Below are 57671 nucleotides of genomic sequence, written 5' to 3' on the forward strand. Positions count from 1 at the left end.
CAGCTGCGTGGCCTGCCCGACACTGGCAGCGCGCACCTTGAGCATGCCGCCAGCGTTCTGGGTGCCGGCGTACACGGTGTCGCCTTCGCCACGCGCTACCGGCAGGCTTTCGCCGCTCAGCGCGCTTTCGTCCAGCACCGCGCTACCGGCCAGCACGGTGCCGTCTACCGCCAGCCGTTCGCCATGGCGCAACACCACCACATCACCAGGCAGCAGCTTGCCAATGGCGACCTCGTGCAGCTGGCCGTCGCGTTCCACGTTGGCCGTTTTGGGCGACAGCGCCAGCAGCGCCTCGATGGCCCCGGCGGTGCGGCGTTTGGCGCGGCTTTCCAGCAGCTTGCCCAGCAGCACCAGCGTGATGACCGACACGCTGGCCTCGAAATACACGTGCTGGCTGTGGTCTGCGGCCAACGTGACCCACGCCGATAGCAGCCACGCCACGCTGGTGCCTAGCGCTACCAGCACATCCATATTGGCAGCACCGCTGCGCAGCGCGTGGTAGCCGCCACGGTAGAAACGCCAGCCCACGATGAACTGCACCGGCGCAGAGAGCAGCAGCTGCCATTCGCGCGGCAGCCAGCCGTGGTGGCCGCCGCCGAACATGGCGACCATCTCGCCGACAAACGGCAGCGTGAGCAGCAGCGCCAAGGCAAACCAGGCCTGCTCGCGGCGGTCGTCGTGCGGCGGTGTGGCCGGCGCGGCATCATCCAGCACGCTGGCCCCAAAGCCTGTGCCCTGCACCACGGCCACCAGCTGCTCGGGGGTATACAGGCCGCGGGCAAAGCGCAGCTGCGCGGTTTCGCTGGCAATATTGACGCTGGCCTGCACGCCGGGCTGGCGATTCAGCACCTTTTCGATACGTTGGCCGCAGGCGGCGCAGCTCATGCCGGTGAGCGCCAGCGTCAGCACGCTGTCCGGCACGCTAAAGCCTGCGCGGGCGATGCTGTCCAGCAGCTGCTGTGGTGTGGTTTGCGCCGGGTCGTACTGGATATCGGCGCTCTCGCTGGCAAAGCTCACATTGGCGGCCACGCCGGGCAGACGGTTCAGCAGTTTTTCGATGCGCAGTGCGCAGGCGGCGCAGCTCATGCCATGGACGGGCAGGTGCAAATGGGCAGTGTTCATCGGGTATTACCAGTTGACTGACGGCCTCATCCTATACCCCGCAGGGGTATTTAACAAGCCGCTATAGCCAGCGCCGGCGCCAGAACACAATGCCAAGCCCCAGGGCAATGGCGCCCATCAGGCCAATGGCGTAGTAGTAACCAAAGTGCCAGTGCAGCTCGGGCATGTAGTCGAAGTTCATGCCGTAGATACCGGCAATCAGTGTCAGCGGCATGAAGATGATGGTAATCACCGTGAGTACACGCATCTGCACGTTCAGGCGGTTGGACTGCGCCGACATGTACAAGTCCAGCATGCCGCCGATGGCTTCGCGCGCGGCTTCCAGCGACTCGATCAGGTGCAGGGTATGGTCGAAGGCATCGCGCAGGTAGACCATGGTGTCGCGCTGGAAGAAGGCGTAATCGCCACGGGTCAGCGTATTGAGCACCTCGCGTAGCGGCACCAGTGCGCGGCGCAGGCGCATGGCGTCCTGCTTTTGGCGCTGGATGCGTGCCAGGATGAAACGGTCGTGGCCGCTGAGTACCTGGCGGTCCAGGTCTTCCACCCGGGCGTTGAACTGGTCCAGCACGCCAAAATAGTCGTCGATAATGGCGTCCAGGAGCGAATAGCCCAGGTAGTCTGCCCCCAGCTGGCGCACCAGGCCACGCCCGGCCTGCAGACGCTCGCGCAGGCTGGTGAATACCCCCAGCGGCCGGGTCTGGAAGGTCAGCACAAAGCCGCTGCCGATCACCAGGTAGACCTGGTCGTGCACCAGGCGCTGGCCTTCCTGCTGGTAGCGGTACACGCGGGTGGCAATGAACAGGTAGCTGCCGTAGTCGTCCACCTTGGGCCGCTGGCGGATGTTGGCGATGTCTTCCAGCACCAGCGGGTGCAAGCCAAAGCGCTGGCCGATGGCTTGCAGCACGGCAGGGTCAGTGAGCCCGTACACGTTCAACCACAGGTTGGGCAGCTGCGCCCGGTGCGCCAGGCCCGCTTCTACCGTGGCAAAGCGGGTCTCCAGGTAGTCGTCGGCGGTGTACTCCACCAGCGAGATACTGCTGGCCACCGCGTCGCCAGCAGGCACAGCCAGCGTGCCGGGGGCCTCGCCTAGCGTAGGGTGGCGCTGTTTCAGCTCAGGGTGGCGCATGGCTATCCTTTTCGAGACCTTGATACGTGACAAAGCCGCACCGAGGTGCGGCAAAGCCGGGGGGCAGCGGCCTGCGCCGCTGCGGTTCATGCTGCCCGCGGTACTAGTCGCCGCGCAGCTCCAGTGCCACACCGATGGCACGCCACTGGGCGATTTCCTGACGGAAGGCGGCGGTGGTGAGCGGGTTGGCCGCCAGCCAGTCTTTGCCCACGGTCAGCGCGTAACCATTCAGAGTGGGCGTCAGGCCGTGTACGGCGTTGATGTCCAGCTCGTTGCGGCTGCGGTAGAACAATGCGGCCAACCTGAGCGACAGCACGGCAGGCCACAGAGCGGGGTCCACCACCTCTTTCACCATTTTGCCCATGTCGCCACGGTGACCCAGCACGATGGTCGCCAGCGTGCTTTGTTCGCGGCGCGAAAAACCGGGCATGTCGGCATTGGTCAGCACATAAGCCGAATGCTTGTGATAGGCAGCGTGCGCGATGGTCAGGCCGATTTCGTGCACTCTGGCGGCCCACACCACGCGCTTGAGCATGTCCGGGTCCAGCGCGTCGCCCGATACCAGGCGGAACAGGCGCTCGGCCAGCTCGGCCACGCGCTGCGCTTGCTGCACATCCACGTGGTAACGGCGCTTGAACTGGGTGATGGTGGAGTCGCGCATGTCTTTTTCGCGCTGGCGGCCCAACAGGTCGTACAGCACGCCGTCGCGCAGGGCGCCATCGGTCACGATCATCTGCTCGATAGCCAGCGACTCGAAAATGGCGATCATGATGGCCAGGCCACCCGGTAGCACCGGGGCGCGGTCGTCTTTCAGGCCGTTGATGCGAATGTCTTTGGTGTGGCCGCAGGCAATCAGGTCGTCGCGCAGGCGCTTCATGCCACGCAGGGTGATCTCGCCGTTGCTCCAGCCGTTGGCTTCCATCATGTCGCGCAGCGCGCGCGCGGTGCCCGAGGTACCTACCGCCAGCTGCCATTCGCTGGCCGGGTATTCGTGCACGATGCGCTGGATTTCGTTACGGGCAGCCAGCTCGGCGTCGCGGAAAGTACTTTTGCTGATCTTGCCGTCCACAAAAAAGCGCTTGCTGAACACCACGCAACCAAGCGGCAGGCTTTCGGTTACATGGGCCTTATAGCCGCTGCCAATGATGAATTCGGTCGAGCCGCCGCCGATATCCACCACCAGACGACGCTCTTTGGTGGCCGGCAGGCTGTGGGCGGCGCCCAGGTAAATCAGGCGGGCCTCTTCGCGGCCGGCAATAATTTCGATGGGGAAGCCCAGCAAACGCTCGGCTTCCACGATGAATTCGGGGGCATTTTTCGCCACGCGCAGGGTGTTGGTGCCCACCACGCGTACCTGTTTCGGGTCGAGCCCGCGCAGGCGCTCGCCAAAACGGCCCATACAGGCCAGGGCACGCTGCAGGGTTTCGCTATCCAGGGTTTTGTCGTCTTGCAGGCCACCGCCCAGGCGCACGGTGTCTTTGAGGGAATCTAGGGTATACAGCTGGTCGTCTACCACGCGGGAAATCTGCAGCCTAAAGCTGTTGGACCCCATATCTACGGTAGCCAGCACGTCAAACGGGGGCTTAACGGAGCTCAAATGTCACCCCTTCTCTCTTGTCAGTAGGTCAATAAAAAACGGCGGTAACCGATGTTACCGCCGCTTGGCCCTGCGTGCCACGCTTATTGCGTGGCAGCATCACCCAGCGATTCACGCTTTTTGTCTTCCAGCGAGGTGTGGCGAATGTCTTTGCCCTTCACCAGATACACCACGTATTCGGAGATGTTCTTGGCGTGGTCACCAATGCGCTCGATGGCCTTGCAGATAAACATGGTGTCGATGGACATGCTGATGGTGCGCGGGTCTTCCATCATGAAGGTAACCTGAGCACGCAGCTCGGACGCGTAGTCTTGGTCCAGCAGCAGGTCTTGTTCGGCCAGCTCGATGGCGGCGGTAGCGTCCAGGCGGGCAAAGGCGTCCAGGGCGCGGTGCAGCATGCCCAGGGCGACTTCGGCCATTTTGGCGGCCTCACGGAAACGCGGGGCCGGGTAGCGGCTAGCCTGGTACATGGTGCGGCCAACGCGGGCGATTTTCTGCGCCTCGTCGCCGATGCGCTCCAGGTCGGTAATGGTCTTGATGACGGTGATCACCATGCGCAGGTCACTGGCCGCTGGCTGACGGCGCGCAATGATGTGCTGGCAGTCTTCGTCGATCTGCACTTCCAGCGCGTTAACCTTGGTATCGTCGGCCACCACTTTGTCCAGACGGTCGATATCGCCGCTTTGCAAGGCGTCCATGGCGGCACGGATTTGCTGCTCTACCAGCCCGCCCATCTGCAGTACGCGAGTACGGATGGTTTCGAGCTCCAGGTCAAACTGTTTGGAAATATGTTCAGGCATGGCAACCTCGTCGGAAATAGACTCAACGCATCATGATATGGCGGCCAGATGACAGTTATGTTTCATCCGCACAGAAAAGGCCTGCACAGCGCCGGCTTGCAGCAGCAAACCCACACCGGGCAGGCCTACCGGGTTTAGCGCAGCGCTTTGACCCCTTCTGGCGTACCCAACAGCAGTACGTCGGCACGGCGCTGGGCAAACAGGCCATTGGTGACCACCCCCACGATCTGGTTGATCTGGTTTTCCAGTTTTACCGGCTCGGCAATCTGCAGGCCGTGTACATCCAGAATGATATTGCCGTTATCGGTGGTAACGCCCATGCGCCATTCCGGGTGGCCACCCAGCTTGACCAGCTCGCGGGCCACGTGGCTGCGCGCCATCGGGATCACTTCTACCGGCAGCGGGAACTTGCCCATGATCTCCACGTACTTGCTCTGGTCGGCAATGCAAATAAACTGCTGCGCCACGGCGGCCACGATTTTCTCGCGTGTCAGCGCTGCGCCACCGCCCTTGATCATGTGCAGATGATGGTTTACCTCGTCGGCACCGTCCACGTACACCGGCACTTCGTCCGGGCCCACGGTGTTCAGGTCGAATACCGGAATACCGATGGCTTTCAGGCGCTGGGTAGACGCCTCGGAGCTGGAAACCGCGCCCTTGATGCGGCCTTTGATCTTGGCCAGCTCGTCGATAAAGAAGTTTACGGTGCTGCCGGTACCCACGCCGACGATGCAGTCTTCCGGTACGAGCTTGACGGCAGCCTGGGCTACCAGTTGTTTCAGTTGGTTCTGGTCCATGTGTGGCACTCCAAAAGGGAAAGAAAAATCAGTTTGCGGGCACCAGCAGGCAGACAGCCTGCGTTTCTATTGCCTCGGCGCGGCCCAGATAGCCAAGCTTTTCGTTGGTCTTGCCTTTCACATTGACGCAAGCCACGTCAATCTCCAGCAGCTGGGCAATGCGCGCCCGGATGGCGTCGATATGCGGTGCCAGCTTGGGCGCCTGGGCAATGATGGTGCTATCCACGTTCACCAGCTGCCAGCCGGCGGCGCGCACGCGGCGCATGGCTTCTTGCAGCAACACGCCGCTGTCGGCGCCTTTGAACGTGGGGTCGGTATCGGGAAAGTGGCGGCCAATGTCGCCCAGTGCGGCGGCGCCCAGTACGGCATCGGTAATGGCGTGCAGCAGCGCGTCGGCGTCCGAGTGGCCCAGCAGGCCTTTGTCGTGCGGAATCGTTACCCCGCCCAGGATCAGCGGGCGGCCTTCTACCAGGCGGTGTACATCGTAACCCTGGCCTATACGAAACGGTGTCATGTCTTGTCCTTGCGAAAGGTTGGCCGCAGCCGTCAGGCCTGGCGCGCGGCCAGAATGGCTGCCGCCAGCGCCAGGTCACCCGGCCAGGTCACCTTGAAATTCTGCGCCTCCCCGGCCACCAGCCGTGGCGCATGGCCCAGCAGCTCGATGGCGGAGGCTTCGTCGGTAATAGCGGGGTTGGCCGCATCCTGCAGTGCGTCGGCCAGCAGGCCGGCGCGGAACATTTGCGGGGTTTGTGCCAGCCACAGATTATCGCGCGGCACGGTATCGGCAATGCGGCCAACCTTGCCCAGCTTGACGGTGTCGGCTACCGGCTGCGCCAGAATACCGCCGATGGCGTCGTCGCCTACTTCGTCCAGCAGGCGCTGCAGTGCAACGGGGCTCAGGCAGCAGCGCGCGGCGTCGTGCACCAGCACCCAGTCGTCTTCGTCCGCGGCGAGCGCTGCCAGGCCATTGGCCACGCTTTGCGCACGGCTGGCACCGCCCACGCGCAGCACTGCCAGCTTGGCTTGCGGCCAACTATAGCTGTCAAACCATTCGTCGCCGGGGGAAATCACCACCACCACCCGGTCTATGTCGGCACAGCCGCACAGCACGTTGATGGTATGCGCCAGCAGTGGCTGGCCGTGTAGCAGCTGGTACTGCTTGGGGGTGGCGGTACCAAAACGGCTGCCATGACCGGCGGCCGGTATCAGGGCAATGCGCTGGCTCATGCGGCGGGCTCCGCCTGCGGCGGGTTTTCGATGCTGCGCCACAGGCAGCTGCCTTTGACGCTTTTATCCAGCAGGTCCAGGTAGGCTTTGTGCTCGGCTAGCTCTTCGGCGCTGGGCTGCAGGACGGCCAACGGTTTGCGCTCGAAGGCCATGCGCATGCCGCTGGCGCTGTTGTCGTTTTCGGCCAGGCCGGCGTCCATCAGCAGGCTGTCCTGGCCACGCGTCATCCACAGGTAGACTTCGGACAACAGCTCGCAGTCGATCAGCGCGCCGTGGTAGGTACGGTTACTGCGGTCGATCTCGAAACGGTCGCACAGCGCGTCCAGGCTGTTGCGCTTGCCGGGGAAACTATCGCGCGCCATGGCCAGGGTATCGATCACCCCGCCAGCCACCTTGGCCACCGGCGGCATGCCCAGGCGCTTGAACTCGGCGTTCATGAAGCCCACGTCAAACGGGGCGTTATGAATGATGAGCTCGGCACCGTCGATAAAATCCACCAGCTGCTGTGCTACCTCGGCAAAACGCGGCTTGCCTTCCAGGCTGGCCAGCGAGATGCCGTGCACGCGCTCGGCGTCCGGGTCGATATCGCGCTCGGGGTGAATGTACAGGTGCAGGCTACGGCCGGTCAGCTTGCGGCCTTCCATCTCCAGACCGGCAAATTCGATGATGCGGTGGCCCTGATTCGGGTCCAGGCCGGTGGTTTCGGTATCAAGAATGATCTGACGCATGATGGGCTTTCAGCGGGCAGCCGCGCAGGCTGCCAGTAACACAGGCTAGCGCAGGCTTTCCACGCCGGCATTAGCCAGCTGGTCGGCGCGCTCGTTGAATTCGTGGCCGGCGTGGCCTTTTACCCAGCGCCACTCTACGTGCGGGTGGCCATTACGCAGGGCGTCCAGCTGCTGCCACAGGTCGGCATTTTTGACCGGCTCTTTGCTGGCGGTTTTCCAGCCACGGGCTTTCCAGCCGTGTATCCACTCGGAAATGCCTTTTTGTACATATTGCGAGTCGGTGTACACCACAATGCGACACGGGCGCTTCAGTAGCTGCAGGCCCTGGATCACCGCCATCAGCTCCATGCGGTTATTGGTGGTGCCGTGCTCGCCGCCGAACAGCTCTTTTTCCTGCCCTTTGTAACGCAGCAGCACGCCCCAGCCACCGGGGCCAGGGTTGCCCTTGCAGGCACCATCGGGGTAAATCTCGACGATAGCGTCGTCACTCATGGCTTGTCTCGTTCGCTTGGGTTCGGTTAATGGGTTGGCGCTCGCTGCCGCTGGCTACTGCCAGCGACCGGGCCGGCTTGGCACGCTGCCAGCGCGGCATGATCAGGCGCATGCCGCGCTGGCGCTTGACGGCTACCACGCCATACACGCCCGCCAGCTGCGGCCAACAGTATTCGCCGGCCTGCTCCATGAAGCGGCAGCGGGCCAGCCAGTCGGCACGCGCGAAAGGCGGCGAGTATGCCATGAACCGGGTGGCGGTGGTTTCCAGTTGCAACAAAGTCATCCAGTCTTTCAGGCGGCTGATGCCGACAAAGTTGCCACACCAGGGCACACCGCGCCGCCGGTACAGCAGCCGGCTGACACCCCACAATGAAAGCGGATTGAAGCCGGTAAGCACCAGCCGGCCTTCGGGTAGCAAAACGCGCTCGGCTTCGCGCAGCACCTGGTGCGGCTCGCTGGTAAAATCCAGCGCATGCGGCAACAGCAGCAAGTCCAGGCTTTTGCTGTCAAACGGCAGGTAGGCCGGGTCACACACCACATCGGCCTGGCCATCCATACCGGCATAACCGTGCCAGGGTATACGGCTGCACGCCAGAAAGTCTTCTGCCCCCAGGCCCAGCTGCACGGCGCGAAAGCCGAAAATATCTGCCACGGCATGGTCGAAAAAGGCCTGCTCGCGGCATAACAGGTCTTGGCCCGGTGCGGTACACGCCAGCCAGTCCGCAAATTCTTCCATTGTTTCGGGATACATCATGGCCGACATGTTTCGCCTCACACCGGTTAGCGCGTTTACCGACAATTATATCTGGGTTTTGCATGACCACTGCCGCGCCATCGCGGTAGACCCGGGCGATGCCGCCCCGCTGCAAGCGTGGCTCGCACAGCAGCAGTTGCAGCTTGACGCAGTGTGGGTGACCCACCACCACGCCGACCATATCGGCGGCCTGGCTGCGCTGTGCGCCTCATGGCAGGGGTTGGCGGTGTACGGCCCGCCGGATATTCCGGCAGTCACGCACCCGTGCGGGCAAGGTAGCACAGTTCCTGCTTTTGGCCGCGCCGCGCAGGTGCTGGCCATACCTGGCCATACGGCCAACCATCTGGCCTACTACCTTGCACCTCATCTGCTGTGCGGTGACACGCTGTTTGCTGCCGGTTGCGGGCGGGTATTCGATGGCACCATGACAGACTTGTTCCATTCCCTGCAAAGCCTGGCGGCCCTGCCGGCAGACACACTGTGCTACCCGGCACACGAATACACCCTGTCCAACCTGGCATTTGCGGCGGCGGTTGAGCCTGACAACCGCGCCATTACCACCCGGCTACAGCGCGACCAGGCCACCCGTGCGGCCAACTTGCCCACGCTGCCTACCCTGCTGGCGGAGGAGCTGGCCACCAACCCTTTCCTGCGCACCACACAGCCCGCTGTTCGCCATGCAGCCTGGCAGCATGCCGGACAAGAAATCGCTAGCGAAGCAGGCATTCTTGCCACACTGAGACAATGGAAAAACAATTTTTAGACAAAAATATCAAACAACTGTAAAAAATCACTAGCCAAGTGAGTGAAAGCTCACTAAAAATCAGCAAAAATCAGGGTCTTGGGCATTTTTTATGACTTATTACTTGCCCAAGCCGTGTTAGCATCGCCCGCATAGAGAAAACAGGCCCCGCCCATGAAAAAGCTTACTCCGCTCGCATTGTCGGTCACCCTCGCGCTGTCCCTGCCCATGCTGGCCCACGCCAATAACGCAACCTCCCCCGCCAGCTACCCGGCGGGTAGCGTGGACGACGGTCTGTCGGCAGGTCTGGACATGATGCTGCTGAATACCAGCCCGCTGCGTAATGGTGACAGTGTGTGGACGCGTGCGCGCGAGGGCTTTCAGATGGCCGAGGTCAACCCCGAGCTGGTACGCCGCCACGAGCGGAACTTTGCAGGCAAGTCGGCTTACTTCAAGCGCACCATGGACCGGGGTCGCAAATACCTGTTTCACATCATGAATGAGGTAGAGCGCCGCGGCATGCCCACCGAAATTGCTTTCCTGCCCGTGGTAGAAAGCGCCTTCGTGCCGGGTGCACAGTCGCATGTTGGTGCCTCCGGCCTGTGGCAGTTCATGCCGGCAACCGGCCGCCAGTACGGCCTGGAGCAAACCTGGTGGTACGACGGCCGCCGCGATGTAACGGAATCCACCCGCGCTGCACTGGACTACCTGCAAAACCTGTACACCATGTTCGGCGACTGGAGCCTGGCCCTGGCAGCCTACAACTGGGGTGAAGGCAACCTGTCCCGTGCCATTGCCAAAGTACGCGCCCGCGGCGAAGTGGAAACCTACGAAAACATCCAGATGCCGGCAGAGACACGCAACTACGTGCCCAAGCTGCTGGCCGTGCGCAACATCATGCTGGAGCCGGAAAAATTCGGCCTCAAGCTGGACCCGTTCCCGAACAAGCCCACCTTTGTGGCCACCAGCAATGGGCGCCACATGAACATCGACATCGCCGCCAAACTGGCCGAGATACCGGTAGCCGAGTTCAAGGAGCTGAACCCGGCGTTCAACCTGCCGGTCTATGCCCACAAACCGGGCCGACAGATGCTGCTGCCCGCCACCAAACTGCACAAGTTTGAGACCAACCTGGCCAAATGGGATAAACCCCTGCTGACCTGGCAGGTGTTCGTACCGGAAAGCGACACCACGACCGGCGAGCTGGCCAGCCAGTTCGACATGAACCCCAACGAGCTGATTACCGCCAATAACCTGAAAAGCAGTTCCCTACCCGCAGGCCGGCCCGTACTGGTAGCCATGCGCAATGACCGCCCTGCACCTGCACTGGAAAACACCGACATTCCGGCGCAGCCTGCAGAAAGCGCTACCCTGGTAGCCTTTGCGGCCAACGCCGGGCCAATGGACGCGCCAAAACCGGCGGCAACGCCCGCAAAGCCAGCCCCACAGCCAGATGCCATCAAGACTGCCGAAGCCTCGCCACTGCGTACCCTGCAAAAAGCGGAGCCAGCCCGTATTGATGCCAACCCGAACCGTAGCGACCGACCGGAGCCTGCACCCGTACGCGTCGCCACGCGTACCGAACCTGCCGCCGCAGCCAGCCGCAGCGAGCCACGCTTCGAGCCGATTCGCGCCGAGCTGGTGAAGCCGGAGGTGGTGAAAGTGGCAGCGAAGGCCGACACCACAGGCTCGCTGGGTGACAATATCCCGGTCAGCAACATGGACAAAGTCGTCAGCGCCAGTGCCAGCCTGCACACCGTGGCCCCAGGTGACACCCTGTACAATATTTCCCGCCGCTACAGCATGAGCGTGAGCGACTTGCGCAACCTGAACAGTCTGGTGGACGACACGGTCAAGCTAGGCCAGGTGCTGAAAGTAATTGGCAGCAGCACGGCTGTCACCAGCGCCACCGACAGCAATGCACTGCGCCCGGCATCCTATAGCCGCCCGGCGACCACCGCAACGACCGTGGCGGTAGACTATATCGTGCAACGCGGCGACACCGTATTCAGCATCGCCCGCAAGTTTGGCGTAGCCCATACCGACATCCTGCGCTGGAACAACCCGGAACAGCTGGCCAACCTGCAGCCAGGCCAGAAAGTGCGCGTACAGAATAGCGGCCTCTGATCGCCGCTCTGGCACTGCAGAAAGCCCCTTGCCCAGGCAAGGGGCTTTTGCTTGCCGGCCAATGCCGCATAGCAAAAAGCCCGTCACATGGACGGGCTTTTTGTTACACCACGCCGGCAAATGCCGGCAGAGTCAGGCCATTACAGGCCAAACGGGTGGCGCAGTACGATGGTTTCTTCGCGATCCGGGCCGGTAGACACGATATCGATCGGCGCACCGCATACTTCTTCAATGCGCTTCAGGTAGGCCTGGGCGTTCGCCGGCAGGTCTTCCCAACGCTTGGCACCGACAGAGCTATCGCTCCAGCCTGGCATGGTTTCGTAGATCGGCTCGCAACGGGTGACGGCATCAGAACCGAATGGCAGGATGTCTACCACTTCGCCGTTCAGCTTGTAGCCTACGCACAGCTTGATCTCTTCCAGGCCGTCCATCACGTCTAGCTTCATCACGCACAGGCCGGATACGCCGTTGATCTGGATGGAGCGCTTCAGTGCAGCTGCATCAAACCAGCCACAGCGGCGCGGGCGGCCGGTAACGGAACCGAACTCGTTACCACGCTTGGCCAGGAAAGCACCAATGTCGTTTTCCTGCTCGGTAGGGAACGGGCCGGAACCCACGCGGGTAGCGTAGCCCTTCACGATACCCAGCACGTAGTTCAGCATCTGCGGTGCCACGCCGGCGCCAGGCGCCGCAGCGCCAGCCACACAGTTGGACGAGGTCACGTACGGGTAAGTACCGTGGTCGATATCCAGCAGCGTACCTTGTGCGCCTTCGAACAGAATAGGTACACCGGCCTTGTCCAGGTCGTGCAGGATGCGCGATACGTCAGCCACCATCGGCTTGATGCGCTCGGCCTGCTTCATGGTGTCAGCCAGGATGGTGTCAAAGTCTACCGGCTGGGCATTGAACAGCTTGGTCAGCAGGAAGTTGTAGTACTCGACGTTTTCTTTCAGCTTGCTCACAAAGCGGTCGGTATCGAACAGGTCGATCACCTTCAGCGCGCGGCGCGCTACCTTGTCTTCGTAGCACGGGCCGATACCACGGCCGGTGGTGCCGATCTTGGCATCGCCTTTGGCGGCTTCGCGGGCCTGGTCCAGTGCAATGTGATACGGCAGGATCAGCGGACAACCTTCGGCGATCTTCAGGCGGGCCGACGCATTGACACCGGCGGCTTCCAGCTCGTCGATTTCTTTCAGCAGTGCTTCTGGCGACAGGACAACGCCGTTGCCGATAAAGCATTCCACGCCATCACGCAGGATGCCGGACGGTACCAGGCGCACCACGGTTTTCTTGCCGTTTACCCACAGGGTATGGCCCGCGTTATGACCACCCTGAAAACGCACTACCGCATGGGCGTGGTCTGTCAGCCAGTCAACAATCTTGCCCTTGCCCTCGTCACCCCACTGGGTACCGATTACCACGACATTCTTGGACATTGGAAAAAACCTCTTCTCTTCAGAAATCACATTACTTGAAAGGCACAAGCTGCCACGCGCCCGACACCATGACCAGCTCGCGGTCGCAGTTCAGTGCTTCGGCAGATTCACCCAGATAGTCGATGATGACCCGCTCGCCAGCAGCGCGCAGCTCAGTCACTTTGCTTGCCGCCTGCGGTAACAGGCGGGCAGCCAGCTTGATACCCTGCGCACTGTCTTTCTGCGGCAGGATGCGCACCAGATCGCGCAGATCCAGGCTAAAGCCTGTGGCCGGACGAGCACGGCCAAAGCGGCGGCCAACGTTGTCGTAGCGACCACCACGCGCCAGCGCCTCGGACCAGCCGGGGGCGTAGGCTGCAAACATCAGGCCAGTATGGTAGGCATCACCACGCAGCTCGGCCAGGTCAAAGCTGACCTGCACACGGTCACCCACGGCCGCCGCAATAGCGGACAGCTGCATCAGCGCCAGTTCGATCTCCGGCAGCGATGGCAAACGGGTGCGGGCTTTGTCCAGCACGCTGGCCGGGCCATACAGCTCGGGCAGGGCCAGGAAGGCACTGCGATAAGGCTCGGCCACACCGGCCACCATCTCGCTGATGGTAGCCACATCTTTGGCTTGCAAGGCGGCAAACAGCTCGCGCCCCTGCTCGGCTGACAAGCCTGCGGCAGCAGCCAAGCCGCGATAAATACCGATATGGCCCACGTCCAGCCTCAGCTGGTTCACGCCAACCTGCTGCAATACATCCAGCATCAGGCTGATGATTTCCACGTCAGCTTCGATACCAGCGTAGCCGTACAGCTCGGCCCCCACCTGTAGTGGCTCGCGTGAGCTCATCAGGCCGGATGGACGGGCATGCACCACGCTACCGGCGTAGCAAAGGCGTGTAACACCGGTGCGGGCAGACAGCAGATGGGCATCGATACGCGCCACCTGCGGGGTGATGTCGGCACGCAAACCCAGCTGACGACCAGACAGGTGGTCGTCCAGCTTGTAGGTTTTCAGGTCCAGCGTGGCGTCATCGCTAGACACCAGGGCATCGGCGTACTCCACCAGCGGCGGGAGTACCAGTTCGTAGCCGGACAGGCGAAACAGGTCCAGCATGGCCGACTTTGCGCTTTCTACCTGGCGGGCAGTAGCGGGCAAAATGTCGGCAATATGTTCGGGCAGCAGCCAGTTACGCATTGTTTTTTGCACACAAGAAAAGGCGGGATGCGTGATCCCGCCTTGTTTTTATCGCAACCCGGCAAGTGCCGGGCTGTCGCAAGTCACACCATTTTATCAGCGTGGCTTCGGTTGCGCATTCTTGAAATACTTGAAGAATTCTGAACTTGGGTCCAGAACCATCACGTCGCTCTTGTTGCGGAAGGTTTGTTTGTACGCTTCCATGCTCCGCCAGAAGGCATAGAACTCGGGGTTTTTACCGTATGCCTGCGCATAAATCGCTGCAGCTTTGGCATCACCCTCGCCTTTGATCGCCTGGGCTTTGCTGTAAGCATCGGCCAGTACCACCTCGCGCTGACGGTCGGCATCGGCGCGGATGCGCTCGGCTTCTGCCGCGCCTTCGCTACGCAGCTGGTTGGCTACGGTGCGGCGCTCGGAGTTCATGCGCTCATAAACGGAAGTGCTGATTTTATCCGGAAAATCCACACGCTTTAAGCGGACATCGAGAATTTCCATACCAATCTTCTGCGCATCGACGTTGGCACGCTGGCGCACCAGCTCCATTACCTCGTCGCGCTTGCCGGAAATCACATCTGCTACCGTCTTCTGGCCAAACTGGGCACGCAAACCGTCGTTGATGGTCTGGCGCAGGCGCTGAACCGCTACGGTCTCGTTACCACCCACGCTCTTGTAGAACTGCTCTACGTCGCGTACACGCCATTTCACGAAGCTATCCACCAGCACGTTTTTCTTTTCGCGGGTATTGAACAGCTCGGGGGCTTCCGGGTCGATGGTCTGGATGCGGCGATCGAAATAGCGCACGTTTTGCAACAGGGGCACCTTGAACTGAATGCCCGGTTCTTTTACCACGCGCACCACTTCACCAAACTGGAACACCATGGCGAACTGGCGCTGATCGACGGTGTACAGCGAGCCGGACGCCAATAGCAAGGCCCCGGCGATACCCAGTACTACAGGAAAAAAACGATCCATCTTGCTATCCTTTTAGCGGCCACGAACAACGTCGCGCTCTACCGGCGGGCGTGCCATGTTCTGGTTAGGCTGGGCTGCCTGAGCCGCGGCCTCGGGGGCCGGTGCTACGGTGGCGGGCTTGGCATCGGCGGCTTTGTCACTGGCGGTTTGCTGCATCAGCTTGTCCAGCGGCAGATACAGCAGGTTGCTACCGGCTTTCTGGTCTACATAGACCTTGCTACTGTTGGTCAGCACTTGCTGCATCATGTCCAGATACAGGCGGTCACGCATCACCTTGGGGGCTTTGCCGTACTCGGCCAGCACACTCTGGAAGCGCGCGGCGTCACCCTCGGCAGTGGAAATCACGCGCTGGCGGTAGCCGTCGGCCTCCTGGGCCAGGCGGGCAGCCAGGCCCTGTGCTTTCGGAATGACTTCGTTAGCGTAGGCCTGGCCTTCGTTACGCAGCTTTTCCTTGTCCTGACCTGCTTTCACGGCATCATCGAAAGCGGCAATCACCGGCTCTGGCGGCTGTACATCGTTGATGTTGACCTTGGCAATGCGTACCCCCATGCCGTAGCGGTCCAGTATCTGCTGCATGATGCGCTGGGTATCGACTGCAATCTGGCCACGGCCTTCGTTCAGCACGAAATCCACCTTGTTGCGGCCAACCACTTCGCGAATAGCCGTTTCTGCGGCCTGTTTCACCACATCCTGCGCACCCTCTTCCAGTGCCAGGTTGTTGAACAGGAATTCGCGTGCATCCTTGATGTCGTACTGCACCGAAAGCTGTACGTCGATGATGTTCTGGTCTTCGGTGAGCATCAGCGACTCTTCTTCTACCCGGCTCTTGGCCGAGCCGCGATAACCGACTTCCACGCTGCGCACTTCGGTCAGGTTGACGATTTCCACCTGTTCGAACGGGTAAGGCGCGTGCCATTGCAGACCGGAGTCACTGATACGGTCGTAGCTACCCAGGCGCAGCACCACGCCCTGCTCGCGCGCATCCACCACGTAAAAGCCACTGGCCAGCCACAGGCCGCCCAGAATGGCCACAATCCCGGCGGCACCAAACTTCATGCCACGCTCGGAGGGCATGCCGCCATTACCGCCGCCAAAACCATTATTGTTACCCGGCTGAGCAGGCTTGCCGCCCAACAGGCGCGACAGTTTCTGGTTCAGCTGGCGAAAGATTTCTTCCAGATCCGGCGGGCCATCGTCGGGGCGCTTGCCGCGGTTATCGTCATTCTGTGCCATGGTGATCTACTTTTTCTGTGGTTTGCGAGTGAGTCGTTGCCAACGCCCGTTCGGCAATGGCTTCGCGCAGGAGTTCCAGGCCGGCACCGGACAGTGCAGAAACCCGGACGCCCTCTACCGCGCCGTATTCATCGTACAGGATAGCTGGCGGCAAGCCGCGCAGGTCGGTCTTGTTCCACACCATCAGCTGCGGTACGTGATCGGCACCGATTTCTTTCAGGACTTTATTGACCTCTTCTACCTGACGCTCCCGCATAGGGTTGGCCGCATCGACCACGTGCAGCAGCAAGTCAGCCGAAATGGTTTCCTCCAGCGTAGCGCGAAAAGAGGCCACCAGCGAGTGAGGCAAATCGCGGATAAACCCCACCGTATCAGATAGCACGATAGACACATCCGTGTTGATGAACAGGCGACGGCTGGTGGTATCGAGCGTAGCAAACAGCTGGTCGGCCGCGTAGGCACCGGCTTTGGTCAGGCCATTGAACAGCGTGGATTTACCTGCGTTGGTATAGCCAACAATGGAGACAGAGGGCAATCCGGAACGATCACGGCTACGGCGCTGGGTTTTGCGCTGCTTTTGTACGGTGACCAGGCGGTCTTTCAGTGCCTTGACACGCAGACCCAGCAAACGGCGGTCGGTCTCCAGCTGGGTTTCACCCGGGCCACGCATGCCCACACCACCCTTTTGCCGCTCCAGGTGAGTCCACCCGCGCACCAGGCGGGTAGACATATGCGTTAACTGAGCCAGCTCGACCTGCAGCTTGCCTTCGTGGCTGCGCGCACGCTGGGCAAAGATATCCAGAATCAGCGTGACACGGTCTATCACCCTGCACTGCAGCACGCGCTCCAGGTTGCGCTCCTGCCCCGGCCCCAATGCGTGGTTGAAGATCACCACATTGGCGCCGGTTGCCTTGACGAGGGCGGCGATTTCTTCCACTTTCCCTTTGCCGGCAAACAGGGCCGCATCCGGGCGCTGACGCTTACCTTTGATCAGGCCGGTCACCGCAACACCGGCGCCCTTTATCAGCTCCAGGCATTCGCTGACGCCGTCTTCATAATCCGCCTCGCCAAAGTCGAGACTTACCAGTACTGCTTGGTCACCAAGATCAGGACGATCAAACACGCAGGGGGACTTTCAATAGATAAGGCTGACCAGCATGTGCCGGCCAGCCTTGGGGTAAGACTAGGGTTTACGCGTCTTGCGAGTCCGACTTGGCACCATGGTGCTCGTGCGGGATGTTCACTGGGCGGGCAGGAACCACGGTAGAGATAGCGTGTTTGTACACCATCTGGGTTACCGTGTTTTTCAGCAGAACCACGTACTGGTCAAACGACTCGATCTGACCCTGCAGTTTGATGCCGTTTACCAGATAGATGGATACCGGTACGTGCTCTTTACGCAGGATGTTCAGAAACGGGTCTTGTAACATTTGCCCTTTGGCGCTCATTTTTGTTCTCCGATTCGATGCAGTTTTTGTAATTCAGTACAAGCGAGCTGGTGCTAACAGTCTTTTTAGCATAAAAAATTCCAGCAGACTATTTGAACCCCTTGTGACGCAGCAAACTTACCTTGGTACCTGTCGCTTCGACCTCAAACGGGTTGCTATTCGATTTGTATTGCACGCGCAGCGGTGTGCCTTGCAGGTGGAACGCCTTGCGGAACATGCCTTCCAGATAGCGGGTGTAGCTGTCCGGGATCTTGTCCAGCGAGTTACCGTGAATCACGATAATCGGCGGGTTCATGCCACCCTGGTGGGCATAACGCAGTTTCGGGCGGACCTGGCCGGCACGTGGCGGCTGCTGGCGCTCGGTGGCCAGCTGCAGGATGCGTGTCAGTTTTGGCGTAGGCAGCTTGCTCATGGCTGCTTTGTACGCTTCATCAATAGATTTGAACAAGTCACCCACACCACGGCCTTGCAGCGCGGAGATATAGTGGAACTTGGCAAAATCTAGGAAGCCCAGCTTACGCAGGATATCGCGTTTGATGGTGTCTTTCTGATGCAGTTCCAGGTCTTCCCATTTGTTTACTGCCACAACCAGTGCACGGCCTGCTTCCAGCGCGAAACCAGCGATGGTGGCGTCCTGCTCGGAAATATCCAGCTGCGCATCCAGCACCAGCACCGCTACGTTGGCGTCTTCCACGGCCTGGATGGTCTTGATCACCGAGAACTTCTCGATGGCCTCGTTCACCTTGCCGCGGCGGCGTACACCCGCCGTATCGATAATGGTGTATTTGCGGCCATCGCGCTCAAAATCAATATAGATGCTGTCACGAGTTGTACCGGCTTGGTCGAAAGCGATCACGCGCTCCTCACCCAGTACGGCATTCACCAGTGTGGATTTGCCCACGTTCGGGCGGCCGATCACCACAAATTTCGGGTGATGGGTCTTTTCTTCTTCCTCGGCTTCCGGGAAGTTTTCCAGCACCAGCTCTACCAGCTCGCGCACACCGTCACCGTGCGAGGCGGAAATCGCCAGTGGCTCGCCCAAGGCCAGCTCGTGGAACTCGGCAGCCGCCATGGCGTTGCTGACACCCTCGGCTTTGTTTACCGCCAGGTAAACGGGCTGATTGGACTGGCGCAGGCGGTTGGCGATGATCTTGTCCTGCGGAGTCAAGCCAACGCGGCCATCCACCAGGAAAATGATGGCATCGGCTTCGTCCACGGCCTGCAGGGTTTGTCTGGCCATTTCGAACAGGATGCCTTCGTCCACTACCGGCTCGAAACCACCGGTATCTACCACCAGGTAGGGCTTGCTGGCACCGCGGCCATGGCCATAGTGACGGTCGCGTGTCAGACCCGGCTGGTCGGCCACCAGGGCGTCACGGCTACGGGTCAGTCGGTTGAAAAGTGTAGATTTGCCCACATTCGGGCGGCCCACCAGGGCAATAGTCGGTTTCATTGTGTACTACTTACTTCGTCAGCGCGGACAGGTTGCCGTTGTTATCCAGCACGTAGGCTACGTCGCCGCTTACCAGCGGGCGTGGCATTGTGCCGTTTACTTTCAGGCTGCTGCGGCCAACTATACGTCCATCAAGGGATGAAAGCAGATGTGCATAGCCTTCACCATCAATTACCAGCAATTGACCGCCCAGCGTTACCGGGGCAGACACATTGCGGTAGCGGAAATCGTCCTGTTTCCATAGGTTGCGACCCGAGTCGGCATCAAATGCCCAGATCGCGCCATCTTCTGCCGTCACGAAGACGGTCTTGCCATCGGATACCAGCCCACGGCTACTGCTCAGGTCACGTGCCCACAGCTGCTGGCCTCCACGCGAATCAAAGCAGGCCACACGGCCCTGGTAGGCCACTGCGCAAACACGACGGCCATCAAACATGGGCTGGCTGACGACATCGGTTACACGCTCCAGCTCGCTGGCACCACGGGCATTGGCCACCACAGACTGCCACAGCTGGTCGCCACGCTCTGCGGCGTAGGCGGTGACTTTGCCGGCAGCTTCGCCTACCAGCAACACATCACTGCCTTCGACCTTGATCTGCGGTGTCGTGGCTCGCACGGTCAGTGCAGGCTGTGCTTGCCACTGTGTCCATACCTGGCGGCCGGTTTTCAGGTCGAAGCCCGACACACGACCATCGCCAGCACGCACGACCAGCACGCGGCCTGCCAGTTGTGGCGGCTCGGCCAATAGGCTGGTGAGCGCTTGCTTCCACACCAGCTTGCCATCGGTGGCGCTGACGGCCAGCAATTCGGCACGATCATTCCCCACAAACAGCAAGCCTTCGTCGGCAGCCAGGCCGGCGACCAGTGCCTGTTTTACATCCAGTGTCAGCAGGGTTTTACCGCTTTGCGCATCCAGCTGCTGAATTTTGCCATTAGCACCCGCTACCCACAGCTTACCTTGTTCGATAAACGGGGAAAACAGCCCACTACCGGCATCCGGCACACTGGCTTGCCACAGTATCTTTGGCCCCACAGAAGCTTGCAGGGGCTTCAGCGGTGTAGGCTGATAGGCAGATTCGCCTTCAAACCACGACGCGCAGCCACCCAGCGCAGGCAAGAGTGCAGCACACAGCAACAGTCGGCGCATCATGGTTAGCTCCCCAACGAATCAAGTTTGGCCTGGATAAACTCGCGTACAGGGGCCTCCGGTGCAGATTTTGCCAGTGCCGCCTTGTAAGCTTCGCGGGCACCACCCAGGTCGCCGCGGGCTACCAGCACGTCGGCCTTCAGGTCCAGGAACATGGCATCAAACGCTACCGGGTGCGCCATCGCCAGCTCGGCCAGCGCCGCATCGTATTGCTTTTCGTCCAGCAGAACCGCGGCCAGACGCAGGCGGGCGACTGCTTGCAGGGTCTCATCCTTGTCGGCATGCTCGATCACCCATTTCAGCTGGCTACGGGCGACACCCAGCTCTTTGCTGTCGAACGCCAGCTTGGCCGCCAGCAGGCTACCGTTGGCCGCATAAGCCGACGCGGCATAGTCTTTTTGCAAGGTTGCCACGGTGGCCTTGGCTTTATCCAGCTGACCAGCTTGCAGCTGCTGTTCCAGCTGCCCGTACACCACGGCAGCCTGCTCGGCCTGGTTTTTCTGGTAAGCGTGCCAGGCTTTGTAGCCAATAAAGCCCAGGGATACGGCCAGCACGGCGCCGCCGATCAGCTTGCCCCACTGCGCCCAGAAGCCCTTGAGCGCGTCGATCTGTTCTTGTTCCTGCAGGTCGTAAGCCATGCGGCCCCCTTGTAATTAAGACTTGAAGCGGGAAACGGCGGCAGCCACATCAGCAGCGGCTACGGTTTCCTGAGCAGCCTCGGCACGCAATGGCTTGACCACCACTTGTGCATTGGCCACTTCGTTTTCACCGATGATCAGCGCCACTGCGGCGCCACTGCCATCGGCCTTTTTCATTTGCGACTTGAAGCTGCCGTCGCCCATATTCTGCACAACACTAAAGCCTGCAGCACGCAGGGTTTGCGCCAGCTGCATGGCGTAGGCTGCGGCACCCGCACCTTGGTTCACGATAAAGACATCCGCACCACGGCGCGCTGGCAGCAAGCCTTTTTCGGCCAACAGCAGCAAGACGCGTTCCATGCCCATGCCAAAACCGATACCCGGTGCCGGTTTGCCACCCAGCTGCTCGATCAGGCCATCGTAACGGCCACCGGCACACACGGTGCCTTGCGCGCCCAGCTCGGTGGTCACCCACTCGAACACCGACAGGTTGTAGTAATCCAGGCCACGCACCAGACGCGGGTTTTCCACAAACGGGATACCCAGCGCGCTGATCATGGCTTTCCAGCCTTCGTAGTGCGCACGCGAGGTGTCACCCAGGTAGTCGGACAGGCGCGGCGCATTGTTGGCCATGTCTTGCAGGGCCGGGTTCTTGGTATCCAGCACGCGCAGCGGGTTGGTGTACAGGCGGCGCTTGCCGTCTTCATCCAGGATATCAACGTGCTTTTCCAGGTAGGCGATCAGCGCTTCGCGGTGGGCGGCGCGTTCTTCCTTGTTACCCAGCGAGTTGATTTCCAGCTGCACGCTAGCGGCCAAGCCCAGGCGCTGCCACAGGTCGGCGGTCATGGCGATGATCTCGGCATCGATATCCGGGCCGGCCATGCCCAGTGCTTCTACACCGATCTGGTGAAACTGGCGGTAGCGGCCTTTCTGCGGGCGCTCATGGCGGTACATCGGGCCCATGTACCACAGCTTTTGCGTGGTGTTGTACAGCAGGTTGTGCTCTACCACCGCACGCAGCGTACCGGCTGTACCTTCCGGGCGCAGCGTCAGCGGGTCGCCATTGAGCCGGTCTTCAAAGGAGTACATTTCCTTTTCAACGATATCGGTCACTTCGCCAATGGAGCGCACAAACAGTGGTGTCGGCTCCACAATGGGGGTACGGATGTTGGCGTAGCCGTAGTCGTGCAGCCAGCCGCGCAAAACGGTTTCAAAGTATTCCCACTGCTGCGACTCTGCCGGCAGCACATCATTCATGCCACGCACAGCCTGGATTTTCTGGGCCATTCTCATACTTTCTTTTGCTTGATCATGTGCAGCGGCGGCCAACGCTGGCCACCGGCTTAAACCTGTTTGATAGGGATGGTACGCGCCACCACCTCGCGGCGCTTGGCACCACCCACACCGTAACGGGTGTGTACGTAGTTTTCCACCAGTGCCTTGAACTCCAGCGCGATATTGTCGCCCTTGAGTGTCACGTCTTTTTGGCCATCCACGTACACCGGTGCTACCGGTACTTCGCCAGTACCCGGCAGGCTGATGCCGATATCGGCCAGCTTGGACTCGCCCGGGCCGTTCACCACACAGCCCATCACCGCTACTTTCATGTCTTCCACGCCGGGGTACTGCAGGCGCCAGACAGGCATCTGCTCGCGCAGGAAGGTCTGGATGCTGTCGGCCAGCTCCTGGAAGAAAGTACTGGTGGTACGGCCACAGCCAGGGCAGGCCGTGACCAGCGGGGTAAACGAGCGCAAGCCCATGGTTTGCAACAGTTCCTGCGCGACTACCACTTCTTTGGTGCGCGCTTCGCCCGGCTGCGGGGTCAGCGAAATGCGGATGGTATCGCCAATACCTTCCTGCAACAGCACGGCCAGGGCGGCGCTGGAGGCCACGATGCCCTTGCTGCCCATACCGGCCTCGGTCAGACCCAGGTGCAGCGGAAACTCGCAGCGGCTGCCCAGATCACGGTATACGGTAATCAGGTCTTGTACGTTGCTGACTTTGCACGACAGCAGGATCTGGTTGGCAGGCAGGCCCAGCTCCATGGCCTTGTCGGCGGATTCCAGCGCCGACACGATCAGTGCCTCGCGCATCACCACGTCCAGCGCCTTGGGGTTGGCCGCATGGTTATTGGCGTCCAGCATGCGTGCCAGCAGCGCCTGATCCAGGCTGCCCCAGTTCACGCCGATGCGTACCGGCTTACCGTATTCGGCTGCGGTGCGGATCATGTAGGCGAATTTATCGTCGCCTTTGGCACCCTTGCCGACGTTACCCGGGTTGATGCGGTACTTGCCCAGCGCGCGGGCGCAGTCAGGGTAGTCTTTCAGCAGGCGCTCGCCGTTAAAGTGGAAATCCCCTACCAGCGGTGCCGCGCAGCCCATGTCGTCCAGACGCTGGCGAATCTCGGCGACGCGTGCGGCTGCCTCCGGGCTGTTTACCGTGATGCGCACCACCTCGGAGCCGGCCTGGGCCAGCTCGAATACCTGCTGTGCCGTGGCAGCGGCGTCGGCGGTATCGGTATTGGTCATCGACTGCACCATCACCGGGTGCTCGGAACCTACCATCACATGGCCTACCGCTACCTGCAGCGTTTTACGGCGTTTGATCGTTGCGTCCATCTGCTATCAGTTCAATTCCAGTTTGGCGGTAGCACCGCGCGTCTTGTCTTTCAGATCTATCACGGCCCCGTCGTAGCTCAACACCACCTGCGGAGCATTGCCGATTTTCAGCTTGAATGGCGGGACGCCGCGCACCTCCTGGCTTTGGCCTGCACTGATCAGGCCGTATACCAGCTTTTTACCGCTGGCATCCACCACCGACACCCAGCTATCGCCACTCGCCTGCACGCGCACCGCTTTTTGCCCTGCCTGCGCTGCGGGCGCGGAGGCTGGCTTGCTGACTACCGGCGTCGACACGGCTACCGCTGCGCTAGCCGGGCTAACACTTGCCACGGCAGACGCAACCGGGGCCACCGCGGCAGCTACCGGTGCGCTGGCAGGCTCGCTGTACGGCGCGCTGGCCAGCACATCACTGGCAGCCTGGTGCAGCATGGGCGCCAGCTCACCCTGCGGGGCGATGGTCTCTGTCTTGGTATCCTGCTGCTGCCAGGCGATCAGGCCTGCTACCACCAGCGCAGGCAGAAGCAACCACCAGAGCTTACTACCCGGGGCAGGCTGCGCTTCGGTTGCCTGCGGCAGCGGCGCGCGATCTACCGGGCTGGGCGGGTATTCCTGCTCCAGCAGCGTCATCAGCGGTGCGCTATCCAGCTCCAGAAAACGGGCATAGTTGCGTACAAAGCCACGAACAAAAGTTGCGCCAGGCAGGCGGGCAAAATCACCTGCCTCCATCCACTCAAGCTGACGCAGGGACAGTTTCAGACGGTCGGCTACATCGTGCAGACTCAGGCCCCGCTCAACGCGGGCGTCACGCAGTTGCTGGCCAATTTGTTGTGCAGCAGAAGAGGTCATATCCTGGGCATACTTCCTGGGATCAGGTCCCGCTCAAGAGCTGTTGGGTTTCTAGGCTATCCGGGTGACGGCTTTTCAGCATGCCGGCCAGGCGCTGTTCGGTAGCAGCGTCTTTCTTGAGCCGCGCCAGCTTGACACCCAGCAGCAATTCGGCCGGGCCAAAACGCTTTTCGTCCTTACCCAACCGCTCAAAATAAAATTGCGCCAGTTGCGCATTACCGCCTTGCAGCGCCAGGCGCGTCAGCTCGCGCAGCGCCGAGGCATCGTTCGGAGCGCGGCGCAGCGCCTCCAGCAACAGCTGGTTAGCCTCGTCGTTACGGTTCATTTGTCCCAGACAGATAGCCTTGTTGATCAGCGCAGTGTGAGGGGCAGAGAAAAACGGGTCGGCCAAAGCCTGATCAAACCGCGCCAAAGCTTCGTCAAAGCGGCGGCGGTTGCACAGGAACAAGCCGTAGTTATTATTCACTTCGGGGTTGCTGGCTTGAATGGATAACGCTTTGCGAAACGACGCCTCGGCCTCGCCATCCACCCTGAGCTGCATGTAGATCAGCGCACGGGCCAGATAGCCGGCCTGAAAGCCGGGATCTAGGGCAATGGCCTGATCGGCGTTTTCCAGCGCCACACGCATATTGCCGTAGCGCATGTACTCGATAGCCAGCTGGGCACGCATCTCGGCCAGTTCGCGCGGCGGGGCTGCAGCCAACGCCATCTGGGCAGCGCACAGCGCCGCCAGCAAACCAGCCAGGATACGTGTCTTATTCATCAGCCTTTATCCTCTGCAATGCGGATCCACTTTTCCTGGCGCCGCGTCTTGTCCTGCACCTGCCCGGCCAGCTGGCCGCAGGCAGCATCGATATCATCGCCACGGGTTTTACGCACGGTCACGATAAAGCCGGCTTCCTGCAGGATTTCGCGGAACGCGCGGATGGCGTTATTGCTGGAACGATCGTAACCGGAATTCGGGAACGGGTTGAACGGGATCAGGTTGAACTTGCACGGCACATCGCGCACCAGGGCGATCAGCTCGCGAGCATGTTCCGGCCTGTCGTTCACCCCGTCAAGCATCACGTATTCAAAGGTAATGAAATCGCGCGGTGCCTTGACCAGGTAGCGCTGACAGGCTGCCATCAGCTCTTTCAGCGGGTATTTTTTGTTCAGCGGCACGATTTCATCGCGGATGCGGTCATTCGAGGCATGCAGCGATACAGCCAGTGCTACCGGACAGGCCTCTTTCAGGCGGTCCATCTGCGGCACCATGCCCGAGGTGGACACGGTCACGCGGCGGCGGCTCAAACCGTAGGCGTGATCGTCCAGCATGATTTGCAGGGCGGAGACCACGTTGTCAAAGTTGGCCAGCGGTTCGCCCATGCCCATCATCACCACGTTGGAAATCACGCGTTCGTTACGCGGCGTCACGCCCATGGCCTTGTTGGCCCACCACAGCTGGCCGATGATTTCGGCGGTGCTGAGGTTGCGGTTGAAGCCCTGACGGCCGGTAGAGCAGAACGTGCATTCCAGCGCACAGCCTACCTGAGATGATATGCACAAGGTGCCGCGGTCATCCTCGGGGATGAATACGGTTTCCACACCATTGCCGGTGCCAACGTCCAGCAGCCACTTGCGGGTACCATCTTCGGATTCCTGCGACACCATCAAGTCCGGGATGCCTACCAGCGCCGTGTCGTGCAGCTTGGCACGCAGGCTTTTGGCGATATCGGTCATGGCGTCAAAATCGGCCTCACCCATCTGGTGCATCCAGCGCATGATCTGCTTGGCACGAAAAGGCTTTTCGCCCATTGCGGCAAAGTGTTCAGTCAGCTGGTTCAGGTTGAAGTCGAGCAGGTTGGTCTTCATGTGTATCTCGGATAAAGGCGGCCACCCTTGGGCAGCCGCCGGGTACAACTGGTTCCGCATGCGGCCAGGGTTGGCCGCAAACGGCGATTAGCGTGCGGTTACTTCGGTAGCAGCAAAGAAGTAAGCGATTTCGATCGCTGCGTTTTCCAGGCTGTCGGAACCGTGAACGGCGTTGGCATCGATGGAGTCAGCGAAGTCGGCGCGAATGGTGCCGGCGTCAGCTTTCTTCGGGTCGGTAGCGCCCATCAGTTCGCGGTTTTTCAGCATGGCGTTTTCGCCTTCCAGCACCTGGATCATTACCGGGCCGGAGATCATGAAGGACACCAGATCGTTGAAGAAAGGACGCTCTTTGTGCACAGCGTAGAAGCCTTCGGCTTCGGCGCGGGACAGCTGTTTCAGCTTGGCGGCAACGATCTTCAGACCGGCGGTTTCGAAACGGTCGTAGATTTTACCGATTACGTTCTTGGCAACGGCGTCCGGCTTGATGATGGACAGAGTGCGTTCGATAGCCATACAAATTCTCCCAGTTTGCAAGTGAAATGGTTACACTTGGCATGCGCATTTCAGGCTTGCCAGTGACCCAATTTTGAGGAACCCGGCATTTTACCAGTGTTCACCAGCGTTTGCTGCACAGAATTTAATCAGCGATGAATCCACCCTCCTCCGATCCGCGCACCACTTCTGATTCCGCAACAGCCATGACCCCCGAGCTGAAAAAACGCCTGGCCATGGCCGCAGGCCTGGTGGCCATCGCCCTGGCGGCCATCCCGGTACTGGACAGCCTATCCGGCAAGAAACCGGACACCACCCCTGCCAGCGTACCGGTCAGCTCCGGCCGTATCATCAATAAAGAAGCCGCCTCCGAACCCACCCTGGTCATCGCACAGCTACCGGAAAGCAGCGCCCCGGCCGCCGCCAGCACACCGGCGATTGCCACGCCCTCACCCGCCACGCCCGACCTTGGCAAGACACCTGCGGCCAACCTGGGCCAGACCAGCCCGCTACCCGCTACAGCCGCCCCTGCCACCCCAGCCATGGCCACCGCCACGCCGGCCGGCAAAGCCAGTAGCCCGGCCCCCGCACCGGCCAGCAACAAAGCCACCGGCCCGGCCGCTCCGGTCGCCACACCCGCAGCAGCCGCCAAGCCAGCCACAGCGCCAGTAGCCCCCCCCGCTGCCAAAGCAGCCACCACGCCACCCGCACCGGCCGTAGCGCGCAGCAGCGGCAAGACCAGCCCGGTAAGCGAGATTGAGCTGCCGCCGGCCGCGGCCCCAGCTACGCCACAACCGGCCAGCAAGGCCACCATGCCGACACTGCCCGCCGTGAAAGCCGCCCCTGGCGGCGCCTCGCTGGGCTACCAGGTGCAGCTGGGCTTGTTTGCCAGCCCGGGCAACGCAGAAAAACTGCTGGACGACCTGAAAAAACGCGGCATCAGCGCCCGCACCGAAACCCGTGTGCAACTAGGGCCGTTCAACACCCGCGCCGAAGCCGAAGAAGCCATGGCCAAGCTCAAAGCATTGGGCTACCAGCCACTGCTAGTGCCCGCAGGCGCACACTAGCCGCCCGCTACCGCCACCAGCCAAGCCACCGGGCTCGTAAAAAAAGCCGCAGCACACGCTGCGGCTTTTTTGCGGGCCACACCCAGGCATCAGGTCTCGCTCACCCCGTCGCCTATCTTGAAGTTATCCACCAGATGCGGTAGCTCCAGATAGGTGCGCGACTGCATTTCAGTCAGGCGGCTAGCCGTGCGGAAAAACTCGCTGGACTGGGTACCTTCGGTATAAATCTGCTCCGGCTCCACGGCACACGATGCCACCAGCTTGACGCGATGGTCATAAAACACGTCGATCAGCCAGGTAAAGCGCCGCGCCATGGCAGCGTCGCGCGCGGCCAGCTTCGGGATATCCGATACAAACACCGTATGGTATTCGCTGGCGATTTCCAGATAATCTGTCTGCGCACGCGGACCATCGCAAATGGCCAGAAAGTCGAACCAGATCACACCCGGCACGTGGCGCTTGAGCGCAATCTCCCGCCCCAGCACGTTCAGCACATGGCTTTCTTCAGGCGTTGCCCCCGCCAGGCGCTCAAACATGGCCTGCATCTTCTGCTCGGCCTCTGCACCGGCCGGCACATGGAACAAGGGCTCGCGCGTGAGCTCGCGCAGGCGGTAGTCGTTGCCGCCATCCACGTTCAGCACATCCAGATTGGCTTTGAGCAGCGCGATGGTGGGCAGGAAATTGCTGCGCATCAGGCCGTTGGGGTACAGGTTGTCCGGCGGGTAGTTCGAGGTCATTACGCAGATGATGCCATGCGCAAACAGCTCGCTAAACAGCCGCCCCAGAATCATGGCGTCGGCAATATCGCTGACATGAAACTCGTCAAAACACAGCAGGCGCACATCCTTGGCAATACGTGCCGCCACGGTTTTCAGCGGGTCGGCTTCGTTGGATACCGTGCGCAGCTGCTTGTGGATTTCGGCCATGAAGTGGTGGAAATGCACGCGGCGCTTGCGCTGGTACGGTACGCAGCTAAAGAAGGCATCCATCAGGAAGCTCTTGCCCCGCCCTACCCCGCCCCAGAAATACAGGCCACGAGGCACGTCTGGTTTGCGCAGGCTGCGCCCCAGAAAGCGGTTGCGCTTACCCTTGAAATCCACCAGTGCCTGCCACAAGGCATCCAGCCGCTCGATAGCGGCGGCCTGGGCCGCATCATGGATAAAGCCTTCTTGCTGACTGGCTGCCTGGTACCAGGCTTTCGGGCTCATGGAGCCATCGCTTGGTGGCGAAAACACGTGTTGGGACATAGTGGTATGGGTGAAGGTTGGCCGCATGCGGCCAACCTTGCGCTCAGGAAAATAGACCGGTGGAAAGATAACGGTCGCCGCGGTCGCAGACAATAGAAACAATCACGGCATTCTGTAATTGCTCGTTAAGTCGCAAGGCTACGGCCAAGGCACCACCGGACGACGGCCCGGCCAGAATGCCTTCTTCGCGCGCCAGGCGGCGCGCCGTATCTTCGGCGGTTTGCTGGTCCACCAGCAGCAGCTCGTCTATGCGCGAAAAATCGCAAATCTTGGGCAGGTATTCTTCTTCCCACTTGCGGATGCCGGGAATCTGGCTGCCCGGCTGCGGCTGCACGCCGATAATCTGGATAGCCGGGTTTTGCTGCTTCAAGTAGGTAGCGGTACCCATGACCGTGCCGGTAGTGCCCATGCTGGACACAAAGTGCGTCACGGTGCCGGCGGTATCGCGCCAGATTTCCGGCCCAGTGCCTTCGATGTGCGCCAGCGGGTTATCCGGGTTGCCAAACTGGTCCAGAATGCGGCCAACTCCTGCTGCCTGCAGGCGGCGCGCCTCGTCGATAGCGCCCGGCATGGAGGCCTCTTTGGGCGTGAGCACCACCTCGGCGCCGTAGGCACGCATGGTATCCACGCGCTCCTGGCTGGAGTTTTCCGGCATCACCAGCATCATCTTGTAGCCCATCATGGTGGCGGCCATGGCCAGCGCAATGCCGGTGTTGCCACTGGTGGGCTCGATCAGCGTGTCGCCGGGGCGGATATCGCCGCGCGCTTCGGCGTGGCGAATCATGGATAGCGCCGGGCGGTCTTTTACCGAACCGGCCGGGTTGTTCCCCTCCAGCTTGACCAGCACCACATTGCTGCTATTGCCAGGCATGTGCTTCAGGCGCACCAGCGGGGTGTTACCGACAAAGTCTTCCAGATATTTGAATTCAGGCTGGGTCATCACACTCTCCTCGTTGGCCGCATTATAAAGGTAGGATGGGCCGGATTTGGCATACCCGGCCAGCCGCAGCGCACAACAACAATAATAATTTGTTTATTTTCAGTGTCTTACAAAAATTTCGGCTTTGTAATATTAAGCTCTGTTCATATAACCACACACCACCATAAAAAAGCCCGCCCCGGTCTACGGGGCGGGCTTTTTGCTGACAAAGACCTGATTACATCAGCTCTTTCAAAGGCTTCTGCAGGGTAATGAGCCACAGCTGGGTGGCTTCGCCATTGGCAGCCACACCCAGGCTGGCCCCCGCTTGCGGCTGGCCCTGCTTGTCTACCAGCTTGCCGCCTGCCACACGCAGCTCGTCCAGCTTCATGCTGCTGCCGCGCAGCTCGCTGGCCACGCCAAAGTCGTTATCGTTGATTACCGCCAGCGTGCTGCCGTCCACCAGCGCCAGGCCTTCGCTCTTTTCTGCCGTCCAGCCCAGCGCGCGCAGGTCGATCACGGTTTTCTTGCGCGCCAGCTGCACGCCCGCAGCGGCCAACGCGGCGCTGTCGCCATACTCCAGCGCACGGCCATCGGCCAGCTGCTTGCCGCTGATGTCGCTGGCAGCCGCCAGGTCCAGCAGCACGATGTCGTTATGCATGCGTTTGTCTTTATCTTTGCCTTGCTCGATCACGGCAAACAGCGTATCGGACAGCGCCACGATGTCACCCAGCTTCATGTCGCCGGTTTTCTTGAAGTGCGCCGACACTGGGTAGGCAAACTGGCGCACGGCGCCGGTTTTCGGGTCCAGCTCGACAACACGGGTAAACAGCGCGTCGTGGCGTGTCTTGCCGTCTACGTCCAGCGTGCTCTGCACGATGGCTACCACTTTGCCGGCAGGCGTCACCGCCACCCCTTCAAAGCCACGGTTGGGCTGGCGTGCGGCCAGCTCGGCCGGCAGGCCCTGGCCCGGCGCGTAGCGCTGCAGGATCTCGCCACTCTTGCCGTCTACCTTGGCGATAAAAGGACCGTATTCGTCCACGATCCACAGGTTACCGGCAGCATCGACGTCGATGCCTTCCGGGTCCAGGCCGTTGGCGTCGTAGGGCAAGGCGGCCAACTGTTCGCTCAGGCCCAGCTCACCGCTGGCACCGACCTGCCCCGGTGCGAGCGGGCGGCCGCTGATGGGCTGGCCGTTCTGCTTCAGCGGCAGGCTCTTGATGACCTCGGCTTTGTCGGCCAGCGACACACGCAGCTGGGTGATGGTGGGGGTGTAGTCGGGTGCAGCAAATACCTTGCTGGGACGCTTGCCACCGGCCTCGGCCACGTCTGGCGAGTCCACATTGGGGCCACGGTCGGTCAGCGACCAGAACTCCAGCGCCGAGGTGGCTTTTTCATAGCCCTTGAAGCGCAGGCCAGACCCCACCGCCAGTGGCAAGCCTTGCGGGAAGACCGACTTGGCCAGGCCGGCGTAGGCCACAGCCGGGGCCTGCACGTCGTAGCGCTCTAGCGCCGCAATGTTCGGCTCGCGGGTTTCCAGCAGGGTAAATGGCTCGGCCAGCGCAGGCAGCGCCGCAGACAGCAACAGGGGCAGAAGCAAACGTTTCATGGTGCATTCCATCAGGCGTGAGAGTGATGCGGCCAACTTATAACAAGCAGGTGACAAAACCGTGACATAACGACAGCACAAAAAAACACCGCGCTTCTGACGAAGGCGCGGTGCTTGGCACGCAACAGCCACCCTCAGGCGGCCGGGGTGATTACTTGGCGTATACCGGGAAGCGGCGAGCCAGCGCGGTAGCCTGCTCGGCTACGCGGGCCAGTACGGCGTCGTCGTTCGGGTTGTCCAGTACGTCGGCTACCAGGTTGGCCACGATGCGGGCTTCTTCTTCCTTGAAGCCGCGGGTGGTGATGGCCGGGGAGCCGATACGGATACCGGAGGTCACAAACGGGCTTTCCGGGTCGTTCGGGATGGCGTTTTTGTTCACGGTGATGTGCGCCTTGCTCAGGGCAGCATCGGCAGCCTTGCCGGTCAGGCCTTTCGGGCGCAGGTCTACCAGGAACACGTGGCTCTCGGTACGGCCGGAGATGATGCGCACGCCGCGGGCGGCCAGGGTTTCTGCCATGGCGGCAGCGTTTTTCAGAACCTGCTCCTGGTAGGTCTTGAATTCCGGCTGCAGCGCCTCTTTGAAGGCCACGGCTTTACCGGCGATAACGTGCATCAGCGGGCCGCCCTGCAGGGTCGGGAACACGTTGCTGTTCAGCGACTTCTCGAACTCGGCTTTGGCCAGAATGATGCCGCCACGCGGGCCACGCAGGGTCTTGTGAGTGGTGGAGGTCACGAAGTGGGCGTGCGGTACCGGGTTCGGGTACACACCAGCAGCCACCAGGCCAGCGTAGTGGGCCATGTCTACCATGAAGTAGGCGCCTACCTTGTCAGCGATTTCGCGCATGCGGGCCCAGTCAAAGCGCAGGGCGTAAGCGGAAGCACCACCGATGATCAGCTTCGGCTTGGTTTCCAGCGCTACGCGCTCCATGTCGTCGTAGTCGATCTCTTCGTTTTCGTTCAGACCGTAGGCCACGATGTTGAACATTTTGCCGGACAGGTTGGCCGGGGAACCGTGGGTCAGGTGACCACCGTGGCCCAGGTTCATGCCCATGATGGTGTCGCCCGGCTTCAGGATGGAGAAGTACACCGCCTGGTTGGCTTGCGAACCGGAGTGCGGCTGTACGTTGGCGTACTCGGCGCCAAACAGCTGCTTCACGCGGTCGATGGCCAGCTGCTCTACCACGTCAACGTGCTCGCAACCGCCGTAGAAGCGCTTGCCCGGGTAGCCTTCGGCGTACTTGTTGGTCAGCTGGGAACCCTGGGCTTCCATGACGGCCGGGCTAGTGTAGTTTTCCGAGGCGATCAGCTCGATGTGATCTTCCTGGCGGACAACTTCTTCGCTCATGGCGGCGGCAAGTTCCGGGTCGTACTGGGCAATCTTGATATCTGCAAACATCGTCGACAATTCCATCAAAGGGTTATGGATGAAAAAATTCTAGCGCATTACGGCCACCGGCCGAAATGAACAAATGGCGAAGAAACAATGAATTAGATTCATGTTCCTTCGCCATTCTGTTGTCTTACTGCAGGGTCTGGCGCTGCGGCCAGTCGTCTGCGGTGAAAAACAGCGGGATGCCGTCGCGGCTTTCCGGCTGCACATCCGGCACCAGCCGCACATCGCTTACCTGGCACTCGGCCATCAGCAGGCGGAAACTGGTTTCGATCTGGGCTACCACATCCTGCGCGGCCAGTGGCCACACAAAGCCACCCCAGTCTTTTTCGTTACCGGCAGCCGACACGGTAAAGTGCAGCTCGCCGTTTTCGTGGGCGGACACCACTGCTACCGGCTCCTGCCCCTGATCACGCAACAGGCGGATCTGGCTGCTGGCAAACACCTGCAGCGCCACCTCCAGCCGGGCATGGTTGGCCGCAGCAATGGCTTGCATCAGCGGCATGGGCGGACGCGGAATCGGGAACAGCGTCACGCCGTCGGTCTTGAGCTGGTCGCCCAGGAACTTCATCAGCGGCACGCCCCAGGCGCCCACGCTGCCACCCAGCTTCACGGGGGCAGCTGCGCCGTCTTCCTGGATGGCCACGCCCAGCAGGTAGCGCAGGAACACGCCTTCGTCCTTGGCAGTAATGGCCGCGGCCGGCAGGTCCAGCGGCAGGCCACGGGCCGCATCGGCCAGCTGGCGGGTATAGCGGTAAATCTGTGCCGACGAAATGTCGACAATGGCATCCGGGTGCAGCAGCTTGCCAGACAGGAACACCTCGGCCCCTGGCGCAAACAGGCCATGCTGGCGGAACAGACCATTCAGGCCGTCCACATCGGCAATGCGCTCCGGCAGCGTGACCTTGTTCTTGCTACCCACTACCAGCACCACCGGCACGGCAAAGACCACGGCGTGGCGGCCACCATCCGGGCGCTCGGCGGCATCGCGCAGGGCATCCCACAGGATCTGGTAGGTTTGCTGCGAGGTCACCATCGCCAGCGCTACCGACAGCGACAGCAGCTCTTCACGCTCCAGCATCTCCAGCAGCGCGGCACGCAGAGAGTCCTGCCACATGGCGCGGTCGTCTTCGGTACGTGCATTCGCAATGGACTGCGCGTAGTGGATCAACATATTAGAAGGGGAAGATTCGGGGTACTGACGCGGATCGGGCAAAACAGGGCTGATATCGCTCATTGCTGACAACCGGTGGGATGGGCAAAGACGGTATTTTCGCACAGGCGGGCAGCAAGGGCGAGCCCGTAACCGGTGCAAAATGCAGATTAGCGCAGGGGCATGGCAGGCAAACGCCGCCAAAGCAGGCCCGTACGCCATAAGCTGTGCCACATGACAACAACAAGCAAGCGCTCGATTTTCACCTTCGAACATTCAATGTATCTAATGCGCGACCAAATGTTATATTTTTTGCGCTTTTGTAAATTGTATACATTGACACTGCCCAGCGAGGTCTGGATAATCCGTCCTCGTTGAGATGCAGCAATTGCTTCTTGATAGTTTCTCCTCTATTTCTCCTTTGTAGACTTGGCGCGGGCATCAAACCCCGCGCATTTTTTTTGCCTGCCGTCCTGGCACTGAAAAATCAGCCACTTAGCACCCACCACCCCCACGCTGCGCTTTACACCCCACACCCGATATACTCGGCATTCTGCCAGCTGACCCGCATTATCCAGCACGAAATATCCCTATACCGCCCGCAAGGCGCATAGCCTGCCAGCTTGCAATGGATGTTCACATGAACACGTCACGGCGTTCGGATATGTTGCAAAACGAAAATGCAAAACCCGGCAACGCAGCCGCATTCTGTACAAACACAGCCACCAGGCAGCAGGCATCGCGCCAGCCAAGCTCGCCCGTTGCGGCACCCCACCCGTGCGGCACGACGCCAGCTTGGCCGCCAGCGGCCACGGTGGGACAATCGCCTTTTACGCCCGCCCGCCCCGCCATGACTCAGACCACTTTTTTCTGGCACGACTACGAAACCTTCGGCGCCGTGCCACGCAGCGACCGCCCGGCGCAGTTTGCCGGCATTCGCACCGATAGCGAGCTCAACGAAATCGGCGAGCCGGTGATGCTGTATTGCCAGCCCACGCCAGACTTCCTGCCCTCGCCCGAAGCCTGCCTGATTACCGGCATTACGCCGCAACGCTGCGCCGAGCTGGGCGTGCCGGAGCACCAGTTTGCCGCCGCCATCGAGCGCGAGCTGGGGCAGCCGGGCACCATCGGCGTGGGCTACAACTCCATCCGCTTTGACGACGAAGTCACGCGCTACCTGCTGTGGCGCAACCTGAAAGACCCGTATGCGCGCGAGTGGCAACACGGCTGCAGCCGCTGGGACATGCTGGACGTGGTACGCACCACCTACGCGCTGCGCCCGGAAGGCATACAGTGGCCGCGCCACGACAACGGCCTGCCGAGCTTCAAGCTGGAGCACCTCACGGCGGCCAACGGTCTGGCGCACGAGGCCGCGCACGACGCGCTGTCCGACGTGCGCGCCACCATTGCCCTGGCGCGGCTGATCCGCCAGCGCCAGCCCAAACTGTTCGACTTTTGCCTGGACCTGCGCAAGAAAGACGCGGTGCGCCACCAGCTCAGCCAGCACGCACCGCAGCCGCTGGTACACGTGTCCGGCATGTTTGGCAGCGAGCGCGGCAATGTGGCCATTGTGTGGCCGATTGCCGACCACCCAAGCAACAAGAACGAAGTACTGGTCTGGGACCTGGCGCACGACCCGCGCCAGCTGGCAGGGCTCTCGCCAGAAGACATCCGCCTGCGCCTGTTTACCCGCAGTGCCGACTTGCCGGAAGGCGTCAGCCGCCTGCCGCTCAAGAGTATCCACGTCAATAAATCGCCCTTTGTGTGCAACAAGCTGGCGGTACTGAGCGACGCACGTGCCGCCGAGCTGGGCATCGACAAGGCGCTGGCACTGCAACACGCCACCTACGCCGCCGCCCTGCCCGACCTGACGCCGGTATGGAAAGCCGTGTTCCGCCGCGAGACGGGCGAGACACCCGACGTCGATGAAAACCTGTATGGCGGCTTTGTCAGCTATAACGACCGCCGCATCCTGAACCGGCTGCAACAGCTATCCGCTGCGGAGCTGGCAGCCGAGCGGCCGGCGTTTGAAGACAGCCAGCTCACACGCCTGCTGTGGCGCTACCGCGCGCGTAACTTTCCGCACAGCCTGAGCGCGGAAGAAGCCCAGCATTGGCGCCTGTGGTGCCAGCAAAAGCTGCACAGCGGCCAACCTGGCGGGCGCAGCCATGCCAGTTTCCAGCAAGAGCTGGCCACCCTGGCCGCCAACGCGACACCTGAGCAGCACACCATCCTGCAAGCTTTGCAAGACTGGGCGAACCAGCTGCCGCAGTAGCCCCTCCGCCAGCCAGCCGGGCAAGAAACAAACCGGCTGGCTGGCGTTCTCTTTATTCACTTTTTGAATAACTAACCATGAAATTCGTCTAAAGACGAATAAACCCTTCGGTTAGCATGGCCCCTCGTCAGACAATACCGAAGGGTGCCCCATGGACTTGGGCTATGTGATTGCAGGTTTGGCAGTGGGCTTTATCGTGGGCCTGACCGGCGTGGGCGGTGGCTCGCTGATGACGCCTATCCTGCTGTGGTTCGGCATCAACCCTGCCACCGCCGTCGGTACAGACTTGCTGTATGCCTGTATCACCAAGATGGGCGGCGTGTGGGTACACCACAAGCAAAAGCACATCGACTGGCACATTACCCGCCTGCTGGCGCTGGGCAGCGTGCCTGCTGCGCTGCTAACGGTTGCCGTGCTGCACTTCTTACAGCTGGAAACCGCCCATATCAACAAGGTTATCAAGGTCACGCTGGGTTTTGCGCTGATTCTGACGGCTGTGGCCATCCTGTTCAAACCATTCATTCTGAAACAGCTGGCGCGCATCAGCCCGCCGCGCCCAGAGGGCTATGTACCGGTAAAAGCCACCATCGCCACCGGCGTGGTACTGGGTGTGATCGTGACGCTGAGCTCGATTGGCGCCGGTGCCCTGGGCACGCTGGCCATTTTTGCACTTTATCCACTACTGCCGACCGCACGGCTGGTGGGTACCGAAATCGCGCACGCGGTACCGCTTACCCTGGTGGCTGGCCTGGGCCACGCCAGCATGGGCAATATGGACTACGGCTTGCTGGGCCAGCTGCTGGTGGGCTCGCTGCCGGGTATCTGGCTGGGTAGCCATATGACGCGCCGCGTGGCCGAGCAATGGCTGCGCCCCGCCCTGGCCATCATGATGGTATTGATCGGTGCCAAACTGGTGATGTAGCGCCAGAAACACACTGCAAAAAGCCGCCTGGTGCGGCTTTTTCTTTTGGCACCTTGTGCGACAATAGCGGCCTTTATTTTGCACCTGGCTACCCGATGACTTTTCCCCACCGCGCCATCCTGCTGATGGGCCCCACCGCCTCCGGCAAAACCGGCCTGGCGCTGGCGCTGGCGCAGCGTTTTCCGGTAGAGATCATCAGTGTGGATTCCGCGCTGGTTTACCGCGACATGGACATTGGCACCGCCAAGCCCACCGCCCAGGAAATGGCCAGCTGCCCGCACCACCTGATCGACATCATCGACCCGACGGTGTCGTACTCGGCGGCACAGTTTCACGCCGATGCCAACCGCCTGATTGCCGACATTTGCCGCCGTGGCCGCATCCCGCTGCTGGTGGGGGGCACCATGCTGTATTTCAAGGCGCTGCTGGAAGGCCTGTCCGACCTGCCGCAGGCCGACGCCGCCACCCGCGCCCAGCTGGAAGAAGACGCCGCCCGCCTGGGCTGGCCTGCCATGCACCAAAGGTTGGCCGCAGTGGACCCGGAAACCGCTGCACGGCTGGCACCCAATGACGCACAGCGTATACAGCGCGCGCTGGAGGTCTACCTGCTCAGCGGCCAGACCATGTCGCAGCTCATCCGCCAGGGGCGCGACGACGCCGCCAGCTTTGCCACCCTGCGCCTGGCGCTGCAGCCTGCCGACCGCGCCTGGCTGCACGAGCGCATCGCGCTGCGCTTTGAGCAAATGCTGGCACAAGGCTTTCTGGACGAGGTCACGCAGCTGCGCCAGCGTTACGCCGGGCTGTCGCTGGACCTGCCATCCATGCGCTGCGTAGGCTACCGCCAGGCTTGGGAATACCAGGACGGGCTATATGATATGGCCGAGCTGCGCTACCGTGGCATTGCCGCTACCCGCCAGCTGGCCAAACGCCAGCTCACCTGGCTGCGCAGCATGCCGCAGAATACGCCGCTAGACTGCCAGTCTGCCGATTTGCTCACCCCGGTGGCGCAGCAGGTAGAAGCCTGGCTGGCTGCTTGTGAAAAATAGTAACGCACGTTACCATATTGCCATGTCCGAATACCCTACCTGCTGCAATAGCTTCATCCCGTGCGAACAAGCCGTGGAAAGCATTTCGCGCAAAATGCCCGGTGCCCCGCGCGAAGAAGTACTGCTCACCCGGCTGCTGTTTCATATCCAGCCCTACCTTACCGGCTACTTCAACGACACGTTGAAATGCCACGATATGAACGAAACCACGTGGATGGCACTGATGGTGCTGTACTCGCGGCCAGAGCAGCGCATCAGCCCGTCCGAGCTATCGGACGCGCTGGCCTTCTCGCGCACCAACGCCACCCGCGTGGTGGACGACCTGTGCCAGCGCGACATGATGCAGCGCCTGCCGTCACAAGAAGACCGCCGCAAAACCGAGCTTATCCTCACCGAAAAAGGCCTGGCTTTTATTGCCATGGTCATGCCGGAACAGCGCCAGCGCATGCGCGAGCTATGGCAGGACTTCAGCACCGAAGAGCGCGTCCTGCTGGATGGCATGCTGCGCAAGCTCCTGCGCAAGGTAGGCGGCTGATACAATCTGTTTCATACAGACTACAAGCCCGTGCAATAGTATTGGCTTGATGATGATAGAGCCGGCTTGTGTGACACAGCCGGTTTTTTGACGCCCAACTAGTAACGCAGGTGATAATTACATGCGTAATATAAATACCCGCATGCCCGCCATTGCCATACTGCCGTTAAGCCTGCTGCTGGCCAGCTGTGCCACCCCGGATGTGGCCCCACCCACAGCCAGCCTGCTCAGCCAGGAAAGCCTGGCCATTGAGCCTGCCAGCCAGCTGCCTGCGGCCAACTGGTGGTCTGCGATGAACGACCCGGTACTGGACAAGCTGGTATCACTGGCCCTGGCACGCAGCCCGCGCCTGACCATGGCCGACGCCCGGCTACGCACCGCCCGCGCCAGCAGCGATAGCGTTGCCAGCAGTGACGGCCTGCGCGTCAACGGCAGCGCCAGCTTTACCCGCGAACGCAGTTCCGAATACGGCAACAACCCGCCCGCCTACCGCGGCATCTATACCAACCTGGAAACCGTGGGTCTGGACGCCAGCTACCGTTTTGATTTCTGGGGAAAAACCCGCGCCCAGCTGGCTGCCGCACGCGGCCAGGCCCGCGCTGCCGAGCTGGAAGCCAACGATGCGCGCCAATGGCTGGCTTGGGCAGTCAGCAGCCAGTATCTGGAATGGCGCACCGCCCAGCACGCCCTGCAGCTGCTACGCGAAGACCTGTCCCAGGCCGAAGCCTTGCTGCAAAGCGGCCAAACCCGTAGCAAACACGGCCTGGCCGCGCCCGAAGAGCTGGCGCAGCTACAAGCCCAGCAGGCAGAAAGCCGCGAGCGCCTGGCACGCGCCAGCCAGCGCGAAGCGCAGGCCAGCCACGCGCTGGCCGCGCTCAGTGCGCAGCCACAAGCCAGCCTGGCCCAGCTGCCGGATGCCGCGTTGCCACAATGGCAGCTGGATACCAGCACCTACAGCACCAGCATGCTGGGCCAACGCGCCGACATTCAGGCAGCGCGCGAGCGGGTAGAGGCCGCCAGCGCCACAGTCCGCGCAGCGCGGGCCGACTTTTACCCCGACCTGCGCATTGGCAGCCTGGCCGCGCTGTCGTCATCCGAGCTGTCCAATCTGCTAGACCCCGGCGCCCGCCTGCTGCGTTTTGCCCCGGCGCTGACGCTGCCCATCTTCAGTAATGGCGAGCTGAACGCCCGCCTGTCCGGGCGCACCGCCGACTACGAGCAAGCCGTGGCGCAGTACAACCAGACCCTGCTGGCCGCTGTGCAGGAAACCGCCGACCGCAGCAGCCAGCTGCACAGCCTGCAGCAAGCCGAAACCCAGGTACAGGCCGCCCAGGCGGCACGCCAGGAGGCCGCCCGCGTACTGCAAGCCCGCGTAACCAGCGGCCTGGCATCGCGCAGCCAGTGGCTGGCAGAAAACCGCCGCTACACCCAGGCCCGCCTCACCACACTCGAAACCCGTGCCCAACGCCTGCAAGCGCAGGCCGCACTGTTGCGTGCGCTGGGTAGCCAGCGTACCGCCAGCTAGGCACTGCGCGATAAAAGGATAAAACATGGAAAACACGATGGAACCCCAGCAGCCCAACGCCCGCCGTACCGCCCTCACCCGCTTGACCCTGGCCTTGGCGCTGGCAGGCCTGGCCGGCGGCGCCTACTGGTTTGTTGCGCTGCGCCACCACCAAAGCACCGACGACGCCTACGCCGCCGGCAACCTGATCCCTATTTCGGCCCAGGTAGCTGGCAGCATCCGCGCCATTCATGCCGACGACACGCAAACCGTCCAGGCCGGTGATGTGCTGGTCAGCCTGGACAAAAGCGATGCCACGCTGGCGCTAGCCCGTGCCGAAGCCGACCTGGCGCAGGCAGTGCGCCAGACACGCCAGCTGATTTCGGTCAGCGGCAAGGCCGACGCCGTGGTAACCCAGCGCGAAGCCGACCTGGCGCGCGCCCAGGCCGATGCCGCCCGCAGCGCGGGTGACCTGGCCCGCCGCGAAGCCGCCGCCAAAGAGCAGGCCATTTCGCAAGAAGAAGTCCAGCACGCCCGCGATGCGGCCAACACCGCCCGCGCCCAGCTGGCCGCGGCCAGTGCCGCGCTGAACGCAGCACGCGAAGACCAGCAAGCCAGCCGCGCCCTGGTGCTGGCCGATAGCGCCGAAAAGCAGCCCGCCGTCGCCCGTGCCGCCACGGCGGTACGTGAAGCCTGGCTGGCACTGTCGCGCACCGACATCCGCGCCCCGGTAGCCGGGCAAATCGCCCGCCGCAGCGCCCAACCGGGCGCCCGCATTGCCCCCGGCACTCCGCTGATGGCCGTGGCCGCGCTGGACAACGCCTGGGTGGATGCCAACTTCAAAGAAGGCCAGCTGCAAGACCTGCGTATCGGCCAGCCGGTGGAAGTACACGCCGACCAGTACGGTGACGATGTGACCTACCACGGTAAGGTAGCCGGCCTGGCTGCCGGCACCGGCAGCGTGTTTTCGCTGCTGCCGGCACAAAACGCCACCGGTAACTGGATCAAGGTGGTACAGCGCGTACCGGTGCGCATCACGCTGGACCCGGCCGAGCTGAAAGCCCACCCCCTGCGCCTGGGCCTGTCCATGCACGTCAGCGTGGACACCAGCCAGCAGGATGGCCCGCTGCTGAGCGCCGCCCCCAAAGCCGCACCGGTACTGGCCACCAGCGTGTTTGACGGCAAGCTGGCCGAGGCAGACCGCCGCGTGGCGCAGATTGTTGCGGCCAACATCGGCAAATAAGGAGGCCGTATGGCACATCCCCCGCTACAAGGCCGCTCGCGCACGCTGGTCACCCTGGCGCTGTCGCTGGCAACCTTCATGCAGGTGCTGGACACCACCATCGCCAACGTGGCCATCCCCACGATTGCCGGCGACCTGGGTGCCTCCACCAGTCAGGGTACCTGGGTGATTACCTCGTTTGGCGTAGCCAACGCCATCGCGGTACCCATTACCGGCTGGCTGGCCAAAAAACTGGGCGAGGTGCGGCTGTTCCTGATCGCTACCATCGGTTTCGTGCTGTCGTCGCTGCTGTGCGGCCTGGCACCCAGCCTGGAGCTGCTGATCCTGTTCCGCGTGCTGCAAGGTGCGCTGGCCGGGCCGATGATCCCGCTGTCACAAAGCCTGCTTTTACAGAGCTACCCGCCGGAAAAACGCGCCATCGCCATGGCGCTGTGGACCATGACCATCATCGTGGCGCCGATTTTCGGCCCCATTCTGGGCGGCTGGCTATCGGATAACTGGCACTGGAGCTGGATTTTCTTCATCAACGTGCCGGTGGGGGTGCTGGCCGCCTGGCTAAGCTGGCGCGAGCTGCGCCACCGCGAAACCACCATCCTGCAGCTGCCTATCGACAAGATTGGCCTCACCCTGCTGGTGCTGGGCGTGGGCTGCCTGCAGATGATGCTGGACCGTGGCAAGGAGCTGGACTGGTTCCATTCCACCGAGATCATGCTCTACGCCGTGATTGCCTTGCTGAGCCTGTCTTACCTGGTGGTGTGGGAGCTCACCGACAAACACCCGGTGATCGACCTGTCGCTGTTCCGCGATCGCAACTTTACCGTGGGGGTGATCTCGGTCAGCGTGGGCTTCATGCTGTACTTCGGCGCCATCGTGCTGATGCCGCTGCTGATGCAGACGCAGATGGGCTTTACCGCCACCGAAGCCGGCCTGGCCACCGCACCGGTGGGCATTCTGCCGGTGTTGCTGTCGCCGGTGATCGGCAAGAACGCGCAGCGGCTGGATATGCGCTGGGTAGTGACGGTGAGCTTTCTGGTATTTGCCCTGTGCTTCTGGTGGCGTGCCGTCACCTTCAACCCGGACATGACGTTTGCCGACGTGGTGTGGCCACAGTTTGTACAGGGCATTGCGCTGGCGGGTTTCTTCATGCCGCTGACCACCATCACGCTGTCCAATATGAAACCGCAGCAGCTGGCTAGTGCGTCCAGCCTGTCCAACTTCATGCGTACGCTGGCCGGCTCGGTGGGCGCCTCGCTCACCACCTGGCAGTGGGAGCGCCGCGAAGCCATCCACCACGTGCAGCTTACCGACCACATCAGCCTGTACGACGAAAGCACGCGCCAGACGCTGGCGGGCATGCAGCAGCTGGGGCTCAGCCAGGAACAAGCCGCTGCGCTGATCACGCGCGACATCAGCCGCCAGGGGCTGTTTATCGGTGCCAACGAAATCTTCTGGCTGGCGGCGGGGCTGTTTTTGCTGCTAACCGGCCTGGTGTGGCTGGCCCGCCCACCCAAGGCGGCACCCGGTGCCGCACCGGTAGTGGACGCCGGACACTAAAGCGCAACACTGCGGCCAACGTTGGCCGCATCACGCAGCAAGGGCAAGGTCTGGCGACCTTGCCCTTGTTTTTTATTGCCGCAAAAACCTAGCGCGCAGCCACGATGCGGATCTCGACCTTCCAGTCCGGGTGGGCCAGCTTGGCGCCTACAGTGCAGCGCACCGGCGCGTGGCCTTCGGCCACCCAGGCGTCCCAGGCTTCGTTCATCTGGTCGAATTCGGCCAGATCGGGCATGAAAATGGTGGCTTCGATAATGCGGGCTTTGTCGCTATCCAGCTCGGCCAGCACTTTGTCCACCAGCGCCAGGGTTTCGGCGGTTTGCTCGCGGGCGTTGCCCTGGCCGCTTTCCGGCACCTGTACGGTGTAGATCAGGCCGTTTACCACCACGGCTTCGGACATGCGTTTACCCGGCAGATGACGATAGATGCTCATGGCAGCTCCTGTAGCAATAACAAGGGAAAGCGCGGATTGTAGCGCAGCCGTGCCGGCGGGCTGCAATAAAAAAGCGCCGCATCAAGCGGCGCTTTCTGGCGAGCAACAGGCTTAGGCTACCGCGGCAGTACGCAGGCTTTGCGCAAAGCGCTGCAGCGATTCGATACCGCTGGCCTCGGCGCGGTTGCACCAGTCCTGCAGCTCTTTCAGCAGCTCGTCACGGGTCAGCGAAGAACGCTCCCACAGGCGGGTCAGCTCCTGGCGCATGCTGTACACGGTGTTCAGCACCTGGCTCTTGGCCAGTACGGCGGCCAGCTGGGCACGCTCGGCCATCGGCGTGTCTTTGGCATCCTGCTTCAGCCACACCTTCATCTTGCGCGCCAGGTCGGTATTACCCAGCTCTGGCAGCTGGATCTTGGCAGCCTCGGCACGGTAAACATCTTTCAGCTCGCGCGCATAGCGGGCAGCCACGGCGTAGCGGTTAGCAATAATGGCTTGCAGATGGTCCAGGTCCAGCTGCGAGTTGGCCGCATTCTGCACCAGGCGCGGCGCCACCTTGCGCACTTTGGCCAGGCCCAGGATTTCCAGGATGCGGATATACATCCAGCCAATATCAAACTCGAACCACTTGTACGACAGCTTGGCCGAGGTACCAAAAGTGTGATGGTTGTTGTGCAGCTCTTCGCCACCAATCAGGATGCCCCACGGCACGATATTGGTAGAGGCGTCTTCGTTTTCGAAGTTACGGTAACCCCAGTAGTGGCCAATACCGTTGATCACGCCAGCGGCAAAAAACGGAATCCACGCCATCTGTACGGCCCAGATCGCCAGGCCGGCAGCACCGAACAACACCAGGTCGATGACCAGCATCAGCAAGATACCCTTGCCGGTCTGACCGGTGTACACGTGGCGCTCCAGCCAGTCATCCGGGGTGCCGTGGCCGAATTTTTCCATGATGCTGCGGTCTTTGCAGGCCTCACGGTACAACTCGGCGCCTTCCCACATGACCTTTTTGATGCCCAGCACTTGCGGGCTGTGCGGGTCTTCGGCAGTTTCACAACGCGCATGGTGTTTGCGGTGAATGGACGCCCACTCCTTGGTAACCTGGCCAGTGGTGAGCCACAGCCAGAAACGGAAGAAGTGACTAGGAATCGGGTGCAGATCCAGCGCACGGTGCGCCTGATGGCGGTGCAGGAAAATGGTGACAGAGGCAATGGTGATATGGGTGAGCACCAGCGCCACCACGATATAGCCCCACCAGGGCAGGTCGATCAGACCGTTAAGCCATTCCATTTATGGGTCAAACCTCATGGTACGTAGAAACAATGCCTCATTTTACACCCATTACTTTAATGAAACCCAGCACATTCGCCAGCATACCCCATAGAAAACTGCACAAAATGCCATGGAAATTCAATGCACAAGCGCACCGCTGCCAACATCGGCCCGCATGCCGATTCATAAGCCGGCGCAGGTATTGTAAGATGCCCGTTCATTTCGTTTTTCAGGCCGGATCGTGAACGTTAACAAGCAACACCTCAAACTGGCTGCCGCCGGCATCGCCGGTGCCTTCGTACTGTACAGTGGCTTTGCCTACTGGGCTGGCATCAAGGCCGAAGAAACCCTGGCCGAACAGCACCGCATGATTGCCGCGATGTCGGTCTTCACGGTGAAATCGCACCAGTACGAGCGCGGCTGGTTCTCGTCCGAAGAAACCACCGAGCTGGCGCTAAACCAGCAGCTGCTGGGCCCCTACATCGGCCTGCTGCCGGAAAACCTGCGCCCGCTGTTAGGGGGCACGCTGCGCTACCGCCACCAGGTACGCCACGGCCTGCTACCCGGCCTGTTTGACCTGGACCTGCGCCCGGCACGCGCCATTGTGCGCACCGAGTTCGACATGAGCGATGCCACGCGCAAGACACTGCAACGCTTCTTTGGCGACGCGCCGCCCATCACCGTCATCAATCGCCTGGGCCTGACCGGCGGTGGCGAGCTGGCAGTCACCGTCCCCACCTTCGACTACGAAGAAACGCTGGCTGGCGTGAAAATGAACTGGAAAGGTTTTGACCTGAAAGTCAATTACCAGGCCGGTTACAAGGAATACCACGTCGACTCCACCAGCCCGGGCTTTACGCTGGAAGCCGGCCCCAAAGGCCGCTTTGCCTTCGACGGCGTGAAATACCTGTCCGAAGTACGCCCTGGCAACAGCGGCGTGAAGCTGGGCAGCAGCGAGCTGACGGTGGGCGACATCAAGCTCAACTGGAACGAAGCCATCCCCTACAGCATCAAGCTGAACGAGCTGATCTACCTGGTGGGCCGCGTGCGTGTGGGCGAGTTCATCAACCCGTCCGGCGAATTCCGCCCGTCCAACGTGGGCTTGTCCAAGCTGAAATACCAGATTGTCACCAGCGAGCAGGACGACTTCGTCAACACCCGTGGCAAGCTGGATTTCGAGCGCTTTGCCTACAACGACAGTGTGTACGGCCCGTTCAAGCTGGATATTTCGGCCAACCACCTGCACGGCCCTACCCTGGTGAAGCTGGACGACGCACTGGGCAAGCTGCCCTTTCAGGGCCTGGAACCGGCGCAGCTGCGCAAGAAATACCTGGATACCATCGTGAAGGAAGGTCTGCCCCTGCTGCAAAACGACCCGAAGCTGATGGTGAATGCCTTCTACCTCAAAATGCCTAGCGGCGTGGCGCAGGCTAGCGGCAGCCTGGCACTGAAAGGCTTCCAGCAGAGCGACCTGAAAAACACCCTGCTGTTCCTGAAGCGCTTTACCGCACAGGCCAATATCGAGCTGCCACAGCAAACCCTGGAAAACCTGGTGGTAGCGCAAGCGCGCAACCTGTTTACCGTGGACGCCAGCGCCGAAGACCAGCCGAATCTGGAAGAAATCGACGCCCTGGCGCGCAGCCTGCTGTCTGCCCAGCTGGACGAATGGGCCGCGCAGAAGCTGATCCGCCGCGAAGGGGGCCAGATCAGCACCAGCCTGCTGTTCAACGAAGGCATCCTGAAAGTAAACAACCACAACGTGGCACTGCCATGGCAAGAGCCGGAAGAACCCACCCCGGAAGAAGCCTCGGCTGCGCAATAAAGGTTGGCCGCATAGTTGCCATTTACCCCCCGCCTGTACGACAGACGGGGGGTATAAAAAAAGCCCGTCTGTTGACGGGCTTTTTTATTGATGAAAAACGCTTTTGCCACGCAAACAGCGCTTGTTCTGTCAACGGCAAGGCTGTGGACTCACCCATTTATATGATGCGGCTCGGCGTTTCCATGCACCGTGCCAGTTGAGCGGGCACTTTGTCAGCAGCATGAAAAAAGCCCGTCGTTTGACGGGCTTTCTTGTACCAAGCGATACAGCCAGCAGCTTAGTCTTCGATCATGCTTTGCTGGTAGTTGGCCAGGCCCAGTTTTTCGATCAGGCCGAGCTGGGTTTCCAGCCAGTCGATGTGCTCTTCTTCGCTATCAAGCACGCTGGTCAGCAGGTCGCGGGTCACGTAGTCTTTTACCGACTCGCAGTAGGCGATGGCGTCTTTCAGCAGCGGCAGGCTTTCGGTGTCCAGCTTCAGGTCACATTCCAGGATTTCCTGGGTGTTTTCACCGATGTACAGCTTGCCCAGGTCTTGTAGGTTCGGCAGGCCTTCCAGAAACAGGATGCGCTCGATCAGCTTGTCGGCGTTTTTCATTTCCACGATGGATTCGTGGTATTCGTGCTCGTTCAGCTCTTTCAGGCCCCAGTTCTTGAAAATGCGGGCGTGCAGGAAGTACTGGTTGATGGCGGTAAGCTGGGTTTTGAGAATCTGGTTCAGAAACTTGATGACTTTCTTGTCGCCTTGCATGGCCGTGACCTCCTGCTATATCGAATTGCAGGGATTATGGCACAAAATGATGCAATGACAAGCTTGGCGGCACGCGCCAAAATGCAATGGGAATGCGATTGATTCTGCAGAAAAATCAGGCAGCTACCAGCTCGGGTTCGCTGATTTGCAGCAGGGTTTGCTTGCGTACCTGGTTGGCACTGCAGGCGCAGCGGCCGCACTCGGTAGCCACACCCAGATCACGCGCCAGATCGCGCATGGTGACGGCGCCGTCGAAGACAGCTTGGCGGATGTCGCGGTCGGTTACACCGTGGCAAAGGCAAACGTACATGGCAGCACCTTGTGATGATTAAGAATAAGTCGCAATACGTGTATATTAGAAACAAATGATAACGATTGTCAATTGATATGAGCAGCCCTATTCCCGATACACAGTGGAAACCCAACACCACCGTCGCCGCCATCATCGAGCGCGATGGCCGCTTTTTGATGGTGCGCGAAAACACCGAGCATGGTCTGCGCCTGAACCAGCCCGCCGGCCACATGGAATACGGCGAAACGCTGCTGCAGGCCGTAGCGCGCGAAGCGCTGGAGGAAACCGGCTATGCGGCCAACCCTGTAGCGCTGTGCGGTATTTACCTGGCTGACAAGGACGACAGCAGCGGCATTACCTATCTGCGCTTTGCTTTTGTGTGCCAGGCCGATAGCCAGCCGCTACGCAGCCAGCTGGACGAGGGCATCGTGGAGGCGGTGTGGCTCACTGCCGCAGAAATCCACGCGCAGCAGGCCATCTGGCGCAGCCCGCTGGTAGGCCGCTGCCTGGACGACTACCTGGCCGGGCAGCGCCTGCCGCTGGCCAGCATTTATCACCACGGGCGCTAGCCACCATGCGCCGGGCCGCCCTGCTTTTATCGCTATGCCTGGCCCTGCCCGCCCCGCAGGCCGGTGCAGAGGTGCTAACCCTCTGTTACCATTACGGTTGCGATCGCAGCAGCGCCATTGATTTACAGCCTGATGCCCTGATCTGGTTCGAGCAACGCCTGCGCCAGGCAGACAACGCGGCCGACGAACGTGCCGCGCTGCAAGATGTCGTGCTGGCGTATTACCAGATAGCGGCGCAGGTGCTGCCCATTGCCGAAGACCAGGGCGGCAACCAGGAAGATGCCCGCATGCTGGGACGCATGGACTGCCTGGACCACACGCACAATCTGCACGGCCTGCTGGCCCTGCTGCAGGGCCACCAGCTGCTGCGCTACCACCAGCTGTCTGCCGATGTATTTCGCGCCCCGCTACTGTTTAACGAACATCATGCCGTGGCACTGCAGGACACAGACAGTGGCCAGATCTGGGTAATGGATAGCTGGTTCCGACATTTCGGGGCACCACCGGTGGTGGTGCCTCTTGCACTTTGGAAGGAAGGATTTTCCCCGTGACGGGTAAAAAACGTATTGTTGTCGGCATGTCCGGCGGCGTGGATTCGTCGGTAACCGCCTGGCTGCTGAAGCAGCAAGGCCACGAAGTCATCGGCGTGTTCATGCAAAACTGGGAAGACGATAACGACGACGAGTACTGCTCCATCAAGCAGGATGCGCTGGACGCCATGAGCGTGGCGGACATTGTCGGCATCGACATGGAAATCGTGAACTTTGCCAAGGAATACAAAGACCGCGTGTTTTCGTATTTCCTGAAAGAGTACTCGGCCGGCCGCACGCCCAACCCGGACGTGCTGTGCAATGCCGAGATCAAGTTCAAGGCCTTTCTGGACTACGCCATGGCCATGGGTGCCGACTGTATCGCCACCGGCCACTACGCGCGCAAGCTGGAACAAGACGGCGTGCACTACCTGATGAAGGGCGTAGACCACACCAAGGACCAGAGCTACTTTCTGTACCGCCTGCAGCAGCACCAGCTGGCGCGCGCCATCTTCCCGCTGGGCGACATCCACAAAACCGAAGTACGCCGCCTGGCCGAAGAAGCCGGCCTGCCCACTGCCGGCAAGAAAGACTCCACCGGCATCTGTTTTATCGGCGAGCGCCCGTTCCGCGAGTTCCTGCAGCGCTACCTGCCCACCAAGCCGGGCGAGATGATCACGCCGGACGGCAAGGTCGTGGGCGAACACGTGGGCCTGATGTTCTACACCCTGGGCCAGCGCAAGGGCCTGAATATCGGCGGCGCCAAAGATGGCACCGGCGACCCGTGGTTCGTGGCGGGCAAAGACATGGCAGCCAACCGCCTGGTGGTGGTACAGGGCCACGACCACCCGCTGCTGCTCAAACCCACGCTGCAGATGGACGACCTGTCATGGACGCTGCCGCAAGCACCAGCTGCAGGCAGCTACGCCGCCAAAAACCGCTACCGCATGGCCGATGCCCCGTGCAGCCTGTCACCGGTAGTGGATGGCAAAGCCACGCTGACCTTCCGCGACAAGCAGTGGGCGGTAACACCCGGCCAGTCTGCCGTGCTGTACGACGGCGATATCTGCCTGGGTGGCGGCATTATCCAGTAATGCCCGCTGTATAAGCGTAACAAGGCCGCGCCCCTGGGCGCGGCCTTGTCGTTTGTGCGCTGTCTCAGCCACTCAGACGGGCATGCCAGGCCTGCAATGCGGCCAACTGTTTACGGATGTTTTCCTGAATCGCCGCGTCCAGCAGGTTGCCATCGCCGTCAAAGCCGCCGGCAAAGGCATTGGCAAACACCTCGGGCTGGTTCAGCACGTGCAGATTCAGGTACACGCACACCTGGCGCAGGTGGTACTGCGCACGCGAGGTGCCCATGCCGCCGCCCGCCCCCATGATGGCCGCCGGCTTACCCGCCAGCAGCGCATTGCCCGGCTCGCGCGAGGCCCAGTCCAGCGCGTTTTTCAGCGCGGGGGCGATGGAATAGTTGTACTCCGGGCAGGCCAGCAGCAAGGCATCGGCCGCAGCCAGCTGGCCCAGCAGGCGCTGCACGGCCGCCGGCTTGTCACTGATATCGGCGTTATAAAACGGCATATCGGACAAATCGGCCATCGTCAGCTGCATGCCTTCCGGCAGGTTGGCCGCAGCGTAGCGCAGCAGGCCCTTATTGGCAGACTTCTGGCGCAGGCTGCCACAGATGGCAAGAACATTCAGGCTCATGGTGTACTCCTTGTGGGGGACTCATCCGGTATACGCCATGGCCGCGCTGCCCGCCAGCCCGCCATCAGGCGGCGATAGCCACCATGTCCAGCTCCACCGCAGCATTTTTGGGCAGCTGGTACACGCCTACCGAGGTGCGCACGTGCACGCCGGCCTCGCCCAGCAGCTGGTACAGCAGGGCCGAGGCGGCGTTGGCCACCTCGCTCTGGCGGGTAAAACCGGCCGCGCTCTGCACGTACACATTCAGGCGCAGGATGCGCGCCACCCCGTTCAGCGAGCCCAGCTGCTGGTACAGCAGCACCAGCGCGCGTAGGCAGGCAATGTGCGCCGCGTGGCAGGCGTCGGCCTCGCTGCAGCTATCGCCCACGCGGCCGCACACCACCACCTGGCTACCCACGCGGGGTATCTGGCCGCTGATATGGATTTCCTGCCCGTGCTGCAGCAGCGGCACATACTGGCCGCCGATCTGCAGCGCCTCGTGCAGGTCCAGCCCTACCGCCGCACAGCATGCGGCCAACTGTTGGTCACGTGTCATGCGCTGCTCCTTAACTGGCCGCTACCGGCAGCGGCTCCACTTTGCGCAGCTGCCAAGTTAGCCACAGGCACAGCGCCAATAGCGCGCCGATCAGCCCGGCTACACCCGGCCAGCCGTCCAGCCGCCACATCAGGCCGGAGCCGCTACCGATAAACGCCGAACCCAGGTAATACGATGTCAGGTAAAACGCCGACGCCAGGCCGCGAGCGTGGGTCACGCGGCGCCCTACCCAGCTGGCAGCAACAGAGTGCGCGGCAAAAAAGCCAAAGGTAAACAGCGCCACCCCGGCCACCACCAGCCACAGGCTCTGGCTCAGCGTCAGCAGCAGCGCCGGCAGCATCAGCGCCACCATTTTCCACAGCACCACGCGGCGTCCGTAGCGGTCGGCCCAGCGCCCGCCCAGGCTGGATGACACCATGCCCACCACGTACAGCAAGAAAATCAGGCCAATAGCGCTTTGCGATAGCCCGAACGGCGCCGCCTGCAGGCGGAAGCCCAGGTAGTTGTACAGGCTGACAAAGCCGCCCATCAGCATGAAGCCCAGCAAGAACAAGCGGGACAAACCGGGGTCGCGCCAATGCTGGCGGCTATCGGCCAGCACACTGGCCAGCGATACCGGGCGCGGCGCAAAGCGGCGCGAAGGCGGCAGCAGCTTCCAGAACACCAGCGCGGCCAGGGTGCCCATCACCGCCAGCGCCAGCAGCCCGGCTTGCAAGCCCCAGGCATCGGCCACCACTGCCGCCACATAGCGCCCGCTCATGCCGCCCAGCGCGTTGGCCGCAATGTACAAACCCACCGCCCGCCCCAGCGACTCGGGCGCCAGCTCTTCGGACAGATAAGACAGCGCCAGCGCCGGCAAGCCGGCCATCAGCACGCCAAACAGCGCCCGCCACAGCAGCAGCCAGCCAAAGCTGCTGCTCCACACCGCCAGCCACGACAGCAGCACCCCGCCCGCCAGCGAAGCCACCATCAAGGGCGTGCGGCCAACCCTTTCCGCCAGCAGGCTGGCCGGGATCAGCAACAGCGCCATGGGCAAGGTCGCCGACGACAGCACTGCACTGGCCGCCGCAGGCGACAGGCCGTAATGCGCGGCAAACAGCGGCATCAGCGGCTGTACGCCGTACAACAGGGCAAAGGTAGCAAAGCCGCCAATGGCCGCCGCCCAGGTTGCGCGCCACCAGGCGGCAGAGCCGGCGTGATGCGGGGTGGTTTCGCCGGCCACGCGGGCCAGCACAGCAGAAGCACAAGACATGATCAGACACCTTGTCAGGTAATGGTGTCAGCCTAGGCTTGGCGCATGGCAACGTCCAATATATATTTCAACAAGTATTAATACATTGAAAGTATCAAATGGAACTGCGACACCTGCGCTATTTCGTGGCGGTAGCCGAAGAGCTGCACTTCACCCGTGCCGCAGAGCGCCTGCACATGGCGCAGCCACCACTGAGCCAGCAAATCCGCGCGCTGGAACAGGAGCTGGGTGTGAGCCTGTTCGAGCGCCACCAGCGCGCCGTCAAACTCACGGCCGCCGGCGAGCGTTTTCTGCTACGCGCCCGCGCCCTGCTGGAAGGCGCCAGCCAGGCGGCCGACGAGGCCCGCCGCGCCGCCCGTGGCGAAGTGGGCGAGCTGAATATCGGCTTTACCTCCTCGTTGCCGCTAATGTCCCTGCTGCCCACCGCGCTGCAGCGTTTTCGCCAGCAGCACGGCAGCGTGACCCTGCACTTTCACGAAGAATTTACCCGCGAGCAGTTCCAGCTGCTGGGCAGCAACAAGCTGGATGTCGGCGTGGTGCGCTTTAACGGCGAGGAAGACACCCCCGGCCTGGCGCTGCGCGAAGTGCGGCGCGACCGCCTGTGCGCGGTGCTGCCGCGCAGCCACCCGCTGGCCGGCAGCCACGGCATCGCCCTGGCGCAGCTGGCCGGCGAGCGCATCATCGGCTACCCCGCCAGCAGCGGTAACTGGCTAACCCGCCGCCTGGAAAAACTGGCGCGCGATGCCGGCTTTGAATGGCGGGTACACCAGCTGGCCGGCGAAGCCACCACCCAGATCGGCCTGGTCGACGCCGGGCTGGGCGTGGCCGTGCTACCCGCCCCGCTACAGTGCGTGCAGCTGCCCGGCATCTGCTATGTGCCGCTGCTGGACAGCCACGCCTACATGACACTGACCGTGGCCTGGCGCGAACGCGATACCTCGCCGCTGGTGGCCGCTTTTGTCGACGCCATGCTGGCCGCCGGCGCCAGCGCGCCAAACCAGCCACCCGCGCCTTAGCCACGCCAGGCACGCAAAAAAGCCGGCGCAAAAGCACCGGCTTTGGCACTACCCGATAAGGCTACCCGCTTACAGGGCGGCGCGATAAATCGCCTCTACCTCGGCCTGCGTCGGCTGGATCGGGTTGGTCAGGCCGCAGGCGTCTTTCAGCGCGTTGGCCGCCAGCGTGGCGATGTCTTCATCCTTCACGCCCAGCTGGGTCAGGCCGGCCGGAATGCCCACATCCGCCGCCAGCTGGCGGATGGCCGCCAGTGCCGCCTCGGCCGAGGCTTCCGCCCCCAGCGCTACCGCTACGTCGGCCAGGCGCGCCGACGCTACGCGGGCATTGAAAGCCTGCACGTGCGGCAGCAGCACGGCATTGCATACGCCGTGCGGCAGGTCGTAGAAGCCGCCCAGCTGGTGCGCCATGGCGTGCACATAGCCCAGCGACGCATTATTGAACGCCATCCCCGCCAGAAACTGGGCGTAGGCCATCTGCTCGCGCGCTGCCATGTCCTGGCCGTTGCTGACCGCTGCGCGCAGGTTGGCCGCAATCAGGCTTACCGCTTTCAGCGCACAGGCGTCGGTAATCGGGTTCGCCGCCGTCGATACATAGGCCTCTACCGCGTGCGTCAGCGCGTCCATACCGGTGGCGGCAGTCAGGCTGGCCGGCATGCCCAGCATGGTTTCCGGGTCGTTTACCGACAGGATGGGCGTGGTGTGTTTATCCACGATGGCCATTTTGATGTGGCGCGATTCGTCGGTAATGATGCAGAAGCGCGTCATTTCGCTGGCGGTACCGGCGGTGGTGTTGATGGCCACCAGCGGCAGCTGCGGCTTGGCCGATTTGTCCACGCCTTCGTAATCCTGGATCTGGCCACCGTTTACCGCCACCAGCGCAATGGCCTTGGCGCAGTCGTGTGGCGAGCCGCCGCCCAGCGAGATCACGCTGTCACCGTTTTTTTCACGTAGCAGCGCCAGACCAGCACCCACGTTGGCCGTGGTCGGGTTGGGCTGCACGGCGTCGAATACGAAAGACTGGATATCGGCAGCCATCAGCTGGTTTTGCACCTGGGCCACCAAACCGGCTTTCACCAGGCCAGCATCGGTAACAATCAGCGTGCGGCGAAAGCCGCGTGCCTGCATGGCATCGACTGCTTTTTGTACGCTACCGGCGCCCATCAGGTTCAGTGCGGGGATGTGGAATTCGCTAACAGCCATTTTTTTGCCCTTTCGTAAAAACGATTTCATACCTGCAGGCTACGCTTTCTGGCCAGGCGTTTTTTGCGCCAAATCAAGTGAAATACGCGTTATACATTCTATTTTCTGGCCATGAACTTTCACCAAATCCGCCTGTAACGCGTGAAAAACACCCAGACTGAAGCGGCACGCCCTCCACCCAGCTTGCGGCCAAGCCACCCGGCACTGACAAAATACTGGTATCGATACCAACTCGGTACGAGGCAAAAAAATGCCGCCCGCAGGCGGCACGTTGTCACCACGTCAACGGGGCTAGCCGCACGCCCCGACGTGGCCGCAGGCGGTGCAGAACTCGCAGCCGTCTTTCTTGATCAGCGCCCGGTTGCCGCATTCCGGGCAGGCTTTGCCCGCCATGGGCGCAGCGGCGGGGCTGACGACGCTATTGCCAAACAGCTCGCCCTGCTCCGGTACCATCACCCCCATGTCTTCTACCGGCACCCCCTCCTCGCTCAGAATGCCCAGCATGGCGTAGCGGTGGATGATCAGCCGCGCCAGATACGCCTCGGTAGACGGCCAGCTTTGCGATTTGTCACTACCGGGGGTGCGGGCAAAGAAGTCAGCCTGCGGCTCGGCGTAGCTTTGCAGCTTGCGCAGCTTCATGCCTATCCAGGCCGGGTCGATCACGCGCATGTCCAGGCTGAGCATCTTGCACAGGCCGTCCAGCTCGCGCGGGTAGTGGCCGGCCAGCCACATGGAGTACGGGCGGCGCTGGCCGTTGGGCAGCACCAGCTCTTTCACGAACAGGGCAAAGTCGTCGCCGGTTTGCGGGTTGACCACGTCTACCGACCAGCTGATGGTGCCATCGGCGCCGGATTTAGGCTCTTTGCGGGCAAACAGCGCGTCCATCACCGGCGTGGCGTCGCCCTCGGCGCTTTCCAGCGCACCCAGCTGTAGCACCCGGTATTTCACCACCCTGGCCAGCGCGGCGGCAGCAGCACTGCTCTGCAGCGCACCGTCGGCCAACTCTACGTGGTAATGGCGGTCGCCACGGGTGGCGGCCAGGGCGTCCAGCTTGGCGGCCAGCCAGGCACGGTCGCGGCAGCGCATATCCATGGACAGCGTTTTGGCGATGGCGCCCAGGCCACGCGGCACATCGCCGTTTACCCAGCATTCGAACGGTAGTGCGGCTTCGCCCGGCTGGCTGCCATCGATATGGCCCACCATCACGGCAAAATCGCCCTCTTCACCTTCTACCATGAAGGTCCACGACGGGTTGCCGTGCTTGAGCTTGGGCCGGTGCGGCCATTTGAGGCTGGCCAGCGCCGGGCTGGGCGCGCTGTTCAGCGTGATGCGGCGGTCCGGGTCGCTCTGGTTCAGGTCTTGCGGCAGCGCCTGGCTGCCAGGGTTGGCCGCAGCGGGCGCCACCGACAGCACCGAGCCCAGCACGCTATTGGGGCGGTAGGTGGTAATGCCTTTCAGCCCGGCGCGCCAGGCTTCCAGGTACAAGCTTTCGAAATCGTCAAACGGGTAGTCGGCCGGTACGTTCACCGTTTTGGAAATCGACGTATCGATAAACGGCGCGACCGCCGCCACCATGCGCATGTGGTCCAGTGCGCTCATCTGCAGCGCGCTGACAAAGTAATCAGGCAGCGCCGTGGTATCGCCCCCTTGCATGCGGAACACGCGGTAGGCGTGGTCTTCTACCAGGTATTCCTGCTGGCTGCCGTCGGCCATGCGTTTTTTGCGGGTGTAGAACCAGCTGAACGGCGGCTCGATACCGTTGGACGCATTGTCGGCAAAGGCCAGCGAGATGGTGCCGGTGGGGGCAATCGACAACAGGTGCGAGTTACGGATGCCATGCTGGCGGATGCGCGCCTGAATCGCCGCGGGCAGGCGGCTGGCGCAGTGCGGTGCCGCCAGGTAGTGCTCGGCGTCGAATAACGGGAATGCGCCCTTCTCGATGGCCAGGTCTACCGAGGCATCGTAGGCGGCGTCGCGCATGCGTTCGGCGATGCTGGCGGCCAACCTTCTGCCTTCTTCGCTGTCGTAGCGCACGCGCAGCATGATCAGCGCGTCGCCCAGGCCGGTAAAGCCCAGCCCGACACGGCGCTTGTTTTGCGCTTCGCGTTCTTGCTCCACCAGCGGCCACACGGTGAGGTCCAGCACGTTGTCCAGCATGCGGATGGCGGTACGCACCACTTGCTCGAAAGCGCCGTAGTCAAAGCTGGCGTGCTCGCCAAAGGGCTGGCGCACAAAGCCGCACAGGTTAATGGAGCCCAGGTCACAGCAGCCGTAATCTGGCAGTGGCTGCTCGCCACACGGGTTGGTGGACTCAATGACTTCGCAGTAGGACAGGTTGTTGTCGGCGTTGATCTTGCTCATGAACAGCACGCCGGGCTCGGCGTGGTCGTAGGTGCTGTGCATGATCTGCTGCCACAGGTCGCGCGCGCGTACCGTGCGGTACACCCACAGCCCGTCGTCGCGCTGGTAGCTGCCGGGGAAAGCGCTGTTGGCCGGGGCCACGGCGTGGGTAAGCTGCCAGTCGCCGTCGGCCTCGACCGCCTGCATGAAGGCGTCGGACACGCCTACCGACATATTGAAATTGCGCAAGTCGCCCTGGTCTTTGGCGTGGATGAAGTCTTCGATATCCGGGTGGCTCACGTCCAGCACGCCCATTTGCGCGCCACGGCGTGCGCCGGCCGATTCCACCGTTTCGCAGCTGCGGTCGAACACGCGCATATAGGAAACCGGACCGGAGGCGCGGCTATTGGTGCCTTTTACCTGGGCGCCACGCGGGCGGATGCGGCTAAAGTTGTAGCCCACGCCGCCGCCACGGCGCATGGTTTCGGCAGACTGCAGCAGGGCTTCGTAAATACCGACCTTGCCGTTTTCGGTTTGCGATACCGCGTCGCCCACCGGCTGTACAAAGCAGTTGATGAGGGTGGCTTTCAGGTCGGTACCGGCAGCCGAATTGATACGCCCGCCGGGAATAAAGCCCTGGTCCAGCGCGGCAAAGA

54 protein-coding genes (2 of these 54 only partly in view) are annotated in these 57671 nt (G+C 61.8%); 15 read left to right on the plus strand and 39 right to left on the minus strand.

Features of this window, described 5'->3' with window-relative positions; genetic code table 11:
* From ACZ9XP_RS01110 to ACZ9XP_RS01155, 10 genes are all read right to left on the minus strand, one after another.
* On the minus strand, positions 1–1122 hold the 5' portion of the coding sequence (locus ACZ9XP_RS01110; protein ID WP_465187868.1) for a heavy metal translocating P-type ATPase. 1221 nt of this gene lie to the left of the window's left edge; the window shows 1122 of its 2343 coding nt (coding positions 1–1122); it begins with the start codon at positions 1120–1122; the stop codon falls past the left edge of the window.
* Between the two features lie 61 nt (positions 1123–1183).
* On the minus strand, positions 1184–2248 hold the full coding sequence (corA, locus tag ACZ9XP_RS01115) for a magnesium/cobalt transporter CorA (protein ID WP_465187869.1): 1065 nt from the start codon (positions 2246–2248) through the stop codon (positions 1184–1186).
* Between the two features lie 103 nt (positions 2249–2351).
* On the minus strand, positions 2352–3845 hold the full coding sequence (gene ppx, locus ACZ9XP_RS01120; protein WP_465187870.1) for an exopolyphosphatase: 1494 nt from the start codon (positions 3843–3845) through the stop codon (positions 2352–2354).
* An 83-nt stretch (positions 3846–3928) separates the two neighbouring features.
* On the minus strand, positions 3929–4645 hold the full coding sequence (gene phoU / locus ACZ9XP_RS01125) for a phosphate signaling complex protein PhoU (protein ID WP_147683793.1): 717 nt from the start codon (positions 4643–4645) through the stop codon (positions 3929–3931).
* A 134-nt stretch (positions 4646–4779) separates the two neighbouring features.
* A complete protein-coding gene (rpiA, locus tag ACZ9XP_RS01130) occupies positions 4780–5442 on the minus strand; it encodes a ribose-5-phosphate isomerase RpiA (RefSeq protein WP_147683795.1) in 663 nt (220 codons plus the stop codon).
* Positions 5443–5470: 28 nt separating this feature from the next.
* Positions 5471–5956, minus strand: coding sequence for a 2-C-methyl-D-erythritol 2,4-cyclodiphosphate synthase (ispF, locus tag ACZ9XP_RS01135; RefSeq protein WP_147683797.1), 486 nt, complete (start codon positions 5954–5956; stop codon positions 5471–5473).
* A gap of 32 nt (positions 5957–5988) precedes the next feature.
* Complete coding sequence (gene ispD, locus ACZ9XP_RS01140) at positions 5989–6669, minus strand: 2-C-methyl-D-erythritol 4-phosphate cytidylyltransferase (RefSeq protein ID WP_465187871.1); 681 nt, start codon at positions 6667–6669, stop codon at positions 5989–5991.
* A complete protein-coding gene (gene dnaQ, locus ACZ9XP_RS01145) occupies positions 6666–7397 on the minus strand; it encodes a DNA polymerase III subunit epsilon (RefSeq protein ID WP_465187872.1) in 732 nt (243 codons plus the stop codon). Before dnaQ ends, ispD begins: the two co-directional genes overlap by 4 nt.
* Before the next feature lie 45 nt (positions 7398–7442).
* Complete coding sequence (gene rnhA, locus ACZ9XP_RS01150; RefSeq protein WP_147683803.1) at positions 7443–7889, minus strand: ribonuclease HI; 447 nt, start codon at positions 7887–7889, stop codon at positions 7443–7445.
* Positions 7882–8625, minus strand: a complete 744-nt coding sequence (locus ACZ9XP_RS01155) for a methyltransferase domain-containing protein (protein WP_465187873.1) — start codon at positions 8623–8625, stop codon at positions 7882–7884. Before ACZ9XP_RS01155 ends, rnhA begins: the two co-directional genes overlap by 8 nt.
* A gap of 16 nt (positions 8626–8641) precedes the next feature.
* Between ACZ9XP_RS01155 and gloB the strand changes: the two genes are divergently transcribed.
* Both gloB and ACZ9XP_RS01165 read left to right on the plus strand, forming a co-directional pair.
* On the plus strand, positions 8642–9406 hold the full coding sequence (gene gloB, locus ACZ9XP_RS01160; RefSeq protein ID WP_240803387.1) for a hydroxyacylglutathione hydrolase: 765 nt from the start codon (positions 8642–8644) through the stop codon (positions 9404–9406).
* Positions 9407–9559: 153 nt separating this feature from the next.
* Positions 9560–11512, plus strand: coding sequence for a LysM peptidoglycan-binding domain-containing protein (locus ACZ9XP_RS01165; protein ID WP_206211191.1), 1953 nt, complete (start codon positions 9560–9562; stop codon positions 11510–11512).
* Positions 11513–11652: 140 nt separating this feature from the next.
* On the opposite strand, the gene ACZ9XP_RS01170 is transcribed toward ACZ9XP_RS01165, so the two are convergent.
* From ACZ9XP_RS01170 to ndk, 15 genes are all read right to left on the minus strand, one after another.
* Positions 11653–12948 (minus strand): adenylosuccinate synthase, encoded by a 1296-nt coding sequence (locus ACZ9XP_RS01170; RefSeq protein WP_465187874.1) that lies wholly within the window; start codon positions 12946–12948, stop codon positions 11653–11655.
* A 31-nt stretch (positions 12949–12979) separates the two neighbouring features.
* Positions 12980–14131 (minus strand): ATP phosphoribosyltransferase regulatory subunit, encoded by a 1152-nt coding sequence (locus tag ACZ9XP_RS01175; RefSeq protein WP_147683810.1) that lies wholly within the window; start codon positions 14129–14131, stop codon positions 12980–12982.
* 96 nt (positions 14132–14227) lie between these two features.
* Complete coding sequence (gene hflC / locus ACZ9XP_RS01180) at positions 14228–15103, minus strand: protease modulator HflC (RefSeq protein ID WP_147683813.1); 876 nt, start codon at positions 15101–15103, stop codon at positions 14228–14230.
* Between the two features lie 12 nt (positions 15104–15115).
* Positions 15116–16336, minus strand: coding sequence for an FtsH protease activity modulator HflK (gene hflK / locus ACZ9XP_RS01185; protein WP_147683815.1), 1221 nt, complete (start codon positions 16334–16336; stop codon positions 15116–15118).
* Positions 16323–17459 carry a GTPase HflX gene (hflX, locus tag ACZ9XP_RS01190; protein WP_147683817.1) on the minus strand — a complete coding sequence of 379 codons (1137 nt, stop codon included), beginning with the start codon at positions 17457–17459 and terminating at the stop codon, positions 16323–16325. Before hflX ends, hflK begins: the two co-directional genes overlap by 14 nt.
* 67 nt (positions 17460–17526) lie before the next feature.
* Entirely contained in the window at positions 17527–17784 is a 258-nt protein-coding gene (gene hfq, locus ACZ9XP_RS01195; RefSeq protein WP_017508502.1) for an RNA chaperone Hfq, read from the minus strand.
* 88 nt (positions 17785–17872) lie between these two features.
* Positions 17873–19237 (minus strand): ribosome biogenesis GTPase Der, encoded by a 1365-nt coding sequence (gene der / locus ACZ9XP_RS01200; protein WP_017508501.1) that lies wholly within the window; start codon positions 19235–19237, stop codon positions 17873–17875.
* A gap of 10 nt (positions 19238–19247) precedes the next feature.
* Positions 19248–20387 carry an outer membrane protein assembly factor BamB gene (gene bamB, locus ACZ9XP_RS01205; RefSeq protein ID WP_147683819.1) on the minus strand — a complete coding sequence of 380 codons (1140 nt, stop codon included), beginning with the start codon at positions 20385–20387 and terminating at the stop codon, positions 19248–19250.
* 2 nt (positions 20388–20389) lie between these two features.
* Positions 20390–21022 carry a YfgM family protein gene (locus tag ACZ9XP_RS01210; protein ID WP_147683821.1) on the minus strand — a complete coding sequence of 211 codons (633 nt, stop codon included), beginning with the start codon at positions 21020–21022 and terminating at the stop codon, positions 20390–20392.
* A 15-nt stretch (positions 21023–21037) separates the two neighbouring features.
* Complete coding sequence (gene hisS, locus ACZ9XP_RS01215; protein WP_147683823.1) at positions 21038–22309, minus strand: histidine--tRNA ligase; 1272 nt, start codon at positions 22307–22309, stop codon at positions 21038–21040.
* A 56-nt stretch (positions 22310–22365) separates the two neighbouring features.
* Positions 22366–23640 carry a flavodoxin-dependent (E)-4-hydroxy-3-methylbut-2-enyl-diphosphate synthase gene (gene ispG, locus ACZ9XP_RS01220; protein ID WP_147683825.1) on the minus strand — a complete coding sequence of 425 codons (1275 nt, stop codon included), beginning with the start codon at positions 23638–23640 and terminating at the stop codon, positions 22366–22368.
* Between the two features lie 6 nt (positions 23641–23646).
* On the minus strand, positions 23647–24489 hold the full coding sequence (locus tag ACZ9XP_RS01225; RefSeq protein ID WP_465187875.1) for a helix-turn-helix domain-containing protein: 843 nt from the start codon (positions 24487–24489) through the stop codon (positions 23647–23649).
* Between the two features lie 22 nt (positions 24490–24511).
* On the minus strand, positions 24512–25252 hold the full coding sequence (gene pilW, locus ACZ9XP_RS01230; protein WP_438698119.1) for a type IV pilus biogenesis/stability protein PilW: 741 nt from the start codon (positions 25250–25252) through the stop codon (positions 24512–24514).
* Positions 25252–26343, minus strand: coding sequence for a dual-specificity RNA methyltransferase RlmN (gene rlmN, locus ACZ9XP_RS01235; protein ID WP_147683831.1), 1092 nt, complete (start codon positions 26341–26343; stop codon positions 25252–25254). Before rlmN ends, pilW begins: the two co-directional genes overlap by 1 nt.
* Before the next feature lie 87 nt (positions 26344–26430).
* Positions 26431–26856, minus strand: a complete 426-nt coding sequence (ndk, locus tag ACZ9XP_RS01240) for a nucleoside-diphosphate kinase (protein ID WP_147683833.1) — start codon at positions 26854–26856, stop codon at positions 26431–26433.
* Positions 26857–27041: 185 nt separating this feature from the next.
* Between ndk and ACZ9XP_RS01245 the strand changes: the two genes are divergently transcribed.
* Positions 27042–27902: an SPOR domain-containing protein gene (locus ACZ9XP_RS01245; RefSeq protein WP_465187876.1), complete on the plus strand. Its 861-nt coding sequence runs from the start codon at positions 27042–27044 to the stop codon at positions 27900–27902.
* A gap of 89 nt (positions 27903–27991) precedes the next feature.
* On the opposite strand, the gene zapE is transcribed toward ACZ9XP_RS01245, so the two are convergent.
* The 5 genes from zapE to ACZ9XP_RS01270 all read right to left on the minus strand — a co-directional run bounded on the left by zapE (position 27992) and on the right by ACZ9XP_RS01270 (position 34304).
* Positions 27992–29110 carry a cell division protein ZapE gene (gene zapE, locus ACZ9XP_RS01250; RefSeq protein ID WP_465187877.1) on the minus strand — a complete coding sequence of 373 codons (1119 nt, stop codon included), beginning with the start codon at positions 29108–29110 and terminating at the stop codon, positions 27992–27994.
* An 82-nt stretch (positions 29111–29192) separates the two neighbouring features.
* Positions 29193–30089 carry a cysteine synthase CysM gene (gene cysM, locus ACZ9XP_RS01255; protein WP_438698116.1) on the minus strand — a complete coding sequence of 299 codons (897 nt, stop codon included), beginning with the start codon at positions 30087–30089 and terminating at the stop codon, positions 29193–29195.
* 217 nt (positions 30090–30306) lie between these two features.
* Positions 30307–31677, minus strand: coding sequence for an esterase-like activity of phytase family protein (locus tag ACZ9XP_RS01260; protein WP_465187878.1), 1371 nt, complete (start codon positions 31675–31677; stop codon positions 30307–30309).
* A 151-nt stretch (positions 31678–31828) separates the two neighbouring features.
* A complete protein-coding gene (gene glyA / locus ACZ9XP_RS01265) occupies positions 31829–33073 on the minus strand; it encodes a serine hydroxymethyltransferase (RefSeq protein WP_017508488.1) in 1245 nt (414 codons plus the stop codon).
* A 124-nt stretch (positions 33074–33197) separates the two neighbouring features.
* Positions 33198–34304: a hypothetical protein gene (locus ACZ9XP_RS01270; protein WP_465187879.1), complete on the minus strand. Its 1107-nt coding sequence runs from the start codon at positions 34302–34304 to the stop codon at positions 33198–33200.
* A 766-nt stretch (positions 34305–35070) separates the two neighbouring features.
* Between ACZ9XP_RS01270 and sbcB the strand changes: the two genes are divergently transcribed.
* From sbcB to ACZ9XP_RS01305, 7 genes are all read left to right on the plus strand, one after another.
* Positions 35071–36495, plus strand: coding sequence for an exodeoxyribonuclease I (sbcB, locus tag ACZ9XP_RS01275; RefSeq protein ID WP_147683845.1), 1425 nt, complete (start codon positions 35071–35073; stop codon positions 36493–36495).
* 151 nt (positions 36496–36646) lie between these two features.
* Complete coding sequence (locus tag ACZ9XP_RS01280; protein WP_147683847.1) at positions 36647–37417, plus strand: sulfite exporter TauE/SafE family protein; 771 nt, start codon at positions 36647–36649, stop codon at positions 37415–37417.
* Positions 37418–37512: 95 nt separating this feature from the next.
* Positions 37513–38463 carry a tRNA (adenosine(37)-N6)-dimethylallyltransferase MiaA gene (gene miaA, locus ACZ9XP_RS01285; protein ID WP_147683849.1) on the plus strand — a complete coding sequence of 317 codons (951 nt, stop codon included), beginning with the start codon at positions 37513–37515 and terminating at the stop codon, positions 38461–38463.
* Between the two features lie 22 nt (positions 38464–38485).
* Positions 38486–38998, plus strand: a complete 513-nt coding sequence (locus ACZ9XP_RS01290; RefSeq protein WP_147683929.1) for a MarR family transcriptional regulator — start codon at positions 38486–38488, stop codon at positions 38996–38998.
* Positions 38999–39119: 121 nt separating this feature from the next.
* A complete protein-coding gene (locus ACZ9XP_RS01295; protein WP_465187880.1) occupies positions 39120–40523 on the plus strand; it encodes an efflux transporter outer membrane subunit in 1404 nt (467 codons plus the stop codon).
* 25 nt (positions 40524–40548) lie between these two features.
* A complete protein-coding gene (locus tag ACZ9XP_RS01300; RefSeq protein WP_240803390.1) occupies positions 40549–41745 on the plus strand; it encodes an HlyD family secretion protein in 1197 nt (398 codons plus the stop codon).
* Between the two features lie 9 nt (positions 41746–41754).
* A complete protein-coding gene (locus ACZ9XP_RS01305; protein WP_465187881.1) occupies positions 41755–43299 on the plus strand; it encodes a DHA2 family efflux MFS transporter permease subunit in 1545 nt (514 codons plus the stop codon).
* Positions 43300–43387: 88 nt separating this feature from the next.
* Here the strand turns inward: ACZ9XP_RS01305 and ACZ9XP_RS01310 are convergent, their stop codons facing one another.
* A complete protein-coding gene (locus ACZ9XP_RS01310; RefSeq protein ID WP_465187882.1) occupies positions 43388–43732 on the minus strand; it encodes a RidA family protein in 345 nt (114 codons plus the stop codon).
* 111 nt (positions 43733–43843) lie between these two features.
* Complete coding sequence (locus ACZ9XP_RS01315; protein WP_147683855.1) at positions 43844–45025, minus strand: DesA family fatty acid desaturase; 1182 nt, start codon at positions 45023–45025, stop codon at positions 43844–43846.
* Between the two features lie 223 nt (positions 45026–45248).
* Between ACZ9XP_RS01315 and ACZ9XP_RS01320 the strand changes: the two genes are divergently transcribed.
* A complete protein-coding gene (locus ACZ9XP_RS01320; RefSeq protein ID WP_465187883.1) occupies positions 45249–46829 on the plus strand; it encodes a YdgA family protein in 1581 nt (526 codons plus the stop codon).
* A 277-nt stretch (positions 46830–47106) separates the two neighbouring features.
* Here ACZ9XP_RS01320 and bfr read toward each other — a convergent pair whose 3' ends face one another.
* Positions 47107–47577 carry a bacterioferritin gene (bfr, locus tag ACZ9XP_RS01325; RefSeq protein WP_272750937.1) on the minus strand — a complete coding sequence of 157 codons (471 nt, stop codon included), beginning with the start codon at positions 47575–47577 and terminating at the stop codon, positions 47107–47109.
* 115 nt (positions 47578–47692) lie between these two features.
* Positions 47693–47887 carry a (2Fe-2S)-binding protein gene (locus ACZ9XP_RS01330; protein WP_147683861.1) on the minus strand — a complete coding sequence of 65 codons (195 nt, stop codon included), beginning with the start codon at positions 47885–47887 and terminating at the stop codon, positions 47693–47695.
* Positions 47888–47964: 77 nt separating this feature from the next.
* On the opposite strand from ACZ9XP_RS01330, the gene ACZ9XP_RS01335 reads away from it, so the two are divergent.
* The 3 genes from ACZ9XP_RS01335 to mnmA are packed head-to-tail and all read left to right on the plus strand — an operon-like array spanning position 47965 to position 50062.
* Positions 47965–48438, plus strand: coding sequence for an NUDIX hydrolase (locus ACZ9XP_RS01335; RefSeq protein ID WP_147683863.1), 474 nt, complete (start codon positions 47965–47967; stop codon positions 48436–48438).
* A 5-nt stretch (positions 48439–48443) separates the two neighbouring features.
* A complete protein-coding gene (locus ACZ9XP_RS01340; protein WP_147683865.1) occupies positions 48444–48989 on the plus strand; it encodes a hypothetical protein in 546 nt (181 codons plus the stop codon).
* Entirely contained in the window at positions 48977–50062 is a 1086-nt protein-coding gene (mnmA, locus tag ACZ9XP_RS01345; RefSeq protein ID WP_338117448.1) for a tRNA 2-thiouridine(34) synthase MnmA, read from the plus strand. The genes ACZ9XP_RS01340 and mnmA overlap by 13 nt, the downstream gene beginning before the upstream one ends.
* 64 nt (positions 50063–50126) lie before the next feature.
* Here mnmA and ACZ9XP_RS01350 read toward each other — a convergent pair whose 3' ends face one another.
* The 3 genes from ACZ9XP_RS01350 to ACZ9XP_RS01360 form a co-directional block, all read right to left on the minus strand.
* The gene (locus ACZ9XP_RS01350) at positions 50127–50672 is read right to left on the minus strand and encodes an NADPH-dependent FMN reductase (RefSeq protein WP_147683869.1); all 546 of its coding nucleotides are present in this window, start codon (positions 50670–50672) and stop codon (positions 50127–50129) included.
* 64 nt (positions 50673–50736) lie between these two features.
* The gene (locus tag ACZ9XP_RS01355) at positions 50737–51207 is read right to left on the minus strand and encodes a RidA family protein (protein WP_147683871.1); all 471 of its coding nucleotides are present in this window, start codon (positions 51205–51207) and stop codon (positions 50737–50739) included.
* 10 nt (positions 51208–51217) lie between these two features.
* Entirely contained in the window at positions 51218–52459 is a 1242-nt protein-coding gene (locus ACZ9XP_RS01360; protein WP_206211192.1) for an MFS transporter, read from the minus strand.
* A 98-nt stretch (positions 52460–52557) separates the two neighbouring features.
* On the opposite strand from ACZ9XP_RS01360, the gene ACZ9XP_RS01365 reads away from it, so the two are divergent.
* Positions 52558–53475 carry a LysR substrate-binding domain-containing protein gene (locus tag ACZ9XP_RS01365; protein WP_147683873.1) on the plus strand — a complete coding sequence of 306 codons (918 nt, stop codon included), beginning with the start codon at positions 52558–52560 and terminating at the stop codon, positions 53473–53475.
* A 69-nt stretch (positions 53476–53544) separates the two neighbouring features.
* Here ACZ9XP_RS01365 and yiaY read toward each other — a convergent pair whose 3' ends face one another.
* Both yiaY and ACZ9XP_RS01375 read right to left on the minus strand, forming a co-directional pair.
* Entirely contained in the window at positions 53545–54675 is a 1131-nt protein-coding gene (gene yiaY / locus ACZ9XP_RS01370; RefSeq protein ID WP_147683875.1) for an L-threonine dehydrogenase, read from the minus strand.
* Between the two features lie 291 nt (positions 54676–54966).
* Positions 54967–57671, minus strand: the 3' portion of a protein-coding gene (locus tag ACZ9XP_RS01375) for an adenosylcobalamin-dependent ribonucleoside-diphosphate reductase (protein WP_240803392.1). The gene runs 148 nt beyond the window's last position; only the last 2705 of its 2853 coding nucleotides appear in the window; its start codon lies off the right edge, out of view; its stop codon occupies positions 54967–54969.

The sequence above is a fragment of the Vogesella perlucida genome, from assembly GCF_979366545.1.

Coding starts and splice junctions, on each gene's coding strand:
- bamB (WP_147683819.1), bottom strand. CDS start 20,387: ATGATGCGCCGACTGTTGCTGTGTGCTGCACTCTTGCCTGCGCTGGGT.
- ispF (WP_147683797.1), bottom strand. CDS start 5,956: ATGACACCGTTTCGTATAGGCCAGGGTTACGATGTACACCGCCTGGTA.
- ACZ9XP_RS01360 (WP_206211192.1), bottom strand. CDS start 52,459: ATGTCTTGTGCTTCTGCTGTGCTGGCCCGCGTGGCCGGCGAAACCACC.
- ACZ9XP_RS01170 (WP_465187874.1), bottom strand. CDS start 12,948: ATGTCCAAGAATGTCGTGGTAATCGGTACCCAGTGGGGTGACGAGGGC.
- ACZ9XP_RS01295 (WP_465187880.1), top strand. CDS start 39,120: ATGCGTAATATAAATACCCGCATGCCCGCCATTGCCATACTGCCGTTA.
- ACZ9XP_RS01355 (WP_147683871.1), bottom strand. CDS start 51,207: ATGACACGTGACCAACAGTTGGCCGCATGCTGTGCGGCGGTAGGGCTG.
- ACZ9XP_RS01210 (WP_147683821.1), bottom strand. CDS start 21,022: ATGGCTTACGACCTGCAGGAACAAGAACAGATCGACGCGCTCAAGGGC.
- gloB (WP_240803387.1), top strand. CDS start 8,642: ATGGCCGACATGTTTCGCCTCACACCGGTTAGCGCGTTTACCGACAAT.
- sbcB (WP_147683845.1), top strand. CDS start 35,071: ATGACTCAGACCACTTTTTTCTGGCACGACTACGAAACCTTCGGCGCC.
- ACZ9XP_RS01340 (WP_147683865.1), top strand. CDS start 48,444: ATGCGCCGGGCCGCCCTGCTTTTATCGCTATGCCTGGCCCTGCCCGCC.
- miaA (WP_147683849.1), top strand. CDS start 37,513: ATGACTTTTCCCCACCGCGCCATCCTGCTGATGGGCCCCACCGCCTCC.
- ispD (WP_465187871.1), bottom strand. CDS start 6,669: ATGAGCCAGCGCATTGCCCTGATACCGGCCGCCGGTCATGGCAGCCGT.
- zapE (WP_465187877.1), bottom strand. CDS start 29,110: ATGAGCCCGAAAGCCTGGTACCAGGCAGCCAGTCAGCAAGAAGGCTTT.
- cysM (WP_438698116.1), bottom strand. CDS start 30,089: ATGACCCAGCCTGAATTCAAATATCTGGAAGACTTTGTCGGTAACACC.
- ACZ9XP_RS01350 (WP_147683869.1), bottom strand. CDS start 50,672: ATGAGCCTGAATGTTCTTGCCATCTGTGGCAGCCTGCGCCAGAAGTCT.
- ACZ9XP_RS01290 (WP_147683929.1), top strand. CDS start 38,486: ATGTCCGAATACCCTACCTGCTGCAATAGCTTCATCCCGTGCGAACAA.
- hflK (WP_147683815.1), bottom strand. CDS start 16,336: ATGGCACAGAATGACGATAACCGCGGCAAGCGCCCCGACGATGGCCCG.
- rlmN (WP_147683831.1), bottom strand. CDS start 26,343: ATGAAGACCAACCTGCTCGACTTCAACCTGAACCAGCTGACTGAACAC.
- ACZ9XP_RS01175 (WP_147683810.1), bottom strand. CDS start 14,131: ATGCGTAACTGGCTGCTGCCCGAACATATTGCCGACATTTTGCCCGCT.
- hfq (WP_017508502.1), bottom strand. CDS start 17,784: ATGAGCGCCAAAGGGCAAATGTTACAAGACCCGTTTCTGAACATCCTG.
- ACZ9XP_RS01310 (WP_465187882.1), bottom strand. CDS start 43,732: ATGAGCATCTATCGTCATCTGCCGGGTAAACGCATGTCCGAAGCCGTG.
- ACZ9XP_RS01260 (WP_465187878.1), bottom strand. CDS start 31,677: ATGAAACGTTTGCTTCTGCCCCTGTTGCTGTCTGCGGCGCTGCCTGCG.
- dnaQ (WP_465187872.1), bottom strand. CDS start 7,397: ATGCGTCAGATCATTCTTGATACCGAAACCACCGGCCTGGACCCGAAT.
- ACZ9XP_RS01315 (WP_147683855.1), bottom strand. CDS start 45,025: ATGGAATGGCTTAACGGTCTGATCGACCTGCCCTGGTGGGGCTATATC.
- rpiA (WP_147683795.1), bottom strand. CDS start 5,442: ATGGACCAGAACCAACTGAAACAACTGGTAGCCCAGGCTGCCGTCAAG.
- ACZ9XP_RS01300 (WP_240803390.1), top strand. CDS start 40,549: ATGGAAAACACGATGGAACCCCAGCAGCCCAACGCCCGCCGTACCGCC.
- ACZ9XP_RS01165 (WP_206211191.1), top strand. CDS start 9,560: ATGAAAAAGCTTACTCCGCTCGCATTGTCGGTCACCCTCGCGCTGTCC.
- ACZ9XP_RS01155 (WP_465187873.1), bottom strand. CDS start 8,625: ATGGAAGAATTTGCGGACTGGCTGGCGTGTACCGCACCGGGCCAAGAC.
- ACZ9XP_RS01365 (WP_147683873.1), top strand. CDS start 52,558: ATGGAACTGCGACACCTGCGCTATTTCGTGGCGGTAGCCGAAGAGCTG.
- phoU (WP_147683793.1), bottom strand. CDS start 4,645: ATGCCTGAACATATTTCCAAACAGTTTGACCTGGAGCTCGAAACCATC.
- corA (WP_465187869.1), bottom strand. CDS start 2,248: ATGCGCCACCCTGAGCTGAAACAGCGCCACCCTACGCTAGGCGAGGCC.
- ACZ9XP_RS01245 (WP_465187876.1), top strand. CDS start 27,042: ATGACCCCCGAGCTGAAAAAACGCCTGGCCATGGCCGCAGGCCTGGTG.
- rnhA (WP_147683803.1), bottom strand. CDS start 7,889: ATGAGTGACGACGCTATCGTCGAGATTTACCCCGATGGTGCCTGCAAG.
- ACZ9XP_RS01330 (WP_147683861.1), bottom strand. CDS start 47,887: ATGTACGTTTGCCTTTGCCACGGTGTAACCGACCGCGACATCCGCCAA.
- ACZ9XP_RS01270 (WP_465187879.1), bottom strand. CDS start 34,304: ATGAGCGATATCAGCCCTGTTTTGCCCGATCCGCGTCAGTACCCCGAA.
- hflC (WP_147683813.1), bottom strand. CDS start 15,103: ATGGATCGTTTTTTTCCTGTAGTACTGGGTATCGCCGGGGCCTTGCTA.
- yiaY (WP_147683875.1), bottom strand. CDS start 54,675: ATGGCTGTTAGCGAATTCCACATCCCCGCACTGAACCTGATGGGCGCC.
- bfr (WP_272750937.1), bottom strand. CDS start 47,577: ATGCAAGGCGACAAGAAAGTCATCAAGTTTCTGAACCAGATTCTCAAA.
- ACZ9XP_RS01280 (WP_147683847.1), top strand. CDS start 36,647: ATGGACTTGGGCTATGTGATTGCAGGTTTGGCAGTGGGCTTTATCGTG.
- ACZ9XP_RS01225 (WP_465187875.1), bottom strand. CDS start 24,489: ATGACCTCTTCTGCTGCACAACAAATTGGCCAGCAACTGCGTGACGCC.
- der (WP_017508501.1), bottom strand. CDS start 19,237: ATGAAACCGACTATTGCCCTGGTGGGCCGCCCGAATGTGGGCAAATCT.
- ndk (WP_147683833.1), bottom strand. CDS start 26,856: ATGGCTATCGAACGCACTCTGTCCATCATCAAGCCGGACGCCGTTGCC.
- ACZ9XP_RS01335 (WP_147683863.1), top strand. CDS start 47,965: ATGAGCAGCCCTATTCCCGATACACAGTGGAAACCCAACACCACCGTC.
- hisS (WP_147683823.1), bottom strand. CDS start 22,309: ATGGCCCAGAAAATCCAGGCTGTGCGTGGCATGAATGATGTGCTGCCG.
- ACZ9XP_RS01305 (WP_465187881.1), top strand. CDS start 41,755: ATGGCACATCCCCCGCTACAAGGCCGCTCGCGCACGCTGGTCACCCTG.
- glyA (WP_017508488.1), bottom strand. CDS start 33,073: ATGTTTGCAGATATCAAGATTGCCCAGTACGACCCGGAACTTGCCGCC.
- ispG (WP_147683825.1), bottom strand. CDS start 23,640: ATGGACGCAACGATCAAACGCCGTAAAACGCTGCAGGTAGCGGTAGGC.
- pilW (WP_438698119.1), bottom strand. CDS start 25,252: ATGAATAAGACACGTATCCTGGCTGGTTTGCTGGCGGCGCTGTGCGCT.